The following is a 44831-nucleotide window of genomic DNA, read 5'->3' on the forward strand; positions in this document are numbered from 1 at the left end:
AGTAATCTTATTACTTTTAAGTATTCTCACTTTGAGTGGTGTTCTTATTACTTTTCAGCGCTCTCATTTTAAGTGGAATCTTATATCTTTTAAGCACTCTCATTTTAAGTGGAATCTTATATCTTTTAAGCACTCTCATTTTGAGTAGTGATCTTATTACTTTTCAGCGCTCTCATTTTGCGTGGAATCTTATATCTTTTAAGCACTCTCATTTTGAGTAGTGATCTTATTACTTTTCAGCGCTCTAATTTTGCGTGGAATCTTATATCTTTTAAGCACTCTCCTTTTGAGTAGTGATCTTATTAGTTTTAAAGTATTCTCACTTTGAGTGGTGTTCTTATTACTTTTCAGCGCTCTCATTTTGCGTGGAATCTTATATCTTTTAAGCACTCTCATTTTGAGTAGTGATCTGATTACTTTTAAGTATTCTCACTTTGACTGGTGATCTTATGGTGATCTTATTACTTTTAAGCACTCTCATTTTGAGTAGTGATCTTATTACTTTTCAGCGCTCTCATTTTGAGTGGAATCTTATATCTTTTAAGCACTCTAATTTTGAATGTGGATCTTATTACTCTAAAGTTCACTCATTTGATTGGTGTTTTTATTATTTTTTCAAATCTAGTTGAACAACTGATTGTATTTTTATAATATTTAAAATTTTCTTTCATAATAAAAAGGAGTCTCACCTCCTTTGTCGAATCGGTAATAATCATAACAACATTTTCATCATATAAATAATGCTAACTAGGAGAAAACTCATAACTAATGAGAGAGGGGGGACTTGTTTTGAAACCTTGGTTAACACCTATATGTTTTATGTTAATTCCAGTTTATTATGTTCTTATTGGATTGGTGGGTCTTTCCTTATATGGCCTCGTATTTTGGACTGGTGCTTTAGTACTCACAATTCTTGGGGCATACTTTACCAAGTATTTACCACAAGTTGAAGATGCCGTTTAACTAATATCTATCATCCATTCGGATTTTTTTTAGCGCTTAAATTTAACACTGAGCTTGATCATATCGAGATTTGATATGAAACAAAAGGAGAAAGGACCAAGTCGGCTTCCCGATAAGTCCTTTCTCTTTTTTGTTTCCTTATAGACTTATACGTATGCAGCACCGATGATGATCAGTAAGATAAACATCACCACGATGAATGCAAAACCAGAGAATAGTCCAGTAGTTGGCCCTGCTGTTTTATGAGACATGTGCTAACGCCTCCTTATCATAGGTTCCTTCCCAGTTTATGCATCAAATAATTTAATGAGTGGGCGAATAACGAATTATAAAGAAAAAGGTCTGGTACTCCTCTAAGGTTAGCAAAGATTTATGGCGCATGGCATAGCGTTTGTGAGGCCCCGAACTGCCTCTGGGAAGGGTAAAAAAATTTCCGCTCAAAATCAACCTGGAACAATAATAAAACCAAAAGTATTAAGAATTAATTCCGCTTAATGAAAAAAGATGTGCGAAAACTAATAAATTTGTATATAATGAAGAATTGGAGCTATAAAATGTCTATCAGGATAATTTTTTTGCAATTTCACTAATCTTAGGGGATTACACTTCCCCTTATAAATAGATAATGTATAAAAGAAAGGGTTATGTTTATGTCTAATAGCACACCTAGACGGACGTTTGCGATAATTTCCCACCCCGACGCAGGTAAAACCACTTTGACTGAAAAACTCCTTCTCCTTGGGGGAGGAATCCGGAGCGCTGGGACTGTAAAAGGGAAAAAATCAGGGAAATTTGCAACTTCAGACTGGATGGAAATCGAGAAACAACGGGGTATTTCCGTAACATCCAGTGTCATGCAGTTAATATACAATGACATTCAAATTAATATTTTGGATACTCCAGGACACCAAGACTTCAGTGAAGACACATACAGAACTTTAACTGCTGTTGATACGGCAGTAATGGTAATTGACAGTGTCAAAGGAATAGAAGCACAAACATTAAAATTATTTAAAGTTTGTCGTATGAGGGGAATTCCAATTCTTACTTTTATCAATAAACTTGACCGAGAAGGGAAAGAACCATTGGACCTTCTTTCGGAAATTGAGGAAGTATTGGAAATGGAAACATACCCAATGAACTGGCCGATTGGAATGGGAAAAACATTGAGAGGGATTTATAGTATTCCTGATGAAAGAATTGAGGTCTATAATGAATCTCACGAAAGGGAAATTGTGCCATACAGTGAGCAAACGGTTCTTCAAAACTATGAAGTGGAAAAACTTGAAGAAGATATCATGCTTCTGGAAGAAGCGGGAAATGAGTTCACGATGGAAAAGGTACAAAATGGTCAATTGACACCTGTATTTTTCGGAAGTGCATTATCCAGTTTTGGTGTTCAGTCTTTCCTAGACCAGTTCGTAAAACTTGCTGCAGAACCGCAACCTAGAAAAGCGTCTGGTGATTTAATTCAACCGGATAACAGTACTTTCTCTGGATTTGTCTTTAAAATACAGGCGAATATGAATCCGAATCATCGAGATCGTATTGCATTCCTCCGCGTATGTTCCGGAAGGTTTGACCGTGGAATGGAAGTCATGTTATCCCGCACAGGGAAAAAAATGAAGTTGAATCAATCCCACTCCTTTTTTGCCTCTGATCGAGAAACAGTGGATAGTGCAATGCCAGGAGATATCATTGGCCTTTACGACTCTGGTAACTTCCAAGTTGGTGATACAATTGTCACAGGGAATGAACGTTTCGTGTATGAGGAAATGCCTCAATTCCCTCCTGAGAAATTTGCAAAGATTACAGCTAAAAATGCATTAAAGCATAAACAGTATCATAAAGGAATGGAGCAACTCGTTCAAGAAGGAACGATCCAGCTTTATAAGACGCCATACTTTGAGGATTATATCATTGGTGCTGTAGGGGAACTTCAATTTCAGGTGTTTGAATACCGGATGAAAAATGAGTATAATGTTGATATTGAGTTTCAGCATCTCACTCATGAGTTAGCCCGTTGGGTAACCGAAGGAGATGTAACAGATAAGATGACTGACAGTAGAAAAATGCTTGTAAATGATCAACAAGGACGCCCTGTTATATTATTTGAAAATGAATTTGCACTCCGTTATTTCCAAGATAAATTTCCTGATCTTAAATTGTCTACAGGTTGGGAGCTTCTCGAATAATCTATTAAGAAAAGCGAGCGTTGGGCAGTACCTATTCCTAAATATAAAAAAGCGACCTTACCTTGGTCGCTTTTTTTCATCTTAAATCATCCGTTTTCCTCTCAAGAAGTTAACCATCTCAAATAATTCGCTCTTTTTTATATGTCAGTTTGCCTGATCCGTTACATAAGCGGCATGAAGATTTTTTTGTCAAAATCCAAATTTTTCTCTCAACTGCACCTGCACCTTTACATTCCCTGCAAATATATACAATGGACATTGAACTCTCACCCGCTTTCTTTTATAATTATTATCTTTATTATAACTGAATATTTTTAGTTTGTAATTTGTCCAACTAAAATAATCTGAATTTTTTTATAATTATTCAGTGAACATGAGAACATTGGTGTTTTGTACTTTCTTCCATCGACCTGCCGTTCCACCTCTCCACCTTCAAGCTCCGTTACCAACCCAAATTCACAAAACTGTGCGGGACCAGGTCCCGCACAGTTTTGTGAATTTATATTGTTGTTTTATCCCGGTAATTTTACTTTTTTAGGCTTTTTATTTGGATAGAAGTAATTTGCTATCTTAGGGGCTAACTGGAACAAAAGAATTCCAACCATCGCCGTCCCTAATATAAAAACGCTACTAAATACCATTACTTCGGTAGTTGCAAGTGCTGCGATAATAATGGAAAATTCTCCCCTCTGTACTAACGAAAACCCTGCTCGTACAGATACTTTTTTGCTTAACCCATATAGTCTTCCACCTACAATTCCAACAATGATCTTTGCAACAATCGCCCAAATACTTAAGGTAATTAATAAACCGATCATCGGAATCCCTGAACCGAATTCGATTGTAGTGCCGAACCACAGAAAAAATAATGGAAGTGTCAGGTCTCGAATAGGAACAATCAGGTGTTCCAATTGCTCTGTCTTCTTTACTTCAGCAATCATAATACCTGCAAGAAAAGCACCTAAAACTTCAGAGAGGTCTAAATAGAGTGCGATTCCCCCGTATGCTAACGCAATACCAATCACAAACATGATAAAAATATCAGAACTTAAATACCGTTCAAAGAATCGCGACAATTTACTAAACAGGAGTTGTCCTAAAAGAATTGCCCCTGCTGTCAAAAGTACCACTTTAAGTAACAAAATGGTAAAGGAACCTGCTGTAACACCTGTTCCCGCCGTCAAACCTACCAAAATGGCAACCAGTACTGGGGCAACTAAATCTTCAAATATGAGAAGCCCTAATATAAACTCCGACTCGGGATTGGCTGTTCGTTTGGAAGTTTCCAACAGTTTTGCTGTAATTGAAGAACTTGTGGCATAAACCACTCCACCAATTAATAACGATTCAATAATCCCTAATCCAAAAAAATAAACGATAATCATTGAAACACCTATGTTTAATAACACGTCTAAAGTGCCTGCAGGTGTAACCTTTTTAGCTACTTTCATCAATTGTTTTATCGGAAACTCCATCCCTAGCATAAAGAAAAGAAGCACAATCCCAATTTCTCCAATTAAATGAAGTAAATGGGAATCACCCAGGAAGGAAGCTAACACTAATCCAAGCAATATGTAAATAATTACTTCAGGTATTTTAAACTTCACACTGAGAAGCCCAAAGCAGAAAAGTAAGATGAAAATGATTCCCGCACTCAGCATGATTGGTAATTGTATATCCACTTACCCAATCGCCTTCCCTTCACACAACTTTTCAAAATTCGCTATAGCTTCCTGTTTTCCGATAGCCATAAGCGTATCCCCTTCTTGAAGGACTTCTGTAACTTCTGGACTTGCTATGACATCTTCATCCCTGAAAATTCCTACAATTGAAACTCCTGTGCGCTTTCTAATTTCAGAATTTTCAATTGTTTTTCCAACAAAGACTGAAGATTCGTCTAATTTAACCCATTCGGTTACAATTTGACTCTTTAGGAGCTTCATTTTATCACTATCAACAGGTTGATATACTGCTCCTAGTAATTGTGCTCCTAATTCCCTCGTTTCATTAGCTGTTAAGTTGATGGAAAAATCAGCTTCATCATTGTCAACATCACTAAAGAAGTACATTTCCCTTTTGCCAGTATGGTGAATGATTAAGACAATCATGCTTTCTTCAGCTGTTATAAACGATATTTTCTTTCCTATTCCCGGTAAATCTGCCATTCTTACTTGCATGATTATTCTTCCTTTCTTTAACTCAAATGGTCTACCACTTCTTAGTATATCTGAATAATACAACCTTGAAAAACATTAACCAATAGAAAAGAATTTATTCTCACATTATTCAACGGAATTCAACCATGTTATACTCAATATTGGAAAGGGAGTGCAACATGCGATTTCATCCTTATATACTTCTTTCGTTTGCTATGTTATTTTTTTCTGGTAACTTCATTGTGGGAAAAGCTTTTGAAGGAATCATTCCCCCATTCACACTAGCTTTATTCCGATTTAGTTCTGCTATTCTCTTATTGCTGCCTTTTTGCTATAAAACGTTAAAATTGAACATTCCGTTATGGAAGCAAGAATGGCGGCCTTTAGTGGGATTATCTGTATTTGGCATTGTTCTTTTTAATAGCTGTCTGTATCTGTCTGTCAACTATACTAGCTCCATTAATGCAGCTATAGTAGATGCTTTAACACCTACAGTTGCTATTATACTGGGATTTTTCTTATTGAAAGAAAAGATGACAAAACTTCAATTATGTGGAGTATCTCTATCGTTTGCAGGGATTCTCTGGATCATTACCAAAGGTTCATTGGATGTCCTTATCACTCTCTCTTTTAATGCCGGTGACCTCATCATGCTATTAGGAATTATTTTTTGGGCTATTTATTCTATTATTATTAAAGTGCACAGTCATAAGTTTCCTAGTATTGCTGGCCTTGTGGTTACTATGATAATTGGTTGTGTTATTCTTTTGCCAATGGCATTAATGGAGTGGTTTATCTATGGTTTTCCTTATCTATGGGAATGGAAAACTATATTGGGGATTTTATACATAGGGATTTTCCCATCTGCATTAGCTTTAGCTGCCTGGTATAAAGGGGTGGGTCAGATTGGACCTGCAAAGGCATCTGTTTTCTTTAATTTGGTACCTGTTTTTACAACCATATTGGCCATTCTTTTTCTTGGGGAAATGGTAAGTTACCATCAACTTATTGGAGGATTCATAGTATTGCTCGGAGTCTATTTATCTACCAAAAAATAACCGGAGATCGTTAATCTAGAATAGAATTATTACTCTTAACCCCATTTAAAAAAACACCCTTATCTAATATTAGATAAGGGTGAGGTTATTTAAGTCATATAATGGACTTCTTTATACACTTCGTTGTTATTTTTTTTTACAGTTAACCGGCGATACAAATTCATCAAGTGATCCAACTCCTGACTATAACGAACAGTCTCTTTAGAAGTTAACCCATATTCGTTAGCAGAATGAATCATTTGAATCCTTTTTGCTTCCATTTGTCTTATTAAATAATACTGAATCCCCATTTCCTTCACTCGTTTCCCCCGTAATTACAGATCCTATAATGGATTAAAATATGATTTACAATAACAAAAATAGTTTAATTACCCTTTACCTTTTATACTTAAACATATTTTAATATAAAACGTTCAAAAAGGGAAAGAATTCTTTTAGTTTAATTACGACAAAATTCGTTTCTTTTGAGATTTTTTCAAACATCTAATTGGGAATCCCTCATTAATAACAGTTAGATTGGTTTCCTTTTATTTAATACTTTTTTAGTTTTGGAATAACTGTTTATCATATGATTTTTCCCTTAAATTTGGTAATTCTTCTGTGTTTTCTGAATAAAATATTTCATTTTCCAACTGTCGTTGATAGTCTTCTTTCATCTCCAATGTCCATTGTAAACGATTGGACATGAGTTCAATTACAGCATCTTGATTTTCTTTAACCATGCAAATATTGAAGAATAATGACCCTGTACGTCGATTAAAAAAATCAATAGGAGTATTTACCATTTCTTCTTCAATTCCATAAACGAGAGATGCATAAAGTCCAACTGGTAAGTGAAACTGTTTTGCCTCTTCACTAGAGTATTTAATGATATCATATACCTTTGAAATATTAGACCCGTAAAGTCTTGTTAGTCTCCTAGCTTCTTTCTCTTCTAGACCTAATTCTACTCCCTTGTTGATACATTCTTGAATAAAAGATTCTAAGTTCGAAGACCCTCCTACCTCTCCACCGGATAATAAAAGTTTTTCTGTTTTACATTTTTTTTCATTGTGTAACTCCTTACATAGGATATTTACTATTTTTTCAGCCATCTTTCGGTATCCCGTTAATTTCCCACCTGCTATGGAAATTAGCCCTGAACGGGAAACAAACACTTCATCTTTTCGAGAAATTTCAGATGCCCGTTTTCCCTCCTCATGAATGAGAGGACGGAGCCCTGCCCAACTAGATTCCACATCTAGCTCTGTCAAATTCACTTCAGGGAACATAAAATTAGCAGCGTCCAGCAGATAATCCAAGTCCTTTTTATTCATCCTTGGACTTACATAATCGTCCTCATAATAAGTATCCGTGGTTCCAATATAGGCCTTCCCGTCTCGGGGAATTGCAAATATCATACGTCCGTCCCCTTCCGTATCAAAATACACAGCTTGCTTTAGGGGAAAGCGGCTCTGATCCACTACTATGTGAACCCCCTTCGTTAAATAGAGGGATTTTCCTTCTTTTGACCGGTCCTCTTCTCGGAGTGTGTCTACCCACGGTCCTGTTGCATTGACAATTTTTTTGGCATAGATAACATATATTTCCCCGCTGATCACGTCCCTTACGGAAACACCGGTCACCTTTCCATTTTCATATATAAATTTTTCCACCTTCGCATAGTTCACTGCATTTACCCCTCGAGATACTGATTCCTTTAAAATTTCAAGGGTTAACCTTGCATCATCTGTCTTATACTCCACATAGATTCCACCACCTATTAGACCATCTTTCCTTAATAATGGTTCACGCTCCAATGTCTCTTCCCTTGTTAACATACGCCGTCTTTCTGTTCGCCGAACACCTGCAAGGAAATCATAAACCTTCAAACCGATGGATGTGGAGAATTTACCGAATGTACCACCTTTCATTAATGGTAGCAGCATCCATTCTGGAGAAGTAACATGTGGTGCATTTTCATAGACGATAGCCCTTTCCTTCCCCACTTCCGCAACTAATTTCACTTCTAATTGCTTTAAATACCGAAGTCCTCCATGGACTAATTTGGTCGATCTACTTGATGTTCCTGCCGCAAAATCCTGCATTTCAACGAGACCAGTTGAAAACCCCCTTGTCACACTGTCTAATGCGATACCGGCACCTGTAATTCCCCCTCCAATGATCAGAACATCTAATTCTTGAGCGCTTAATTTCCCAAGATATTCTTTACGTTTCCTTGCTGAAAACATTTTTTCCACCTTCCTCACCCTTTCCAATGGAAGAACAGTCAGAGTTCAAACAGGACACATTCTCCAATTTCCTTCTACAAGCACCTTCGAATTGGAGTGAGTCATCCTTTTCAATATGATTATAAAAGAAGAGACCACAACATTCTGGGGTTAAATGGGCATAAATCACCAATTTTCCAGTGTGTTGTGGTCTCTCCATATCTCCGGACCATTCTTATTAATTTTTTTTATTATACCATATATCCTTCACTCTATATAGTAAAAAAGTTATGTATGATATCTCCCGAAGGATGAACTCCTTTAACTCATTACTTGAAACTCAATCTTGTTATTCTCTTTCACATTCCCCTTCTCTACAATGACAAATCCTTCCCATTGGCCTTTAGCAGAGAATTTTACTCTCGATTCATACAAACCGTCTTCCACATGAACAAACTCAATGACTGCCCTTTCAGAACCATTAACCACTTCTCCGTGAACGGTAGCCCCTTCAATCCAATTTTCCAGACCATCCATAAGAATTACCTGTACAATAATGGGTTTGTCTTTTTGAATCGGATCATCTTTAAATGTAACAAGTGATGTGATTGGCTTCTGAATCTCTTCTTCTAAATTCATCAAATTAAAGATGCCAATAAACAAAACGGAAAATAAGGATAGAAAAACGAGAAAAGCACTTAAATGTTGATTCGTTTGTCTCTTATTTTTCTTGGATGTCATACTCATGGTTTATCACCTTCCACTCCATAGGATAGACACGGTGTGAAATGAATAAACTTCTAACGAAAAATAATAAAACACCTTCTGTCCGTTTCAGGGCAGAAGGTGTTATCATTAACAGTCATAATTTATTTCAAATAGATCTTTTCGTTTATCTTTCCACTGGGTCACCGTTCCTGATTTCCGGTTTCGCCGTAAAAGTTCTAAGTCCACATCACCGACTACGACAGCTTCAATATTCGGGTTACATTCTCCCACAATACCATCACGTGGAAATGGAAAATCCGATGGAGTAAAGATTCCAGACTGAGCATATTGTATATCCATGTTTTCCACATGAGTTAAGTTGCCAACTGTTCCTGCAATCATTGTATACACTTGATTTTCAATTGCCCTAGCTTGTGCGCAATATCTCACACGTAAATAGCCTTGTCTTTCATCTGTACAAAACGGGGTAAAGATGATGTTTGCACCTTTCTCCGTTGCAATTCTCCCTAATTCAGGAAACTGAATATCATAACAAATCTGTATGGCAATTTTTCCACAGTCTGTATCAAACACTTCTACTTTATCTCCACCATGAATTCCCCAAAATTTCTGTTCATTTGGTGTAATATGAATTTTGTATTGTTTTTCGATGGTTCCATCTCTGCGGAATAAATAGGCTATATTAAATATTTTCCCTTCTTCTTCAACAAAATGGGAACCTCCTATAATATTCACATTGTATTTAATGGCGAGCTCTGTAAACAAATTGATGTATTCCTCCGTAAATTCCGTTAGACGACGAATAGCTTGGCTCGGACTTTTTTCCTCTATAAAAGAAAGGAGTTGTGTTGTGAATATTTCCGGAAAAACAACAAAATCAGAATGATAGCTTGCTCCCACATCAGCGTAGTATTCACATTGCTGTGCAAACTCTTCAAATGAGTCAATTTTCTTCATCATATATTGAATCGCACAAATTCGAACTGGAAAAGATGTTTTAAAATGACGCTTAGATGTTGGCTGATAATCCACATTATTCCATTCCATCAATGTTGCGTACTTAAGGGAAGCACTATCGTCATCCAGGTAGTCTTTGTTCACTCGTTTTAGCGTAAACCCATTCATCACTTGGAAAGTAAGAACAGGATCATATATGTTGTGATGCATGACTTCTTCCACATATTCCCTCGGGGACATTTCCTTGGCATGTTTATTGTAATTTGGAATTCTCCCACCAATGATGATACTTTTTAAATTCATCCTTCTGGCTAAATCTTTTCTTGCTTCATATAACCTCCGGCCAATTTTCATACGCCGATAATCAGGATGAACAGCGACTTCTATCCCATATAAATTATAGCCTTCCGAGTCGTGATTTGTAATGTAGCCCTCATCCGTAATTTCATCCCATGTGTGCTGATCATCATACTCATCAAAGTTTATTATTAAACTCGCACAAGAACCAATGATTTCCCCTTCCAACTCCACACAGAATTGACCTTCTGGGAATACATTCAAATGACTGACTAACTGCTCTTTTTTCCATGGCAACATCTTTGGAAAACAAAGTTTTGACAGTTCAATAATTTTATCAATATCCTCATGACGAATAGTCCGTATAATTACTTTTTTTTCAAATTTTGACATATCTAAAGGACCCATTTTACCACTCCTTCCTGCAATGTTTCTTTAGTCCAATTTCTAATCTAATACGGTTGTCGAATTTTTGCAACGAATCCATCTTGCCCGAAGGGGCCAAAACCTATAAATTACCATTTAAAAAAAGCCATAGTTTTCGTCTATAGCTTTTACCCAACTTTGTTATCCTATGAAATTGTTCAATAATGTAAGAACAATTGTTATAAAACGTCATATTAACTAGCCTGTTCCATTAAGGAAATATGCACTTCAATGAGTCCCAGTGTGGAACGAAGGGGAACGGTTATAAATAATTTACCACCTTGAAAATGTACAATACCTTCTTTTACAACCGGAGGAGTTACATCCACGAACTGTTGTTTAGATAATTCCATTGCAGTTGAACCCGCAATCCAATTACCAAATTCTTGAATCGCACTTCGGCCCATGTCATCTAGTTTTTCTATCGTTAATCCGCCCATCATAATGCTTACTATATTTATAGCAGTTTGCTCATCAATGGAACAAATGATCTCCCCTGACAAATCCCCGTTGATACCTAATAGCACGGAAACATTATTGGAGAGGAAATCATGCTTTTGGGCACTGGGATTTAATGGAGTCACTTCAATTCCGAAATGGTTCGTTAAAATTGTTTTAGTTGCTCTGCATACGGCATTCACATGATCAACATTCATCTTCGCTCCCCCTTCCAATGATTAATTACCTATTTTTAAAAGTGTTAAATTTATTATATGCCAATTCTAAAAGGAAGGTAAGGCTTTTATCAGGTATCTTTAGTCCTATGTGTATTATTCAAGCATGTCTATTAAATAGTCCCACTTTCAAGTAAAAAAAACCCACTTCACTTAATGAGGGCACAGACATAGTGGTGCTTTTCGAGGGCTCTGCAATAGTGGTGCTTTTTCAGTTTTACAGTCCATCGAAGCAATGAGCGTATCCAGCGCAAACATTAAAAAGCCTGATAGGAGTGGTTTTCTCCAATCAGGCGAGCGACGAGTGAAGCCATTGCCATTCAAATAAGAAAAGCGCAAGCGCCTTTGGCACGAGCGTAGGGCAGTGGAGGAATGACATCCTGAAGTTCGCTCTTTGACTTCGGTTGTCACTTCCGAAGTGCCCCGCAGCGAGTAGGCGCTGGAGCTAGACAAAGCCCGTAGGTCCCAAAACTTTTTATCTTTGGCTCTTTTCGCATAGATTATTGTCTTTAAAGCAAACTTTTTGCTTGGATACACTACAGGGGGACGCTTTCACACAAGGTACAAGTGCGACATCTGCTCATTCTTCGCAGTGTCTTCTTTGCCGCCGGGCACGGCCTCAGCCTCCTCGACTAAAACCGTGTCTGCGGGTCTTCACCTTGCGCTGTTCCCGCTGGAAAGAGCGTAACTTCTCTGTAAATACGTCGATTTGTCTCGACGGATATGCTCCAGCGAAATGCTCGCAGAGGAAGAGACAGTCATGCCGCCTTTCACTTCTCCAAGCTTCTCAAAAAGCAACAAAGTTTACGAAAAGAGCCTTATCTTTTAAAAGGAACTGAAAAAGTTGAAGATACTTTTTCAGTGGCTCCTCTATATGGAAGTGGTTCCACTTTAAATATTGTTATCGGCTTCCCTTTTCATAAGATTTTCCAATAGCTTTAGGACCCTCTGCTTTCCCCACGAATCCAGCAAGTGCTAAGATCGTCAAGACGTATGGTGCTATCAACAAGTATACTTGGGGAACATTCGCCAGTGCAGGGATTTGCTGTGCTGCAATACTTAAGGATTGAGCGAAACCAAAGAATAATGCTGCACCAAGTACCCCTAACGGATGCCATTTCCCGAAAATTAGCGCTGCCAATGACATAAATCCTTGACCCGCAATCGTTCCTCCACCAAAATTGGCGGATGTTGTGATTGCGTATACTGCTCCACCGATACCTGCTAATGCTCCACTTAGCATGACAGCAATATATTTCATACGGTTCACTTTAATTCCCATTGTATCAGCAGCCATTGGATGTTCACCCACAGATCTGAGTCTTAATCCAAACGGTGTCTTAAATACAACATACCACACGATGAAAACTAAGAAAAATGCCACAAACGAAGTAGGGTAAATACTGCTGAAGAACCAATTCCCTATGATAGGAATATCTCTCAGCACCGGTACACTTTCTCGGAAAATACGAGCATTAATATAGTCTGTTTGTCCTCTACCAAAGAACTCCCTTACTAAAAATACCGAAAGTCCGATAGCCAAAAAGTTCAGTGCAACCCCACTAACAATTTGATCCGCACGGAGTGTAATCGATGCAACGGCATGAAATAAACTGAAGACTGCCCCTATCAACATAGCTACAAGTAATGCAACCCATGGGGATGCAGCACCAAAGCCCAATCCTTCAAAGATCAAAGTAAATACAATTCCACTAAAGGCCCCAATAACCATCAAGCCTTCCAGGCCGATATTAACAACTCCTGCACGTTCACTGAATAACCCGCCCAAAGCAGTAAAAATTAAAGGAGTTGCTGCAAATATTGCAGTTGGGATAATTAAATTGAGTGTTGAAATAATATCCATTTATTTCCCCTCCCTGTTACTTTGGAGACGGTTAAGTACCCAACGTATTAAATAGCTTGATGCTACAAAGAAAATAATAAGGGCAATCACTATTTCGACTAGTTCCGGTGCCACATTTGCTGATGCCTGCATATTTGCGGCACCAATTTTTAAGCCACCGAACAAAAATGCTGATAAGAATATACCTATAGAAGTACTGGCACCAAGTAAAGCTACTGCGATTCCATCAAACCCTAAATTTGTAAAGCTGGAAAGGATCTGTGCGTATCCGTATGTTCCTAATCCTTCCATGGCACCACCTAACCCTGCAAACCCACCTGAAACTACCATAGATAACACAATATTCGTCTTTACATTCATTCCAGCATAGGAAGAGGCGTTAGGGTTATAGCCCACTGCACGAAGTTCGTAACCCTTCCTTGTTTTCCATAACAGAAACCACATCACTACACAAGCGAAAATTGCAAGTAAAAATCCCCAATGTAATCTCGAGAAATCCGTTAATCCCCGCAAAAAATCAGAAGATAGAGATGCTGTTGCTGGGATAAATTCCGTCCTTTGTCCAGAAGCAAGCATATAATTTCGGATAAAGTGATTACTAACATGAAGGGCAACATAGTTCATCATAATTGTAACAATTACTTCATGTACATGCAGTCTGGCTTTTAAAATACCGGGAATAAACCCCCATAATCCCCCTGCCACAGCTCCTGCCAATAAGGCTAACGGCAGGTGAATGACAAAAGGCAAATCAAACATTACACCAACTGCAACCGATGCAAGCCAACCCACAATCAGTTGTCCTTCCACACCAATATTTAGAAGTCCAGTTCGGAAAGCAAATGCTACTGCGATCCCTGAAAAAATAAGCGGGGTCATCATTCTTAGCGTTTCCCCAAAATAATAAATATCTCCAAAAACTCCATCAAACAATGCGGCATAGCCTGTAATGGGATTATTTCCACTTACTAACATGATGATGGCCCCTGCAAAGAAACCAAAGAAAATGGATAGGAGGGGAATTGCCAGTTTGATGAGAAGGGACTTCAAAAATGTCATCACTTTTAAAAGAATAGGCTTTATTTTCTTCATCAAATCGGTTCACCTTCCTTTTCTAGTTTCCCGCCGGCCATCAAAATTCCAAGTTCCTGTTCTGTTGTCGTTTTCGGATCTACAACGGCAACAATTTTCCCTTCGTAGATGACAGCAATCCTATCACTAAGATTTCTTACTTCATCCAACTCAAAAGAAATTAATAAAATTGCTCTTCCTTTATCTCGCTCTTCAATGATTTTTCGATGAATAAACTCAATCGCCCCAACATCCAGTCCCCTTGTGGGCTGTGCTGCAATTAAAAGATTCGGAGACCTGTCCACTTCCCTGGCGATAATCGCTTTTTGTTGGTTACCTCCTGACAAGGCTCTGGCTAGAGTTCGTTCATTAGGAGTTCGAACATCGTATTCTTCAATGAGCCTTTTAGCCTTTTCGTACATCTTCGGATAGTAAAGTACACCATTTTTTGTATAAGGGTGTTGATAGTACGTTTGTAATAGAATATTTTCCCCCACCGAAAAATCGAGGACAAGTCCATGTTTATGGCGGTCCTGTGGAATGTGGCCAATACCAGATTCTGTTACTTTTCTTGGAGATAAATTTGTTGTCTCGTTTCCGCTGATAGTTATCGTTCCACTACTTGCTTTTTGCAGACCTACAATTGCTTCCACTAATTCTGTTTGGCCATTTCCATCGACCCCGGCAATCCCAAGTACTTCACCAGCTTTCACCTCGAGGTTAAGTCCATCAATTGCTCTCACGTTCCTCAGATCGTTTACAACTAAATCCTCTATTTTTAAAACCACATCTTCTGGTTTTGCATCCTCTTTTTCAACAACAAAACTGATTTCCCGTCCTACCATCATGGAAGCCAATTCATTCTGATTCGTTTCAGAAACATTAACTGTGCCAATTCCCCTTCCACGGCGAATGACGGTACAGCGATCACAAACTGATAAAATTTCTTTCAGTTTATGGGTAATTAATATAATTGACTTCCCTTCTTGTAAGAGCTTTTTCATAATTTCCATTAACTCTTTTATTTCCTGTGGCGTTAACACAGCAGTTGGTTCATCAAATATCAGTATCTCAGCACCACGGTATAATGTTTTTAATATTTCGACCCGTTGTTGCATACCGACAGAGATGTCCTCCACTTTTGCCTTCGGATCAACACGAAGGCCATACAACTCGGAAATACGTGCCACTTCTTTCTCGGCTTTTCGAATATCAATGTTTCCATATTTTGTCTTAGGTTCATTACCTAAAATAATATTTTCTGTTACAGTAAATTTATCTATTAACATAAAATGCTGATGAACCATTCCAATTCCTAAATCATTAGCCACATTGGGGTCAGTGATTTGGACCGTTTTTCCTCGAACTTTAATCTCGCCTTTTTCCGGTTGATATAATCCAAATAGAACATTCATTAATGTGGATTTGCCTGCACCATTCTCCCCTAAGAGAGCATGAATTTCCCCTTTTTTAACCTGCAGTGTTACCTCGTCATTGGCAACAATTCCAGGGAATTCCTTTCTGATATTAATCATTTCGATTACGTAATCCAATGCAACCACTCCTAGCGAACGAATTAACAAAGGCTAGTGAAGCGCACTAGCCCTGTTAATTGCTATATAATGTCAAAAACAATATCGTTTCTACTAAAGAGAAGCTAAATATTCTTCGTATTCTTCATCTGTTTGAGGAACAGTAATTTCACCATTTAAGATTTTTTGCTTCCATTCTTCTACAGCATCTAAACTTTCTTGAGTGACATTATCTGTCGTTGGAGCAATTCCAACACCCTCATCATCAAGGCCAAACTCTAAAATTTCTCCGCCAGGGAAGTTGCCGTTCATTGTCATTTCTGATACTTGATAAACAGCTTGGTCAACTCGCTTGATCATGGATGACAAGGTTACGTTTCCTCCATCCCATGCTCCTTCTTCCGCTTGGTCTTTATCCACACCAATTACCCATACATTTTCGCCATTTCTTGCTCTGTTAATCGCTTCTGTAAACAATCCATTCCCAGTACCACCAGCAGCATGATAAATAACATCCGCACCGTTGGAATATAATGTGTTTGCAATACTTTGACCTCTTGATGCGTCGTTAAAATCTTGTGCATATTGTACGGAAATCTGTGCATCTGGGTTAACGGCTTTTACACCAGCTTTAAATCCATTTTCAAACTTTTTAATAAGGAATCCTTCAACACCGCCAATAAATCCAACATGGTTCGTTTCAGTTTGCAATCCTGCAATGACACCAACAAGAAAAGACCCTTGATGCTCCGCAAAAGTAATATTAGCAATGTTTGGAACTGTATTTCCGTCTTCATCTTCAATAACAACGTCTACAATAGCAAATTGCTTATCTTGATGTTGGTCTGCAACAGAGTAGATATCATCCGCCATTAAAAATCCGATTGCAAAAGATAGAGACGTATTATCCCGCGCAAGACGGTTTAAGTTTGGAGCATAATCAGAAGCGTCGCTGGATTGGATATAATCCACTTCTACCCCATGGTCTTGTCCGAATTGCTGAAGACCTTCCCAAGCAGATTCGTTGAACGACTTGTCGTCAACTCCGCCCACATCAGTAACCATTTTCACATTAAAGTCCCCGGCATCTGCTTCGCCGTCAGTATCATCACCAGTCTCTTCATCAGTAGTGTCTTGTGTATCTGCTGGTGTTCCAGCTTGACCTTCTTCCTCATCAGCTTGTCCGCATGCTGCTAATAAAGTACCAAAGGCCAAAATCACAAAAAGAAATACGAGTAAGATTTTCTTCATTTTCAGATCCCCCTTAATTATTCTTTTTCTCTTGTACAGACGCTAGTCCATTAGCCGTACAATTATAACAGTTGTGCCATTATTATGGCTTCATGTTATAAAAATTATCAGATCTTCTTAAAATGATGTTCCTATTTGGCAGGTTTTCTTCTATTAATATTTTCTTTCATAAATCTACCACCATAGGAATTCATTTCTTGAATCGCCTATAATATATCATTTATTTGAACTCATATAAATATTTTTTTTGCAGAATGGAGCAACATTTTTCGACATTCCTCCTTTTTATTACCTTTGAACGATTCAAAATAAGAAAAGCGCAAGCGCCTATGAACACGAGCGTAGGGCAGTGGAGGAATGACAACTAGAAGTCCGCTTCTTGACTTCGGTTGTCACTTCCGAAGTGCCCCGTAGCGATTAAGAAGCAACTGAAAAAGTTTAAAACCACTTTTTCAGTTGCTTTTATTTGTATGGCAATGGCTGCGCTCGTCGCTCGCATGATAGGAGAAAACCCCTCCTATCATGCTTTTTAAAGATTGCGACGCCTACGCTCATTGCTTAGGGACTGTAAAAGTGGAAAAGCACCACTTTTTCAGTTCCCTTGCGAGTAGGCGCTGGAGCTAGACAATGGCCGAAGGTGCAAAAACTTATACTTTTCTTTGAACTTGAGGAGCAATCGAATTTTGCCCCTTTTAATCGCAGCTTAATAACTTTCAAAATCTGACAATAAATCGACAATATTAAAATCCAATGACAAAATGTAAAAGAAACCCATTGTCTTTCTGAACCATGGTAGAATAAGGTCAGATGAATGGTATTTCATTAGGGGGGTAGCTATGGTAGAATTGTCAATTCTAGTTTGCGACGACTCTGAAACGGTTCGAAAACAGATGATTGAGGCACTTCACCATATAGGAATTAAAACTGTCCTGGAAGCATGTGACGGGTTTGAAGCAGTGGAAATGTGTCATGTTAATCAGCCAAATATCATTTTTATGGACATTATCATGCCAAATAAAGATGGGATATCAGCCTTGAAAGAGATCCATCAGATTTATCCCGACATTAAAGTCGTCATGGCCTCCTCAACAAGTGGACAAGCACATTTAAAAAAATCTGTTCATTTAGGTGCATTTGGTTTTATCCGAAAACCAATTGATGAGACTACTTTAAGGAATATTATTGACAAGTACTATAATGAATTAACAGATTCCACATCAAATGTATAGTTAACTCTGTTTCCAGTAAGGAAGCAGAGTTTTTTATTGTCAAAAATAATGAATATTCGTTGAAATAGGGAAATATAATCTGAGTGGAGTTTCACTTAGAGGAGGATAAACATGTCAAACAAGAAAACTTTCTTTTTACACTGGCATCAATTCTGGTATGACTGGCATCAAACGAAAGCCTATTATTACGGTAGTAAAAGACACGAAAGAGCCATGATAAAACACGATAAAAAATGGAAAAGCTGGCAAAAAGACCTCACCTCTCCTATGTTAATAGAGGAAAAGGAGGAAAAGGAGGAAACGGATCAAAAGAGGTCATTCAGAAAAAGCTTCTCCCTTGATCTTTTACCGAGAAAAGAATAACATGTTACACCAAGTTCAACACCATCTTTATATTAAATATTGGGATCATTTGATAAAAAGAAAGCAATTCCTACAGATAGACATCCTGCCGACAATTTAGCAACCATCATTGGGATTATCATATTTGACTCAACAGATGCTGTAAATCCGAGATGACCACCTAATACAAAAGCACCACTGACAGCAAATGCAACATTCATCAATTTGCCCTTCTCATCCATCTCATGCATATGCTTAAACATTGGAATACTGTGGGCTAAACTTGAAATGAGCCCAATAAATGTCATTTCCGTCGTCTTTACTTTCTGTGCTATAGGTGGAAGTATTGGAGTCAATACGTTTTTTAGGAAATGCACTAATGGAAACGCCCCGGCAAGGGTGATGGCAATAATTCCAACAATATACACTCCTTCCGATAATGGTACCATTCCATCGATAACAGTAACACCTGTCAAAGCTTCTACGATGCTAAAAACAAGTCCTATCGTGATAACAACAGTAACGAGTTTTCCAAATAAAAAAAAGCCTTTAATCATTACGTTTTGTTTCCAAAGCAATCCTATGATAATAAAGCAAGAAAATAAAATAACAGGCAATAGTTGCTTCCATAAAAAAATAACTGACATTCCACCAACTAAACCTCCAATTAAACCTCCAACTGGTATTGGTATTAAACCAATCAGAATACCCTTTGCAAAGATGGAGCGGTCATGCTTTTTAATGATTCCTAGGGCAACTGGTATTGTAAAAACGAATGTGGGCCCAAGTAAGGTAGCCATAATTATTCCAGAAAATAGCCCTGCCATCTCCGATTCAGCCAATGCCATCGCCAATGGATACCCACCCATATCTATCGCTAGAATCATTCCAGGAAACATGGCCGGATCAGATCCCAACACTGTAAAAACTGGTGTAACAACAGGTCGAAGAACCTCTGCTAAAATGGGAGAGATGGAAATAATTCCAACCATCGCAAGGGCTATGGGACCCATCGCAAGGAAACCTTCTTCAAATGCTTTACCATACCCCCATCTATTTCCGAAGATTCGATCTAATCCCCCAATACATATAAATAATACTAGTATCCAAATTATCATATCATTTAACCACATCTATCCGTTTCACCTGACCCTTTATTGGCTTTGTCTCAGATGGCTGAGGTATTGCCTACCAAGGAATATCCTGAAGTTGACATCAACACCGAAGAAAACAGCCCAATTTTTTGAATATCTCTATATTCCACTATTACCTATTAAAAAAACAACAAAAAAGCCTCAAAAGTGCAATGAGTAGACTTTGAGACTTTTACTCACTTACTCTATTGTACTAGTGGTAGATGGACCGTGAAGGTAGTACCAACACCTTCTTCACTATCCACATGCACTTTCCCTCCATGATCTTCGATGATTTGATAGGAAACCATAAGTCCCAATCCGGTACCTTTATCTTTTGTCGTAAAGAAGGGTTCCCCAATCCGCTTTAATTTCCCTTTCGGAATTCCACAACCATTGTCCTTTACAATCACAACTGCGTTACCATCTCTCTTTGTTATAGAGACGGTTATTTTACCACCATTCGGTGTCGCCTCAATGGCATTTTTAATTAGATTCACAAAAACCTGCTTGATTTGATGTTCTGCACATTCAATCTCCGCATCATTAATTTGAAATTCTTTACGTATTTTAATATTTTTAATAATTGCTTGTGTATTGAGTAATGTAACGGTATGGTCTAGTAATTGAACTAGAGAAGTTACCTCTTTTTCCATCGTTTGCGGTTTAGATAAAATCAACAATTCATTTAATATTTGCTCAATTCTGTTAAATTCAGAATTCATTATTTCAAAATACTCATCTTTTCCACCTTTATTAAATTGAATAAGTTGAAGAAACCCTTTTAAAGATGTCAGGGGGTTTCTTATTTCATGAGCAATTCCCGCTGCTAGTTGGCCCACAGCAGAAAGTTTTTCCGAATGGTAAATTAACTCCTCTGAATTCTTTTTTTCGGTTATATCCCGAAAAGTTAGAACACATCCAACCACATTTTCCCCTGATATCATCGGAGTAAGTGTGAACTCTGATATAAATGGAGTACCATCTTTTTTGAAAAAAGTCACTCCCGATTGATTGATAAAAACATCATCTATGTTATGTAACTCCAGATCATCCACAATGAAGTTCTCAATAGATGGCTGGACATATTTCATTAAGTTTTTGATAGATTTTACGGTAAGTTCTTCTCTTCTATAACCAGTTATCCGTTCAGCGGCTTCATTCCACATGATTACGTCTAAATTCTTATCTAAACCTAGAATACCATCTTCCACAGCTTCCATGATAGATTGGTTCATTTCATATAATCTTCGAATTTCATCAACATTCAAATAGTATTTCGTAATATTTTTTATAATAACATAAGCACCAAGTATATCTGTATTTATAATAATTGGCATTACACTTAGCATGACAACAAAGGGCTTACCTATTTCATTTGATAAATTAACCTCCACTGTCTGTGGAGATCCCTTTTTTACATTCTCAAATAACTCTATTCCAAATTGTTTCTTCTTATTTGGTAAAAAAGTTGAAAAGTGATTACCAATCAATTTTTCCTCATTTATATTAAATAAATCACTAAAAGCTTTATTAACAGTAAGAAATTTCCCATTTAAATCAAAGGAACAAACCGCATCGGGATAATCTTTAAACATATTCCGGTAAACTTCCTCAGAGACTGCAGTTTCAATATTCTTTTCAGGTTTTTCATTACATATAAATGTTAATCCCCCACAGGAAGGGAAAGCCCTGACATTTAACCACTTCTTCGTCCAGCTGTCATATTCTATAAATTCCACGTGTGTATCCTCAAGAATGGATTTTTGGTAAGCCTCATAAAACGCAGTGCGAATGGAGGCGGAAAATTTGTCCCATAGAAAGGACTCTAGTAAATCATCTTTAGTACACGTTAATGTTTTCATGGCAGCTTCATTACAATATTTAATATTCCAAGACTTGTCTACGATGAAAACGGCTTCTTGAAGGTAGTCTAATGTTGCGGAGATCAAATCAACATGATTAAAATGATCCTTTTTATTTCCTGCCATATTGTTAAGGTCTGTTTTCCATGTCGTATCTGTCTCATTCGTCAATGTTTATACACCTCGTCCTTTTCCATTTAAACCCACTACTTTCTATATTAACAAAATTCACATAATAAATCTTGACTTATATGGCATTTGCAGTCACTAATTATCGATGTTTTTCTAGGAAATCCGAAGAAAAACACCGATCATTTTATCAATCGGTGTCATTCTATGTCTCTATTTGTTATAACCCTGCTGATCGTTGTAATCGTTTAGCAATCTCTTTAAAGTCTTCATGTGATACCCCTGGTGCAAATTCTTCAGGTATTTCCTCTAAATCTGGAATCGGGCCCCCTTGTGGAGTTCCTTGAATAACTTCTAATTTCCCCCCTTCTGTTGGATGTTCCCCTTTCCAAATTTTATTTACATCCTGGTAATCCCTTGCACTGAAAGTATATAACTTTCGATGTGATCCTTCCGCTTCAAATTTTCTGGCTGTTTCAAATCTCTTATTATCTAAATCTGGAATTGGCAACATTTTCGTAACATCTGCACCCGTCAACACTTCAAGCGCCTTTGCGTATGCCACCACATGAACACCTCCACGGACAAGGAGGTACCCGATCATTTCCCTTGCAACAGGGTTATTTGTCATTTCGTAAACACGCATTTTATGTGTTCTGGCTCCACACTCTAGGAAAAAATTATGCAATAAGTCTAAAACTAAATTACCACTCGTAAACACATTGTCCCCAGTCCAGGGATTTCCCATCGAATCTGCAGGAATTGCGGTTTGGGCTGATGCAATAAAATGGTGCGTATTCCGTTTGTCTTTGGCATTTTCCATAGGGGTATCGTTAGGGTCACCTGGATAAGTAGTTCCTTCAATCATCAAATTTATCGTATTTGATACCAGTTCCACATGGCCAAATTCTTCTGCAGTAATACTGGCAATTAAATCATAAAATGGTTTGAATTTTTTCTTATTGCGAAAATTAAATGATTGAAACATATAGTTGTTCAGTGTGGACATTTCACCATATTTGCCGCCTAATAATTCTTGGACAGCTGCTGCTGCATTAGCATCTGGACTTTTCGGTTTCGGCAATTCTATTTGCAGTCGATCAATCCTTGTAAACAATCATCATCCCTCCGTTTCCATCAAGCATATTGCATTCCTTTTCATCTTATGAACGGGAGAGATTGTCTAATAACTACGGATCTATTACAAATAAGAATTCAGTTTATTAAATTCGCTTTAAGGAAATGTATGTGGCAGCTGAAAGAATAATAATCATTCCTATCCACTCTCGCATATCAGGAATTTCCTGTAATAAAACTGCTGCTGCTAAGATTCCATAAACCGGTTCAAGGGTGGCGATGATACTTGCCGTACGAACATTTACTTTGGATAAGCCTTGAATAAAAGTAACGTGTGCAATCCCTGTAAAAACAATTCCAAGGGTAATTAACAAAGATACATCGGTCACAGTGATTTTAACCGGTTCAAAAAACAGGACGAGTGGTATTAACCAGATGAATGCAAAACTGTTTTGATAAAAGCCAATCATAATGCTTGAAAAATCACGGACGAAAGTACGGTTTAATATAGACAGTACCGCAAAAGTTATCGCTGAGATTAGCCCCCAAATTGCTCCTTTTGTTACATTATTAGAAAAATCAAATTCAGGAACAATAAATATAACCCCTATTAAGGCACATGCAGCTATGACAAAACTTCTTTTTTCATAGGACTCTTTAAATACAATCGGTTCTAATAGACTCGCAAACACTGGAAAAGTGGCAAAAGTGACTAAACCAACTGCAACAGAAGAGATTTGAATAGCGTGAAAGAAACTCCCCCAGTGAAGCGCCAATACTCCCCCAATCACGATGAACGGAAGATAACTTCTTTTGGTTGGTAATATAATTGATTTTTTTAACAGTAAGAGGACCATTAGCAGAAAAAGAGCTGCAAAAAACACTCTCCCAAAAACAATAATATGTGCGGAAAGTGGTATCCACTTTGCAAATAGTCCCGATAAACCAAATAATAAAACGGCAATATGTATTAATCCAAGTTCCTTCTTCATGAAAAGCCCACTTTCATCCTCTAAGCAATCGTCAAGGGTATTAATATGAATAATTCTACACTTCTTCCATTTATCCTGCATGCATTGTACGTTTGAAAGGAGGATCTGAAGTACCCCGCATCAGTGCTGCCTTTTCCTCTATTTAATCTCAGAATTAAGATAAGGTTGGGACACAACTTATGTGTTTAACTGACATCGATACACAACAATAGCTGAGCAATACTATCATTACAGTCGAATTTCTCATTGTAAACACTTTTGTCCCAACCAGATCTTTTTTGAAAGGCTATGTTAAAGGCTAATGTTGATTAAATAGGATGATTTTTAGCGAAATTTACGACACTCCTGCGGGAAAAGCGAGTTCAGGGGAGACCCCGCAAGGTGTGAAACACCGAGGAGGCTCCCGAACCGCCCGCGGAAAGGGAGTGAATTTCGCAAAAATCAACATTGAACGATAACAGAGCCTTTTGAAAAAATCAATACGATCTAAGTTTCCATTTTAAACTTTAATTTCTAGAACAACAATAATCCTATACCTATAACTGCACCACTAAGGAACAGTACCCATAAACAGAATCCCATAATATCTCTTGCATTTAGTCCTGCAATTGCTAACGCTGGCAATGCCCAGAATGGTTGTATCATATTGGTCCAAGCATCTCCCCAGGCAACTGCCATTGCTGTCCTAGCTGAACTAACTCCCAGTTCTGCACCGGCAGAAAGCATGATTGGTGCTTGAACAGCCCACTGTCCCCCTCCAGAAGGAACAAAGAAATTGACAATTCCTGCACTGATAAATGCAAATAATGGGAAAGTTACTTCCGTTGAAATAGATACAAACCACTCCGAGAACATAACCGCGAGGCCAGATGAAACCATCATTCCCATAATCCCAGCATAGAAAGGAAATTGAACAATAATTCCACCAGCATTTTTCACCGCATTCGTAACACTATTTAGAAAGTTTCGAGGTGTCATATGAAATAATATTCCTAAAAACAAGAAAATGAAGTTTACGATATTGAGATTTAAATCAAAACCGTTATTAACTAAATAATAGACAATAAAACACAAACCAAGAATTCCTGTAATCATGGAGAGAACTACGCTATTCTCCATCTTTTCTGCTGGAGTTCTTTCTTCTTTCGATTTTAACTCCCCTGCTGTTTTCTCAACACTATCGTCCAGTAACTTCGGATCCACTTCCACCACATTGTTTCGGTCCATCATCAGACGATTTAGTATTGGAACAGAAACAAACAGGGCTGCTACAATAAATAGATTGAATGGAGCAAAAATGGTGTCATTGGTCGATATGATACCTATCATATCTTCGGCAAAATGACCTGATGTGGCAATAGTCAAAGGAACAGAACCTGCTAATCCCCCATGCCATACGATAAATCCGCTATAAGCACTCGCAATCAGAAGTCTGTAATCCACTTTCTTTACTATTTTTGCAAGTTCTTTTGCAAAAAGAGCACCGATAACTAGACCGAATCCCCAGTTAATCCAACTTGCCAATAAGGCAACTAGGGTGACAATGACTATAGCCTGCCCTGGCGTTTTTGCAAGTAATGCCAGTCGCTGTAATAGAGATTTAAAGAGGGGACTGCTAGCAAGGACATATCCCGTAACAAGTATCAGAACCATTTGCATTGCAAAAGACAACAGGTCCCAAAATCCGCCACCCCAGTAAGATACCATCTCAATTGGATTACTTGGGGTAAGTAGTAATCCAAGGATAAAAACCACAAATGTTAAAATAATAACAAATAAAAATGGATCAGGTAAAAAACGCTGCATTAATTTCGTTGATACATTTGTTAACGCTTTCATTTTTCCGTCTCCTTTCTAAATTTATTAGAGAATTGAACCTAGTCAATCCACTACTCTTTCCCCCACTTCCCATTTGTAAGAGGTACGAGTAGTAAATATATATGATATACCTATAAAAATAGACGACTTTTTGAAAATTAGATAAATGCCCCGCAGCAAGTGGGCAATACAATCATTAAAAAGCCTGATAGGAGCGGTTTTCTCCTGTCAGGCGAGCGACGAGCGAAGCTATTGCCATATAAGAAAAGCGCAAGCGCCTATGGTCACGAGCGTAGGGCAGTGGAGGAATGACAACTAGAAGTCCGCTCTTTGACTTCGGTTGTCACTTCCGAAGTGCCCCGTAGTGAGTAGGCGATGGAGCTAGACAACTTGCCCGAAGGTGCAAAAACTTATACTTTCCTTTCAAATAAAAGGAACTGAAAAAGTTGTAAGACCTTTTTCAGTTCCCTCGTATGAAGGCTTTATTTATTTGAAACGTATTTTTTTAAACACTCACATCAATTTCACCGATTACTTTTATTCCCTCTAACCCCACATGGCATCTGCACCCTAATAACTTAACACCTGCTTTCTCCGCTTCCCTCATAGCTTTCCCAAAGTCTGGATCAATGTGATCGGCAGGTTTTATGGACTTTATGTCATCCCGCTGCGCAACAAACAAAAGTGCCGCTTCCCAATGAGGTTCTTTAGCAATTTCTCCTAACTCCCTCACATGTTTTGCACCACGTTTAGTGACGGCGTCAGGAAAATAACCATCGCCATCTTTAATCAAGGTTGCTCCCTTTACCTCCACAACCATTTGTCGGCCATCTGGATGTGACAATAACAGATCCCAACGTGATGAGCCTTTCTTATACTCTGAGCGAACATAAGTCCAGTCCTTTAATTTAGAGATCATCCCTTCCTTTACAGCTATAACTGCTAATTGGTTCGGTAACATCGCATTTAACGAAACCCATCCCATCCCGTTTTCCCGCTCAACGATGACTGCCGAGTACTTAGTCTTACGTTTAGGATCATCCACTGCCCTTAAAAAAACCATTTTTCCAGGTAACAATAGTTCCAAAAGTCTCCCGGAATCGGCTAAATGAGCTTCTACCACTTCTTTTGTTTCCGTAAGTTCACACTTTATAATAAAGCGGTTCGGTCTATTTATAAATCGTGCCTTAATCAAATCAGGTGAATATGGAATCATATGCCCTCCCTGAACTATGTAACGTTAGAATTTATTCTACTATTTGTATGACAAGACTTGAGTTATAATTGTGACGCTGAACTTCTGTTAAGTTCGTATAAAAATCAGTTTGTACCTCTATTTCATATTCCCCTATTGGTAAATACTCTCCTTGGAATGAAAAATCCATCACATTGTTTTCTTGGTTATCTAATATCACTAAATATTCTTCATTCAATTCCACTTCCAACCAATCACCTTGTTTTATAGTGATATCATCTTCATGTTTATCCTTTTCATTCAACAGTTCAAATCCACTTCTATTTTCCCTAACGTAAAATAAAAATGGCTGTCCATCATGTGTAATCACCATTTCTTCCTCTTCTCCCACATACATTAACTTAGCTTTAACAGACAGTTTTTCCCCTTCTCGATAAATCTCTTTCTCTCCGATTAACCTTAACAGAAAATCCCCTGCCTCCGTATCAGAAACAATTGTACTATGTTCTAGAGCAGAGAATTCTTCTGAACTGGGATTAAAACAACCTGTAATTAGAATAGAGTACAAGATAACCGAAATTATGGTTAAAAATTGGTTTCTTTTTTTACATCCGCTCATAATTATGATTACACCCCATTTTTCCACCCTAGTATCACTCGTTCTTGTTTATTCAATTAATTAAAAAAAGAAGGTAGAATAAATCTTATCATATGACATTTCTGCCATATCATTCATTACCCTGTCCTTCTTCTTTTTTATCAAGAAATAACTTATTTAATTTTTACTGCAGTTCCATAAACCATGACTTCAGAAGACCCTTGCATGATGGAGGAAGACGTGTAACGGACATTGACAATAGCATCTGCACCTAACTCTTTTGCCTTTTCAATCATTTCCTTTTCCGCAATATCACGGGATTCCCTAAACATCTCTTCATATTCTGTCATTTTTCCGCCTACGAGATTTCTAAATCCCCCTACAATATCTTTCCCAATATGTTTTGCCTGAACCGTATTCCCATACACAACTCCTAATGATTTTTCAATTTCAACTCCCACAATTGATTCCGTATTTACCATAATCATTATCATCGCCTCTTTCTTATTTAACTTTAACTGTATTTACGACTTAACTATGATGTGGTTTCACCTATATCATAAGTTATTTTTGGAAAAATAAGAAGAAAATTTTTCCTAATGGGCCCTAGGGCTTTATCCATTAAAAATTGCATCGATTTCATAAAAAAAGTATAATTAACCATAATAGAGACGGATAGAAGGGGGTACTAAATGGTGAGTATCTTAAAAAATATAACTAAAGAGCATTATATTGTTTTTGGAATCTTTGTTGTATCTATTTTAGTCGGTATTTTGGTTGGAGGAAACCGCGAATGGTTTAGGCCTGCATTCTCAAATGCTGGATATATGGCGGGATCATTAATGACATGCTTAATATTATTTTCGATTTATCATGCGGTTAGTCATTTCTCAAATAAAAAGCCAGAGAATGATAACACAACTGGCGAGTAAATTTGGACACAATTCAAAAAGAAAAGGGAAGTACACTTTTTCAGTGCACTTCCCTTTTTTCTTATATTTGATTTGCGTATTTCTTTTTCTTTGCGATTCTCTCACGCTCGTTTTTATCAAGAATTTTCTTTCTTAAGCGGATTGATTCTGGAGTTACTTCACAGTACTCATCATCATTCAAGTATTCAAGTGCTTCTTCTAACGTCATAATTCTCGGCTTCTTCATTGTAACTGTCTGATCTTTCGTTGCAGAACGCATATTTGTCATCTGTTTTAGCTTCGTGATATTTACAGTAATATCATTTTCACGAGTATGTTCCCCTACAATCATTCCAGCATAAATTTCAGCACCTGGTTCCACAAAAATCGTACCGCGGTCTTCCACTTGCATGATACCATATTGTGTGGCTTTACCAGCTTCCATAGATACCATAACTCCTTGACGACGTCCGCCAACTTGGCCTTCCACCATTGGCTGATAACTGTCAAAGGTGTGGTTAATAATTCCATAACCTCGTGTTTGAGTTAAGAATTCAGTAGAATAACCAATTAGTCCTCTAGCAGGAACCATAAATTCCAATCGCACTTGACCACTACCATTATTGGTCATATTTTGAAGGTCGCCTTTTCGTGCACCTAATGACTCCATGACAGTACCTGTATATTCCTCAGGAACATCAATTTGAACTCGCTCTACTGGTTCGCAGCGAACACCATCTATCTCTCTTACAATAACTTCCGGTTTAGAAACTTGTAATTCGTAACCTTCACGTCTCATGTTTTCAATTAAAATTGATAAGTGTAGTTCTCCACGGCCAGAAACAGTCCACACGTCAGGGGAATCAGTGTTTTCAACTCTCAAGCTAACGTCTGTTTCTAACTGAGAACGTAAACGTTCTTCGATCTTTCTACTCGTTAAATATTTTCCCTCTTTACCTGCAAAAGGACTGTTATTTACTAAGAAGGTCATTTGTAAGGTTGGCTCGTCAATACGTAAAATTGGTAAAGGATCTTGGGCATTTACCGGACAAACTGTTTCCCCCACATTAATCTCTTCCATACCAGATACAGCGACTAAGTCTCCAGCTTTGGCCTCTTCAATTTCAATTCGTTTTAATCCTAAGAATCCAAATAACTTTGTAACCCTGTACTGTTTTACAGAACCATCTAATTTCATAAGAGCGATTTGTTCTCCAACTTTCATCGTTCCGCGAAAAACTCGGCCTATACCAATTCGTCCAAGGTAATCATTATAATCGAGAAGGGCGACTTGAAATTGTAAAGCTTCCTCACTATTATCAACAGGTGCAGGAATATTCTCCACAATCGTATCAAAAAGTGCTTCCATATTGTCATCTTGTTTTTCTGCATTCATACTTGCCGTCCCATTAATAGCTGATGCGTAAACAACTGGGAAGTCTAATTGATCTTCGTCTGCACCAAGATCGATGAAAAGATCCACTACTTCATCCACCACTTCCGCAGGCCTTGCAAAATCACGATCAATCTTATTCACCACTACTATTGGAGTTAGTTTTTGCTCTAACGCTTTCTTAAGTACGAATCTCGTCTGCGGCATACATCCCTCATAGGCATCAACCACAAGTAATACGCCATCAACCATTTTCATAATACGTTCCACTTCACCACCGAAGTCGGCGTGACCTGGTGTATCCATGATATTGATACGCTTATCTCCATAATTAATAGCTGTATTTTTTGCTAGGATTGTTATTCCACGTTCTTTCTCCAAGGCATTGGAATCCATTGCACGTTCTGCCACTTGTTCATTACTCCTAAACGTACCTGACTGATGGAGTAATTTATCCACTAATGTCGTTTTCCCATGGTCTACGTGTGCAATAATTGCAATATTTCTTATATCTTCACGAATTTTCATTCTGTAATCTCTCTCCTTACACGCTCTTTTTTCACAACTGCACTATTATATCACATAAATGAATTATTTTTAACACCGATCTAGTGTTAATCTAATTATACCGATTTATTTATACACCTGTTTATAATGTTCCCAAAACTTTATAACAAACTTACTATTTCTCTTACGTTAATTTTAACCTTCTTAATATTAATATAAACTTCATAGTCCATTTTCTAAAAGATGCTGAATTAAATACTTTACTCTTATGGTACTTATCATTCCAACATAAGAAAAGCGCAAGCGCCTATGGTCATGAGCGTAGGGCAGTGCAGGAATGACAACAGAAGTTCGCTCTTTGACATCGGTTGTCACTTCCGAAGTGGCTTAGGGACTGTAAAAGTGGAAAAGCACCACTTTTTCAGTTCCCTTGCGAGTAGGCGCTGGAGCTAGACAATATGAAAAGCGCAAGCGCCTTGGTCACGAGCGTAGGGCAGTGGAGGAATGACAACAGAAGTTCGCTCTTTGACTTCGGTTGTCACTTCCGAAGTGCCCCGTAGCGAGTAGGCGCTGGAGCTAGACAATGCCCGAAGGTGCAAAAACTTATACTTTTAACTTTAAAAAAAGGATAGGCAAGTTTTTTGCCCATCCTTTTCTTTTCTTTTATTAATGATGTGGATCAAATGTTTTACAGTCTGTTTCTTCCTGTGACTCAGCCTGTTTACCTGTATGACTCACAACGTAAATGGCATCAGCGGCACATTTGTTGCCATGCTCCCAAAATTTACAGTTGTTTACTTCACATAGTACGTCTACTGCCATCAGAGAACACCCCCTCCCTATAACAATATCTTTCGCAAAAGGAAGTGGAATCATACAACTCATCTATGTTAATCAGCCAGCCTCAAATAAATCTAAAATTTGTTTGTTCTTCCAATGAAAGGATAAATTCTTTTAATAAATCCTTTGTTGCTATTAAGTCCTTCATGTCAATAACTTCTACAGGAGAATGGGCGTACCTGGATGGAATAGACAACACCCCTGTAGGGATACCTTTATTTGCAAGACTAACTGCACCTCCATCCGTTCCAATTCCGGGAAAAATTTCATGCTGAAACGGAATATTTTTTTCCTTACTGATCACAAGGAGGCTGTCCTTCACTGTGGGATGTACGATAAGACTGAAATCCATTATCTTTACTCCAGTTCCAGCCCCAAGAAAAAGACTCTTGTCCATCATTTCCTCTAGAGTATCACTGACAGCAGTGGTATCAATGGCAATGGCGACATCTGCTTCCACGTTCTCAGAAGCAACCTTAGCCCCACGTAAACCAACCTCCTCTTGGACAGTAAAAATACAGATAATCTCGCCTGAAAATTCCAATTCACTCAATTCCCTTAAGGTTTGAATTAATACGGCAACTCCAGCCCGGTCATCAAATCCCTTCCCAACGATTCTCCCCGTTGTTTCATTTCCTAAGTATTCCATGGATGGAGCCCAAGTAATCGGGTTCCCTATATCTATTCCGAGTCTTTCCACATCTTCCTTTGACGAAGCACCAACATCAATGTATAGCTGTCGATGGTTTCTGACTTTTCCAGCATCATCAAACTTGGCATAATGGGCAGAGATCGTTCCAATGACTCCTGTAATTAATCCAGTCTCTGTCCTTATTTGCACTTTTTGTGCCAAGAGTATGCGATCATCGTGCCCCCCTAGCTTTTCAAAACGAATGAGACCATTCTCCTCCACTTTCTTCACGATAAATCCAATCTCATCCATATGTGCAGTTATAATTGTTTTAGGTCCTTTTTTTGCTCCCATTTTTCGTGCAATGACATTCCCAAGTGGATCCACTTCAATACTATCTACCAATTCCATCACTTGTTCCTTTACCCATTTCGAAACGGGTTGTTCATAGCCACATGGGCCATGTAGAGATGTTAAAGTCTTCAGTAGTTCATACATATGATTATTCCCCTCTCTATATAGAAGTTGTCAAAATTGTGCGGGACCTGGTCCCGCACAATTTTGTGAATTTATTGGAGGACGTAAGTATCCCTTTCTGCCTCCTTTATAAATCTGCTTTTTTCACTTAATGAAATGAGGTGCAAATGATGCATTGCCCTTGTACAAGCCGTATAGAAAAGTTTCCGGTCCATCTCTCGTCCATATTGTTTGTCAGATGCATCATAGATAACAACAGTATCAAACTCTATTCCCTTTGCGAGATAGGCCGGCAGGATCACAACTCCTTTATGAAATGTTGTGGAGTCTTTTGTCAATAACCGTAGATCAGGTAGCCTCTCCTTCAACACCGTATAGGCATTGGCACTTTGTTCTGCTGTCTTACAGATGATCGCAACTGTTCCGTTATCCTTTTGTAGTATTACTTTACGCACAACTTCTCTATAAAAAAGTTCTTCTTCAGAAACTATCGTAATGGTTGGTTTATCCCCCGAACGATTAAAAGGTTCAATCAATTCTCCGCCTCGGACGAAACCTTTTGTAAAGTTCACGATCTCCTTTGTTGACCGATAACTTTGAGTTATTGTCATCCTTTGTACCGATCCCGATTCCAATTCAAATGAGTCTTGAGGAATTAACGAGCTGACCTCAATAGAGTGGGGATATATCCCTTGATTAAAATCACCTAAGATCGTCATTTTGCTATTCGGGAAAAGAAGCTTAAAATATTCCAACTGAAATGGAGAATAATCCTGGGCTTCATCAATAAAAAGATGACGGATAAATGTGTTCGGTTTCCTCCCCTCCAACCGGTCTGTTAAGTAGAGCAATGGAGTAGCATCTTCATACAATACTATATTGTCGTTTAGGTTTCCTATTGTGAATTGACTAATTTCTTTCCATTTATCTGGTAATATACTGTTTCCTAGTGATTTATTAACAGTAACATTCTCATATAATTGTTGATAAATAGATTTCATATTTAAAAAACGAAGTTTCTTCACCCAACGTTTTAAACCTTTAAAATTTGTTTGAACAACCTTCTTCGCTAAAAGTTTTTCCTCTTTTTCGTAATCAGTAAAGGAGTCTTCCACTTCTTGGTCATGCTGAACTTCCTTGTAGACGTTTAAATAGTCTTCCTTATCTAATAATTCCATTTCCTCCATGACCCATTCTTTCTTTAATTCCTTTCCCTCCATTTCTTTGAGCTTTATTAAAAGCCACTCTGCCACTAAGTTCATTCGATTTGGAATCGGCAGATTTTTATCGAGGGAATAAAATTTGTTCTGAATTTCATCAGCAGGAAGGACAATTTCTCCTCTGAAAATACAGTCTTTAAATAGTAAATAGTTATCTGAAAGTAATGTTATATAATTATCCACCACTTCTTTAAATTCTTTACTTGCTTTAAATTTAATTGCCTGCATCCGAATATCATAATTGCTGTCTCGCACATCATTACTATATATAAATTCCATTTGTTCAAGGGGGTCTTCTACTGAGTAAATTTTTCCTAGTCGGCTGGTCATATATTCGAAAAAAGTAGATTGCTTCATGTTTTCTTCCCCTAGTTCCGGTAATACATTGGCAACATAACTGTTAAATATATAGTTAGGTGAAAATAACATGATATTGTCAGATTTAATTTTTCCACGATATCTGTACAAAAGATAAGCCACTCGCTGAAGTGCTGCAGAAGTCTTACCACTTCCAGCCGCACCCTGTACAATTAAGTACTTGCTCGTTTCATTACGAATAATTTGATTTTGGTCCTTTTGAATGGTAGCAACAATACTTTTCATACTCGTATTAGCATTATTCCCAAGAACCTCCTGCAGCATTTCATCCCCGATCGTTACTTCGGTATCAAACATACTCTTTAGCTTTCCTTTACGTATTATAAATTGTCTTTTTAGAGTCATTTCCCCTCGGACCGTTTCTTCAGGCACCTCATAACTTGCTTGCCCCGGAGAAAAATTATAGTACAAACTAGAGATAGGGGCTCTCCAATCATAGATTAAGAACTCTTCTTCCTCTTCGTCCATTAAGGATGCAATTCCCACATAAATTTTCTCTACTTCTCCTACCCCTTCTTCTGAAAAATCAACACGGCCAAAGTATGGATTTTCCTTTAACTTCAATAAGTTTTTATATTTAGTATAATAATGCTTATGAGTTCTTTCTCGCTCCGATAACATTTCCGTTTGTTGTTTAATACTAGTGAAAGTCTCCCCAACTTCATGGGCATCATCTAAGTTCACAGTAATTTCATCCCAGAAATTTTTGCGCAACTCAATAATGCCTTCCTTCAATCCCCCTACATTTTCAGAAATATCCTCCATTTTTTGACTGATTACGTCCATGACATGATCAACACGGTGTTGCTCTTTGATCCAGTCTTTGTTAGCCACACCATCACACTCCTAAAATAAACTTGACAACCGAATAACCTTTGATGTATAATTATAATAGGATATTTATATCCACTAATATGCATCATAGGTAAATACATTTTATACTATCACAGTTTAACTATTCTTTGCAACTTAATTTACGATATATAAGAAAAGCGCAACCGCCTAGGCTCACGAGCGTAGGGCAGTGGAGGAATGACAACCTGAAGTAAGATCTTTGACTTCAGTTGTCACTTCCGAAGTGCCCCGCAGCGAGTAGGCGGTGGAGCTAGACAATAAGAAAAGCGCAACCGCCTAGGCTCACGAGCGTAGGGCAGTGCAGGAATGACAACTGAAGTCCGCTCTTTGACTTCAGTTGTCACTTCCGAAGTGCCCCGCAGCGAGTAGGCGGTGGAGCTAGACAATGCCCGAAGGTGCAAAAACTTATACTTATCTCTTAAAAAACGGGTGTCCATTTTACGGACACCCGTTTTCTATTCACAAAACTGTGCGGGACCAGGTCCCGCACAGTTTTGTGAACGTTTAGTTATTGAATTAAAGCTTCTTCCTCTTTCTGGAAAAACCATTTCAACGCCCGGTACACATCCGCTTTTTCACGTAATACATAATGCCGGAACCGTTCATCTTCAATTTTTTTATACGCACTCATTAAGGTGGAGGGCCTATTATACTGATTCACTTCCCCATATCCGAACATACTGGAAAGATCCATTAACTCCTCCACCAACGACAAGCAGCGGTGATTGTCAGAAGTCAAATTATCTCCATCTGAAAAGTGAAATGGGTAGATATTATATCGAGAAGGTGAATACTTCTCTTCAATCAATTCTAGTGCCTTTCGATATGCTGAGGAACAGATTGTACCTCCACTTTCCCCTTTCATGAAGAAATCTTCCTCCGATACAACTTTCGCTTCTGTATGATGAGCGATAAATTCAATATCAACCGTTTCATATTTTGTCCGTAAAAACCTCGTCATCCAAAAAAAGTAGCTTCTAGCCATGAATTTTTCCCAACGTCCCATACTGCCTGACGTATCCATCATTGCAAGAACTACAGCCTTTGATTCAGGTTTAATTTTTTCTTCCCACGTTTTAAAACGGAGATCATCATTATAGATTGGTGCAACTCCCGGTCTACCTTCCATCGCATTTCGTTTAACCGCTTCTAATATAGTACGGCGCTTATCAATGTTTCCCATTAAACCCTTTTTGCGAATATCATTAAACTCAATATCTTCTACAACGATGTTGTCCTGTTCCTTTTGTACTAAATAAGGAAGTTCCAGCTCTTGGAAGAGAAGATTTTCCAATTCCGCTAAGGAAACTTCCGCCTCATAATAATCTTCTCCAGGCTGATCTCCTGCTCCTTCACCTTTCCCGGCACCCTTTTTATCAGGGGTCCCATCTTGCGCCACCACGTCACCAACCTCACTATCTCCATTCCCTTGGCCAACGTGTTTGTTTTTGTCATAATTATAACGAATCTTATATTCATCTAAAGATCTTATGGGAATTTTAATGAGGTCTCGACCATTAGACATAATAATATTTTCTTCACTCACAAGGTCCGGGAGATTTTTGTTAATAGCCTCTTTTACTTTTTCCTGATGACGCTCTTGGTCTTGGTATCCTTTTCGATGGAGGGACCAATTATCTTGAGAGACAACAAAATTCTTACCTACACTGCCTTTCATCTTTTACCCCTCCTTCATAAAATCGGAAAATAACCATGCACATTGGTTTCATATGTTACATACACTGACCTTGACAAAACTGCTGTTCATAACATGCCCACTCTCTCTGTAAAAAAGAGTTTACTTTATACTATGCGAAGATTGGTGTCAGTTGACAAAAAAATCTGATAATAACGAATCCATTTTTTAAAATAATCTATTTTAGAAAACTTATTTCTGTAATAAGAAAAGCGCAATCGCCTAAGATCACGGGTGTAGGGCAGTGCCTCTTCCTCTACTAGCTATCGCTCCGTTGTTTATCCGTCCATCGGGCAGATCGCCACGTCCTGTGGCATGCCCGATATTAGGACGTCCTGTCCGTCGAGGCAACTCGAAGCATATTCGAAGGCCAGCATCGCTCGCGTGCTACCACTGAAGTAAACGCTCGTCGCTGGAGTTGGACAACTTGCCCGAAGGTACAAAAACTCACTTAATTTTCACTTATTCAAAAAAAAAGCAGAGCTATATCTCTGCTTTCTTAATGGTGATAAAACTTAAAATTTTTCGGTGGCCAATATGTTAAATTGGCCTTCCCCACAATATCTTCTATTTTCACAAAACCGATATGTCTACTATCCAAACTGTTCTGCCGATTGTCCCCTAGGACAAATACGTAGCCCTTCGGAACCTCATCATAACCAGTGACCTCCTCTAATGAAAAATCTTCTGTAAACTTTCCAGATTCATGTTCATCACGGAAATTACTAATAAAATTCTCATCATGAGATTCTCCATTTAAATAAAGCGTATCATTCTCATAAAAAATGTGATCACCAGGAATACCGATAATTCTTTTGATATAATCTGTATCTTCTGTAGCATGAAAAATAACCAAGTCAAAACGATTAGGTTCCCCTATTTCATACCCAATTTTATTAACAATAATCCTTTCCCCATCATGAATGGTAGGCATCATTGATTGTCCGTAAACGATATAATTTGTAAATAGAAATGCCCGCACAAGGCTTACCATCACTAAAACAATGGCAACCGTTTTAATCCAACTCCAGATTTCTTTTTTCCAGCGGTTTTTTTTTCGAACGTCCTCCTCCTGAACCTGTTGCATATATTCCATTTACGTTCTCCTCCAATTTAGAATCGCAAAGGTCTTATTAAGCAAGGTCAAAATTTGATTAGCTCTCGGAGTAAAAAGTCAGCCTAACAAAACACATCATTGTATAATTAGATTATTCACACTTTTACCTTCTTTTAAACAATTATAATCTATTAGGCATTTGGATAAAAATGTTATGCTTTCATTATATGTATGTAACAGGCAATTAATCGGTACATGTACTTAAAAAAAGTATTGACTTATTATTAATTAATAGAGCTAATTGAGAATGATTCCCATTATAAAACCACCCTGGCACAATACCAGGGTGGAAAAAGTGTATGTTTATCGATTTAATAAACTACCAACATACCTTAAAAGATCATTTGCCGAAGTGGAATTATATCCATACTCATCTATTAATCTAGCGATTACTTCATTGACCTTTTTCAACTGATTCTCATCTGGTGTTTTAGTGGATGTGGTGATTTTGACAACATCCTTTAAATCTGCAAATAGTTTTTTCTGTATTGCTTCCCTCAACCGCTCATGGGAATTATAGTCGAAACGTTTCCCTTTTCGTGCATAAGCAGAAATACGAATTAAAATCTCTTCACGAAATGCTTTTTTTGCATTCTCTGATATACCTATCTGCTCCTCAATGGATCGCATCAGCTTTTCGTCTGGATTCATCTCTTCTCCTGTAAGTGGATCCCGGAGTTTATTTTTATTACAATAAGCTTCTACATTGTCCAGATAATTGTCCATTAGCGTTTTTGCTGATTCTTCATAGGAATATACAAACGCCTTTTGCACTTCCTTCTTAGCAATTTCATCGTATTCTTTCCTTGCCATGGAAATAAAGTTTAAATAACGCTCCCGATCATCATTGGAGATGGAGGCATGCTGATCTAAACCATCCTTTATGGAACGTAATACATCCAGTGCGTTAATAGCAGTTAATTCTTTTCTTATAATAGCAGAGGAAATTCGGTTAATCACATATCTCGGATCGATCCCTTCCATTCCCTCGTCTGGAAATTCTTTTTTAAGTTCTTCCACATCCTGGGAGTTAAATCCCTCCACGCTTTGACCATCATAAAGCTTTAACTTTTTCAAAATGTCCACGCCGTTTTTCTTTGAATCCTTTAATCTTGTCAGTATAGTAAAGATAGCAGCGATTCTTAAAGCATGTGGTGCAATATGAACATCGGATATATCACTTTCTTTAATCATTTTCTCGTATATCCGCTCTTCTTCTGAAACCTTAAGATTATAAGGTATTGGCATAACAATAATTCTGGAATGGAGTGCCTCATTTTTCTTGTTGGAGATAAATGACTTGTACTCTGCCTCATTTGTATGTGCCACGATCATTTCATCTGCCGAAATTAGAGCGAATCTTCCAGCCTTAAAATTCCCTTCCTGGGAGAGGGATAGAAGATGCCACAGAAACTTTTCATCGCACTTTAACATCTCCTGAAACTCCATTAGTCCCCGATTAGCTTTATTTAATTCTCCATCAAATCGGTAAGCTCTTGGATCTGATTCAGATCCATATTCAGCAATCGTTGAAAAGTCGATACTACCTGTTAAATCCGCTATATCTTGTGATTTAGGATCAGACGGGCTAAAGGTTCCTACTCCTACACGCCTATCTTCGGAGAAGAAAATCCGTTCCACTTCCACGTCTTCAATTCTTCCTCCATATTCCTTTTCAAGCCTCATCATATTTAAAGGGGATAGATTACCTTCAATTCGAATACCATACTCTTCATAAAAATCATCTCTCATATGATGTGGAATCAGATGGAGGGGATCTTCATGCATTGGACAACCTTTAATAGCATACACTGCCCCTTGATCCGTTCGAGAGTATTCCTCTAAACCCCTTTTTAACATCGTCACAAGTGTTGACTTCCCCCCACTTACCGGTCCCATAAGTAGTAAAATTCGCTTTTTTACATCTAATCGACGTGCAGCAGAATGAAAATATTCCTCCACAAGTCTTTCCATGGATTCCTCAAGTCCAAAAATCTGATTCTCAAAAAACTTGTAATGTTTACGACCATCTTTTTCCTCTACTCCCGCGTCTTTTATCATGTTATAAATTCGGGAGTGAGCAGTTTGGGCTACCTCTGGTCGCTCACGCAGAACTTCCAAATACTCTGCGAATGTCCCTTCCCATTTCAGGCGTCCTTCTTCCTCCCGGTGTCGCTGAATCTTATTTAAAATATCCATGATCTCCTCCTCTCAGGCACCAGTCAATACTATTAGACATCCCATGGTTCATCTTATGCATTGACCTAGAAGAAGATGCTTTCCGTTTATCCTAATACAAAATTAGGAATGACAAATCATTGATATCATTACTCTCCAATAAAAACCTTCCCATTTTTCGACATAATTCTGTAAAATAAAGAATAACAATGGGGAAGAGAAGTGACAACATGCGAACATTTTTAGGATTAATACTGATACTTTTTTTTCTAGCTATTTTTAGCTACCTTTTTATCGAAACTACAAAAGAGTTTTCCTCTCTACAATCTATAAATGACGTATTAGATAAAAATGTTGAAATGAAAAACACCATTCTTTCAGAAAATAGTTATATTTTAGACCAGAATGGAAATGTTATTTCTGACTTATATCCTGGGGAAAATCGAATCTATCTATCTTTAGATGAAATTCCTCAAGCGGTGATTGATGCACTCTTATCGGTGGAAGATCAGAGATTTTATGAGCATCCTGGGTTTGATCTACAAGGGATTTCGAGGGCTCTTTTTATTAACATAAGCAGTGATTCCCTTCAACAAGGGGGAAGTACAATTACGCAACAACTGGTCAGGAACCTTTATTTAACACATAATCAAACATATGAAAGGAAACTCACTGAAATTTTATACGCTTATCAATTAGAAAGATCGCTGTCGAAAGAAAAGATTTTAGAACTTTATACAAATGCCATTTACTTTCAAAATGGTGTATATGGGATCGAAGCTGCAAGCCGTTATTATTTCAATAAACCGGCAAAGAATTTAACCGTTGCAGAAGCTGCTTTTCTTTGTGCCATCCCAAATCACCCAGAAAAATATAATCCTCTAACTCGCATTGATAATACCAATAATCGTAAAGAATGGATTCTTCAAAAGATGTTAGAGAATGGAAAAATTAACGATGTTACATTTCAGTCCGCAATGGAAGAACCCATTGAATTAGCCTTAACTAAAAAAATTGATCTGTACCCAGACTATGTGACATACATCTTCTCAGAATTAGAAATGTTAGTTAGTGTTCAAGATGGCTATTACACAAGAATGAAATCTGCAAATACAGGAGAAGAAGTGGATAAACTGCAAAAGCAATTAAAGGAAAAGGTTCAATCACTTTTAACTTCTGGTATTACAATTGAAACCGCACTAGATCCTGAAACTCAAACGGAAGTAGTCCATGCCATTAATCAGAAATTAGAATTTACAAACTTACAAGGAGCTGCTGTCATTATTGATCATGACTCCAATGAAGTTATTGCAATCACAGGAGGAGTAAATTATAAAAAGGCAGATTTTCACAGAGGTTATCAAGCCTACCGGCAACCAGGATCATCGATTAAACCTTTACTCGTTTTTGCCCCATACATGGAAGAAACAAATACAAATGAACATGCACTCATCGATGCGTCTCCTTTTACCAAGGATGGGTATTCTCCAAGAAATTATGGAGGGGCTGTTTATGGAATGACAAACTTAGAACATGCCTTTAAGCACTCCTATAACACTGCTTCTGTACGGATGATGGATCGAATGACACCGAGTATCGCCTTTTCCTATTTAAATAAACTGGAATTTGCAAGAATAGTACCAGAAGATGAAATCTTGCCTGCTGCTCTCGGTGGGTTGACCAATGGGGTATCCGTTCTTGAAATGACAAAAGCCTATACGACTTTTTCCAATGGTGGGCAATACAACTCTCCGAAAGGAATAAGACAAGTTGTAGATAAAAACGGGAATGTGTTATATAAATGGCCAAAAGGGGAAAACCGACTTTGGAGTGAAGAGACAAACAGGGAAGTCAGGAAAATGATGAGCCGGGTTACCACTGAAGGAACTGGACGACACGCACATTTTTCCACTACTGGCTATCTCGGAGGGAAAACAGGTACTACAAATGCTATTCATGACCTGTGGTTTATCGGGGTGACAGATCAATATACTGCTGGGATTTGGCTTGGAATGGATACACCCCAACCAATTACGTCCGCTAATAATGAACGCCTTCATTTGACTATTTGGCGAACATTTATGTCCAACATCCTCGGGAAAAATTAGACAGGTAAACTAGCAATTAGGCTATTATATAACTTTAATAAAGCATAGATGATCGCCAATCCGAAGGAAAACCAAAAAAACACATGGAAAAAGATCATTCCTATCAGACTTAGGGATGTTAAGGATTCCCCAATCTTATACACAAAAAAGATAAAATATAACAAACAACAAGCCGCAAATATGCCAAGTAAAAAATAAATATGAACCGTTGCGGCGATTGAACAGAGACTTCCAATTAAAAAAATCCAAGCACCACCACGAACATTCTTTAAGTCTGTCCCTTCCTGATCTTTTGAAAAAAACAGGAGGGACAACTCGTTAATGGTGTCCGCAATAAGTTTTAATGCTGAGAAGAGCATAAAGAAAAATAACCACAATAAAAACAAGAGAGTCAGTTGGATACCCCTCTCCGAAAAGAACTCAATCATTCCGCCATACAGGCCAATATTTTTCAGGTATATTATAATAATTTGTTCACTGTAAATGGCGAAAGATAAACTAAATAAAATGATGGAGATTAAAGGAAAGTGACTTGTTAAATAAGCGTTTCTCATAGAGGTTCTCCCACTGCTTCCTATAAATTAATAACAGCAATCCTTTTTATACGTCCATAAATAGTACATAATTGATACTCCGTAGATCATTCTATAATTATACGACAGGAAATATTGATTTGAAAGACAGATTCATGGGTACAATCTGTACGATTTTCTTTTCAACTTCATTTAAACATGGTATATTGATTTGTAGAGAACGATTAGGGGGGCATTGTTATGGGAACTTTCTTAATATTAGGTGTTTGTGTTGCATTTTTAGTTGCAATTCTTACTGCGGGGTACGATGACAACCCACACAAAAATTAATAAGAAACACACTCATGATTATGATTGACCACGCACACCCCGGACATGAAAATTAATTTTTCTGTCCGGGTTTTTCTTTTATTTCTTAAGCAAATTTGCTGTTCAGAACGGAAGAAGGAAGACATTTTTCACCCCATTCCCCCATTTGATTAATGTCTTTTTTTTGCCGTTTTTACCAATTAAATAAAATAAATCGCCTCAAATTGCAAAAATAAATACTTTTTTTTAGCCTGTCCGAATAAGGATATATGGAAATAAGTAATGAGGTGGGATGGAGCAAATGAAATGTTTTTTATACCCTGACATAGGTCGTGTGGACGAACCATTACAAATGCATATGGACGGACTAAAACCAAAGGAACAGATTATCGTCAAGCTCAAAATGGAACACCCGAGCATGGGAATCTGGTCATCTGAGATAAACACGAATGCGGATGCAAACGGAAAACTCTCCATCACTAATCATGGAAAAAATGAGTTTTCAACGTTAATTTGGAACTTAAAACCTAGAGACAATAGCAGCGCAGTACCTTTTCAGTCCTCTGATGTAACTGACCCTATTCACTTTCATATTGATATGGAAGCAGTGGAAAGTAATCGAACAGAATCAAGGACAGTTACACGTCTGTTCAAGGAAGATCATGTCTCACAAGTCAATGTATCAACAGAACATTTTGAAGGCAGTTACTTTTATACAAAAGGGCAAGCAAAACTCCCCACAATCTTAATCTTAGGGGGACCAAATGGAAAGAAACGAAACGATATTGCTGCCCTTCTTGCTTCTCAAGGCTATGGTGCTTTTACTCTACCTTACTTCGAGACATATAAAGGAACCACAGGACTATCTAATGTCCCAATCGAAAAAGTTAATCATGCCATGGATTGGTTAAAAAACCATGATTCAACCGATGGGAAAAACATTATTCTGCTTGGTATCTCTAAGGGAGCAGAACTGGCACTTCTAGCAGCAAGTAAGAATAAAGGCATTAGAGGAGTTGTGGCATATTCTCCTGCAAGTCACGTGTTCGAAGGCCTGAACAAGAAAAACTCCAGTTCTTCCTGGACAGAAAATGGAAAATCCATACCTTATGTTCCATTTACATTTACCTTTGGCCGAGTCCTCAACAAACTTGTAGCAAAAGTTAAAAAAACGGAGCCTTCCCTGACAACAATGTATAATAACAGTCTTGCGAAATATGAACGGAAAGGTAAAGAAGATGCCATCATTAAAGTGGAAAATATCCAAGGTCCTATCTTACTACTTAGTGGCGAGGAGGATGCATTTTGGCCTTCTGCGTTAATGGCGGAAAAGATCGTAAACAGGCTGAAGAAAAAGAATTTCAACTATAGTGTGAATCATAGCAAATATAAAAATGCCGGGCATCTCTTTATTTTGCCTTTCTTACCTGCAACGCAAAACATGGAGGAACTGTATGCCATTGGAGGAAACCCATTGGACAATGCCATTTCTGGAGAGCAGGCCTGGAACGAAACAATAGATTTCTTAAATTATCATTTTCCACCAGTAGAATTACCAACAGAAGTTTATCCATTTAAAACCAGCAGTTAAAAGAATTTGAGAAAATAAGAAAAGCGCAAGCGCCTTGGTCACGAGCGTAGGGCAGTGGAGGAATGACAACAGAAGTCCGCTCTTTGACTTCGGTTGTCACTTCCGAAGTGTCCCGCAGCGAGTAGGCGGTGGAGCTAGACAATAAGAAAAGCGCAAGCGCCTTGGTCACGAGCGTAGGGCAGTGGAGGAATGACAACAGAAGTCCGTTCTTTGACTTCGGTTGTCACTTCTGAAGTGCCCCGCAGTGTTTAAGAAGCAACTGAAAAAGTTTAAAACCACTTTTTCAGTTCCATTTATTTATATGGCAATGGCTCCGCTCGTCGCTC

Annotated in this window: 38 protein-coding genes; 8 read left to right on the top strand and 30 right to left on the bottom strand. The window is 37.9% G+C overall.

Annotated elements, in window-relative coordinates; all coding sequences use genetic code 11:
- The first annotated feature begins 789 nt into the window (after positions 1 to 789).
- The gene (locus KS419_RS15540; RefSeq protein ID WP_217067318.1) at positions 790 to 963 is read left to right on the top strand and encodes a hypothetical protein; all 174 of its coding nucleotides are present in this window, start codon (positions 790 to 792) and stop codon (positions 961 to 963) included.
- Between the two features lie 146 nt (positions 964 to 1109).
- Here KS419_RS15540 and KS419_RS15545 read toward each other — a convergent pair whose 3' ends face one another.
- Complete coding sequence (locus KS419_RS15545) at positions 1110 to 1214, bottom strand: YjcZ family sporulation protein (RefSeq protein WP_217067319.1); 105 nt, start codon at positions 1212 to 1214, stop codon at positions 1110 to 1112.
- Between the two features lie 399 nt (positions 1215 to 1613).
- Between KS419_RS15545 and KS419_RS15550 the strand changes: the two genes are divergently transcribed.
- Positions 1614 to 3158, top strand: a complete 1545-nt coding sequence (locus KS419_RS15550) for a peptide chain release factor 3 (RefSeq protein WP_217067320.1) — start codon at positions 1614 to 1616, stop codon at positions 3156 to 3158.
- Positions 3159 to 3670: 512 nt separating this feature from the next.
- Here KS419_RS15550 and KS419_RS15555 read toward each other — a convergent pair.
- Both KS419_RS15555 and KS419_RS15560 read right to left on the bottom strand, forming a co-directional pair.
- On the bottom strand, positions 3671 to 4840 hold the full coding sequence (locus tag KS419_RS15555) for a cation:proton antiporter (protein ID WP_343215078.1): 1170 nt from the start codon (positions 4838 to 4840) through the stop codon (positions 3671 to 3673).
- Positions 4841 to 5335, bottom strand: coding sequence for a cation:proton antiporter regulatory subunit (locus KS419_RS15560; RefSeq protein ID WP_217067321.1), 495 nt, complete (start codon positions 5333 to 5335; stop codon positions 4841 to 4843).
- 158 nt (positions 5336 to 5493) lie between these two features.
- Here KS419_RS15560 and KS419_RS15565 point away from each other — a divergent pair, with 158 nt between their 5' ends.
- Positions 5494 to 6372 (top strand): DMT family transporter, encoded by an 879-nt coding sequence (locus KS419_RS15565; RefSeq protein ID WP_217067322.1) that lies wholly within the window; start codon positions 5494 to 5496, stop codon positions 6370 to 6372.
- Positions 6373 to 6461: 89 nt separating this feature from the next.
- On the opposite strand, the gene KS419_RS15570 is transcribed toward KS419_RS15565, so the two are convergent.
- The 10 genes from KS419_RS15570 to KS419_RS25275 all read right to left on the bottom strand — a co-directional run bounded on the left by KS419_RS15570 (position 6462) and on the right by KS419_RS25275 (position 17882).
- Positions 6462 to 6662, bottom strand: a complete 201-nt coding sequence (locus tag KS419_RS15570) for an aspartyl-phosphate phosphatase Spo0E family protein (protein WP_217067350.1) — start codon at positions 6660 to 6662, stop codon at positions 6462 to 6464.
- 252 nt (positions 6663 to 6914) lie between these two features.
- On the bottom strand, positions 6915 to 8603 hold the full coding sequence (locus tag KS419_RS15575) for a glycerol-3-phosphate dehydrogenase/oxidase (protein WP_217067323.1): 1689 nt from the start codon (positions 8601 to 8603) through the stop codon (positions 6915 to 6917).
- Positions 8604 to 8903: 300 nt separating this feature from the next.
- Positions 8904 to 9329, bottom strand: a complete 426-nt coding sequence (locus KS419_RS15580) for a hypothetical protein (protein ID WP_217067324.1) — start codon at positions 9327 to 9329, stop codon at positions 8904 to 8906.
- A 108-nt stretch (positions 9330 to 9437) separates the two neighbouring features.
- The gene (locus KS419_RS15585; protein WP_217067325.1) at positions 9438 to 10973 is read right to left on the bottom strand and encodes a GNAT family N-acetyltransferase; all 1536 of its coding nucleotides are present in this window, start codon (positions 10971 to 10973) and stop codon (positions 9438 to 9440) included.
- A 212-nt stretch (positions 10974 to 11185) separates the two neighbouring features.
- A complete protein-coding gene (locus KS419_RS15590) occupies positions 11186 to 11647 on the bottom strand; it encodes a chemotaxis protein CheX (RefSeq protein ID WP_217067326.1) in 462 nt (153 codons plus the stop codon).
- 919 nt (positions 11648 to 12566) lie between these two features.
- Positions 12567 to 13529, bottom strand: coding sequence for an ABC transporter permease (locus KS419_RS15595; RefSeq protein ID WP_217067327.1), 963 nt, complete (start codon positions 13527 to 13529; stop codon positions 12567 to 12569).
- Positions 13530 to 14588, bottom strand: coding sequence for an ABC transporter permease (locus KS419_RS15600; RefSeq protein WP_217067351.1), 1059 nt, complete (start codon positions 14586 to 14588; stop codon positions 13530 to 13532).
- A gap of 32 nt (positions 14589 to 14620) precedes the next feature.
- The gene (locus tag KS419_RS15605) at positions 14621 to 16153 is read right to left on the bottom strand and encodes an ABC transporter ATP-binding protein (protein ID WP_217067328.1); all 1533 of its coding nucleotides are present in this window, start codon (positions 16151 to 16153) and stop codon (positions 14621 to 14623) included.
- Between the two features lie 93 nt (positions 16154 to 16246).
- Positions 16247 to 17383 carry a BMP family lipoprotein gene (locus tag KS419_RS15610; protein ID WP_217067329.1) on the bottom strand — a complete coding sequence of 379 codons (1137 nt, stop codon included), beginning with the start codon at positions 17381 to 17383 and terminating at the stop codon, positions 16247 to 16249.
- 364 nt (positions 17384 to 17747) lie between these two features.
- Positions 17748 to 17882 carry a hypothetical protein gene (locus KS419_RS25275; RefSeq protein ID WP_281419823.1) on the bottom strand — a complete coding sequence of 45 codons (135 nt, stop codon included), beginning with the start codon at positions 17880 to 17882 and terminating at the stop codon, positions 17748 to 17750.
- A gap of 337 nt (positions 17883 to 18219) precedes the next feature.
- Between KS419_RS25275 and KS419_RS15615 the strand changes: the two genes are divergently transcribed.
- Positions 18220 to 18612, top strand: a complete 393-nt coding sequence (locus KS419_RS15615; RefSeq protein WP_217067330.1) for a response regulator — start codon at positions 18220 to 18222, stop codon at positions 18610 to 18612.
- A 111-nt stretch (positions 18613 to 18723) separates the two neighbouring features.
- A complete protein-coding gene (locus KS419_RS15620; protein ID WP_217067331.1) occupies positions 18724 to 18975 on the top strand; it encodes a hypothetical protein in 252 nt (83 codons plus the stop codon).
- A gap of 32 nt (positions 18976 to 19007) precedes the next feature.
- Here the strand turns inward: KS419_RS15620 and eutH are convergent, their stop codons facing one another.
- The 8 genes from eutH to KS419_RS15660 form a co-directional block, all read right to left on the bottom strand.
- Positions 19008 to 20087: an ethanolamine utilization protein EutH gene (eutH, locus tag KS419_RS15625; protein ID WP_217067332.1), complete on the bottom strand. Its 1080-nt coding sequence runs from the start codon at positions 20085 to 20087 to the stop codon at positions 19008 to 19010.
- Between the two features lie 206 nt (positions 20088 to 20293).
- Entirely contained in the window at positions 20294 to 22123 is a 1830-nt protein-coding gene (locus KS419_RS15630) for a PAS domain S-box protein (protein ID WP_217067333.1), read from the bottom strand.
- Between the two features lie 178 nt (positions 22124 to 22301).
- Positions 22302 to 23198: a manganese catalase family protein gene (locus tag KS419_RS15635; RefSeq protein ID WP_217067334.1), complete on the bottom strand. Its 897-nt coding sequence runs from the start codon at positions 23196 to 23198 to the stop codon at positions 22302 to 22304.
- Between the two features lie 106 nt (positions 23199 to 23304).
- A complete protein-coding gene (locus KS419_RS15640; protein WP_217067335.1) occupies positions 23305 to 24150 on the bottom strand; it encodes a DMT family transporter in 846 nt (281 codons plus the stop codon).
- A gap of 513 nt (positions 24151 to 24663) precedes the next feature.
- A complete protein-coding gene (locus tag KS419_RS15645; RefSeq protein WP_217067336.1) occupies positions 24664 to 25989 on the bottom strand; it encodes a short-chain fatty acid transporter in 1326 nt (441 codons plus the stop codon).
- A 484-nt stretch (positions 25990 to 26473) separates the two neighbouring features.
- Positions 26474 to 27184, bottom strand: coding sequence for a DNA/RNA nuclease SfsA (gene sfsA / locus KS419_RS15650; RefSeq protein WP_217067337.1), 711 nt, complete (start codon positions 27182 to 27184; stop codon positions 26474 to 26476).
- 31 nt (positions 27185 to 27215) lie between these two features.
- Complete coding sequence (locus tag KS419_RS15655) at positions 27216 to 27782, bottom strand: hypothetical protein (RefSeq protein WP_217067338.1); 567 nt, start codon at positions 27780 to 27782, stop codon at positions 27216 to 27218.
- Between the two features lie 152 nt (positions 27783 to 27934).
- Complete coding sequence (locus KS419_RS15660; RefSeq protein ID WP_217067339.1) at positions 27935 to 28249, bottom strand: YbjQ family protein; 315 nt, start codon at positions 28247 to 28249, stop codon at positions 27935 to 27937.
- Between the two features lie 207 nt (positions 28250 to 28456).
- Here KS419_RS15660 and KS419_RS15665 point away from each other — a divergent pair, with 207 nt between their 5' ends.
- Positions 28457 to 28693: a hypothetical protein gene (locus tag KS419_RS15665; RefSeq protein WP_217067340.1), complete on the top strand. Its 237-nt coding sequence runs from the start codon at positions 28457 to 28459 to the stop codon at positions 28691 to 28693.
- A gap of 61 nt (positions 28694 to 28754) precedes the next feature.
- Here KS419_RS15665 and typA read toward each other — a convergent pair whose 3' ends face one another.
- From typA to KS419_RS15700, 8 genes are all read right to left on the bottom strand, one after another.
- Positions 28755 to 30593 (bottom strand): translational GTPase TypA, encoded by a 1839-nt coding sequence (typA, locus tag KS419_RS15670; protein ID WP_217067341.1) that lies wholly within the window; start codon positions 30591 to 30593, stop codon positions 28755 to 28757.
- 645 nt (positions 30594 to 31238) lie between these two features.
- Complete coding sequence (locus KS419_RS15675; protein ID WP_217067342.1) at positions 31239 to 31394, bottom strand: DUF1540 domain-containing protein; 156 nt, start codon at positions 31392 to 31394, stop codon at positions 31239 to 31241.
- 82 nt (positions 31395 to 31476) lie between these two features.
- Complete coding sequence (locus KS419_RS15680; RefSeq protein ID WP_217067343.1) at positions 31477 to 32541, bottom strand: M42 family metallopeptidase; 1065 nt, start codon at positions 32539 to 32541, stop codon at positions 31477 to 31479.
- 71 nt (positions 32542 to 32612) lie between these two features.
- Positions 32613 to 34952 carry an RNA polymerase recycling motor HelD gene (gene helD / locus KS419_RS15685; RefSeq protein WP_343215080.1) on the bottom strand — a complete coding sequence of 780 codons (2340 nt, stop codon included), beginning with the start codon at positions 34950 to 34952 and terminating at the stop codon, positions 32613 to 32615.
- A gap of 529 nt (positions 34953 to 35481) precedes the next feature.
- Positions 35482 to 36651: a sporulation protein YhbH gene (gene yhbH, locus KS419_RS15690; RefSeq protein WP_217067344.1), complete on the bottom strand. Its 1170-nt coding sequence runs from the start codon at positions 36649 to 36651 to the stop codon at positions 35482 to 35484.
- A 246-nt stretch (positions 36652 to 36897) separates the two neighbouring features.
- Complete coding sequence (locus KS419_RS25280) at positions 36898 to 37020, bottom strand: hypothetical protein (RefSeq protein WP_281419824.1); 123 nt, start codon at positions 37018 to 37020, stop codon at positions 36898 to 36900.
- A gap of 148 nt (positions 37021 to 37168) precedes the next feature.
- A complete protein-coding gene (gene lepB, locus KS419_RS15695; RefSeq protein ID WP_246594206.1) occupies positions 37169 to 37765 on the bottom strand; it encodes a signal peptidase I in 597 nt (198 codons plus the stop codon).
- A 324-nt stretch (positions 37766 to 38089) separates the two neighbouring features.
- Positions 38090 to 39985: a PrkA family serine protein kinase gene (locus KS419_RS15700; RefSeq protein ID WP_217067345.1), complete on the bottom strand. Its 1896-nt coding sequence runs from the start codon at positions 39983 to 39985 to the stop codon at positions 38090 to 38092.
- A 209-nt stretch (positions 39986 to 40194) separates the two neighbouring features.
- Here KS419_RS15700 and KS419_RS15705 point away from each other — a divergent pair, with 209 nt between their 5' ends.
- Positions 40195 to 42072, top strand: coding sequence for a transglycosylase domain-containing protein (locus KS419_RS15705; RefSeq protein ID WP_217067346.1), 1878 nt, complete (start codon positions 40195 to 40197; stop codon positions 42070 to 42072).
- Here KS419_RS15705 and KS419_RS15710 read toward each other — a convergent pair.
- Complete coding sequence (locus tag KS419_RS15710; RefSeq protein WP_217067347.1) at positions 42069 to 42626, bottom strand: DUF5366 family protein; 558 nt, start codon at positions 42624 to 42626, stop codon at positions 42069 to 42071. The genes KS419_RS15705 and KS419_RS15710 overlap by 4 nt on opposite strands.
- A 589-nt stretch (positions 42627 to 43215) precedes the next feature.
- Between KS419_RS15710 and KS419_RS15715 the strand changes: the two genes are divergently transcribed.
- Positions 43216 to 44505 carry an acyl-CoA thioester hydrolase/BAAT C-terminal domain-containing protein gene (locus KS419_RS15715; RefSeq protein WP_217067348.1) on the top strand — a complete coding sequence of 430 codons (1290 nt, stop codon included), beginning with the start codon at positions 43216 to 43218 and terminating at the stop codon, positions 44503 to 44505.
- Positions 44506 to 44831 lie beyond the last annotated feature (326 nt).

It is taken from the genome of Evansella tamaricis (assembly GCF_019042215.1).
Lineage (GTDB): Bacteria > Bacillota > Bacilli > Bacillales > Salisediminibacteriaceae > Evansella > Evansella tamaricis.

Excerpts from the sequence above, each read along its gene's own strand:
- KS419_RS15545 (WP_217067319.1), bottom strand. The coding sequence starts at position 1,214 with ATGTCTCATAAAACAGCAGGGCCAACTACTGGACTATTCTCTGGTTTT.
- KS419_RS15550 (WP_217067320.1), top strand. The coding sequence starts at position 1,614 with ATGTCTAATAGCACACCTAGACGGACGTTTGCGATAATTTCCCACCCC.
- KS419_RS15560 (WP_217067321.1), bottom strand. The coding sequence starts at position 5,335 with ATGCAAGTAAGAATGGCAGATTTACCGGGAATAGGAAAGAAAATATCG.
- KS419_RS15565 (WP_217067322.1), top strand. The coding sequence starts at position 5,494 with ATGCGATTTCATCCTTATATACTTCTTTCGTTTGCTATGTTATTTTTT.
- KS419_RS15570 (WP_217067350.1), bottom strand. The coding sequence starts at position 6,662 with ATGGGGATTCAGTATTATTTAATAAGACAAATGGAAGCAAAAAGGATT.
- KS419_RS15575 (WP_217067323.1), bottom strand. The coding sequence starts at position 8,603 with ATGTTTTCAGCAAGGAAACGTAAAGAATATCTTGGGAAATTAAGCGCT.
- KS419_RS15580 (WP_217067324.1), bottom strand. The coding sequence starts at position 9,329 with ATGAGTATGACATCCAAGAAAAATAAGAGACAAACGAATCAACATTTA.
- KS419_RS15585 (WP_217067325.1), bottom strand. The coding sequence starts at position 10,973 with ATGGGTCCTTTAGATATGTCAAAATTTGAAAAAAAAGTAATTATACGG.
- KS419_RS15590 (WP_217067326.1), bottom strand. The coding sequence starts at position 11,647 with ATGAATGTTGATCATGTGAATGCCGTATGCAGAGCAACTAAAACAATT.
- KS419_RS15595 (WP_217067327.1), bottom strand. The coding sequence starts at position 13,529 with ATGGATATTATTTCAACACTCAATTTAATTATCCCAACTGCAATATTT.
- KS419_RS15600 (WP_217067351.1), bottom strand. The coding sequence starts at position 14,588 with ATGACATTTTTGAAGTCCCTTCTCATCAAACTGGCAATTCCCCTCCTA.
- KS419_RS15610 (WP_217067329.1), bottom strand. The coding sequence starts at position 17,383 with ATGAAGAAAATCTTACTCGTATTTCTTTTTGTGATTTTGGCCTTTGGT.
- KS419_RS25275 (WP_281419823.1), bottom strand. The coding sequence starts at position 17,882 with ATGCGAGCGACGAGCGCAGCCATTGCCATACAAATAAAAGCAACTGAA.
- KS419_RS15615 (WP_217067330.1), top strand. The coding sequence starts at position 18,220 with ATGGTAGAATTGTCAATTCTAGTTTGCGACGACTCTGAAACGGTTCGA.
- KS419_RS15620 (WP_217067331.1), top strand. The coding sequence starts at position 18,724 with ATGTCAAACAAGAAAACTTTCTTTTTACACTGGCATCAATTCTGGTAT.
- eutH (WP_217067332.1), bottom strand. The coding sequence starts at position 20,087 with ATGTGGTTAAATGATATGATAATTTGGATACTAGTATTATTTATATGT.
- KS419_RS15640 (WP_217067335.1), bottom strand. The coding sequence starts at position 24,150 with ATGAAGAAGGAACTTGGATTAATACATATTGCCGTTTTATTATTTGGT.
- KS419_RS15645 (WP_217067336.1), bottom strand. The coding sequence starts at position 25,989 with ATGAAAGCGTTAACAAATGTATCAACGAAATTAATGCAGCGTTTTTTA.
- sfsA (WP_217067337.1), bottom strand. The coding sequence starts at position 27,184 with ATGATTCCATATTCACCTGATTTGATTAAGGCACGATTTATAAATAGA.
- KS419_RS15655 (WP_217067338.1), bottom strand. The coding sequence starts at position 27,782 with ATGAGCGGATGTAAAAAAAGAAACCAATTTTTAACCATAATTTCGGTT.
- KS419_RS15660 (WP_217067339.1), bottom strand. The coding sequence starts at position 28,249 with ATGATTATGGTAAATACGGAATCAATTGTGGGAGTTGAAATTGAAAAA.
- typA (WP_217067341.1), bottom strand. The coding sequence starts at position 30,593 with ATGAAAATTCGTGAAGATATAAGAAATATTGCAATTATTGCACACGTA.
- KS419_RS15675 (WP_217067342.1), bottom strand. The coding sequence starts at position 31,394 with ATGGCAGTAGACGTACTATGTGAAGTAAACAACTGTAAATTTTGGGAG.
- KS419_RS15680 (WP_217067343.1), bottom strand. The coding sequence starts at position 32,541 with ATGTATGAACTACTGAAGACTTTAACATCTCTACATGGCCCATGTGGC.
- yhbH (WP_217067344.1), bottom strand. The coding sequence starts at position 36,651 with ATGAAAGGCAGTGTAGGTAAGAATTTTGTTGTCTCTCAAGATAATTGG.
- lepB (WP_246594206.1), bottom strand. The coding sequence starts at position 37,765 with ATGGAATATATGCAACAGGTTCAGGAGGAGGACGTTCGAAAAAAAAAC.
- KS419_RS15700 (WP_217067345.1), bottom strand. The coding sequence starts at position 39,985 with ATGGATATTTTAAATAAGATTCAGCGACACCGGGAGGAAGAAGGACGC.
- KS419_RS15705 (WP_217067346.1), top strand. The coding sequence starts at position 40,195 with ATGCGAACATTTTTAGGATTAATACTGATACTTTTTTTTCTAGCTATT.
- KS419_RS15710 (WP_217067347.1), bottom strand. The coding sequence starts at position 42,626 with ATGAGAAACGCTTATTTAACAAGTCACTTTCCTTTAATCTCCATCATT.
- KS419_RS15715 (WP_217067348.1), top strand. The coding sequence starts at position 43,216 with ATGAAATGTTTTTTATACCCTGACATAGGTCGTGTGGACGAACCATTA.